At 65.2% G+C, this 54,902-nt stretch carries 58 protein-coding genes (1 of these 58 cut by a window edge); 29 read left to right on the top strand and 29 right to left on the bottom strand.

Going from position 1 to position 54,902, the window contains the following annotated elements; all coding sequences use genetic code 11:
• Positions 1-229: 229 nt before the first annotated feature.
• The 5 genes from XH87_RS29090 (at position 230) to XH87_RS29070 (ending at position 3,556) form a co-directional block, all read left to right on the top strand.
• On the top strand, positions 230-688 hold the full coding sequence (locus tag XH87_RS29090) for a tRNA (cytidine(34)-2'-O)-methyltransferase (RefSeq protein ID WP_035699882.1): 459 nt from the start codon (positions 230-232) through the stop codon (positions 686-688).
• Positions 689-734: 46 nt separating this feature from the next.
• Positions 735-1,367 carry a 7-carboxy-7-deazaguanine synthase gene (queE, locus tag XH87_RS29085; protein WP_035699884.1) on the top strand — a complete coding sequence of 211 codons (633 nt, stop codon included), beginning with the start codon at positions 735-737 and terminating at the stop codon, positions 1,365-1,367.
• 19 nt (positions 1,368-1,386) lie between these two features.
• On the top strand, positions 1,387-2,274 hold the full coding sequence (gene hemF, locus XH87_RS29080; RefSeq protein ID WP_271589881.1) for an oxygen-dependent coproporphyrinogen oxidase: 888 nt from the start codon (positions 1,387-1,389) through the stop codon (positions 2,272-2,274).
• Positions 2,275-2,276: 2 nt separating this feature from the next.
• A complete protein-coding gene (locus tag XH87_RS29075; RefSeq protein ID WP_442868336.1) occupies positions 2,277-3,020 on the top strand; it encodes an HAD family hydrolase in 744 nt (247 codons plus the stop codon).
• Between the two features lie 329 nt (positions 3,021-3,349).
• Positions 3,350-3,556, top strand: a complete 207-nt coding sequence (locus XH87_RS29070; protein WP_271589879.1) for a DUF2158 domain-containing protein — start codon at positions 3,350-3,352, stop codon at positions 3,554-3,556.
• Positions 3,557-3,693: 137 nt separating this feature from the next.
• Here the strand turns inward: XH87_RS29070 and XH87_RS29065 are convergent, their stop codons facing one another.
• Positions 3,694-3,948, bottom strand: coding sequence for a hypothetical protein (locus XH87_RS29065; RefSeq protein WP_271589878.1), 255 nt, complete (start codon positions 3,946-3,948; stop codon positions 3,694-3,696).
• Positions 3,949-4,044: 96 nt separating this feature from the next.
• Here XH87_RS29065 and XH87_RS29060 point away from each other — a divergent pair, with 96 nt between their 5' ends.
• The 5 genes from XH87_RS29060 (at position 4,045) to XH87_RS29040 (ending at position 6,383) form a co-directional block, all read left to right on the top strand.
• On the top strand, positions 4,045-4,479 hold the full coding sequence (locus XH87_RS29060) for a dodecin family protein (protein WP_271589877.1): 435 nt from the start codon (positions 4,045-4,047) through the stop codon (positions 4,477-4,479).
• Between the two features lie 153 nt (positions 4,480-4,632).
• Entirely contained in the window at positions 4,633-4,944 is a 312-nt protein-coding gene (locus XH87_RS29055) for a hypothetical protein (RefSeq protein ID WP_271589876.1), read from the top strand.
• A gap of 140 nt (positions 4,945-5,084) precedes the next feature.
• On the top strand, positions 5,085-5,261 hold the full coding sequence (locus XH87_RS29050) for a hypothetical protein (protein WP_199763264.1): 177 nt from the start codon (positions 5,085-5,087) through the stop codon (positions 5,259-5,261).
• Between the two features lie 38 nt (positions 5,262-5,299).
• Complete coding sequence (locus tag XH87_RS29045) at positions 5,300-5,629, top strand: GcrA family cell cycle regulator (RefSeq protein ID WP_035699897.1); 330 nt, start codon at positions 5,300-5,302, stop codon at positions 5,627-5,629.
• 190 nt (positions 5,630-5,819) lie between these two features.
• Positions 5,820-6,383 (top strand): hemerythrin domain-containing protein, encoded by a 564-nt coding sequence (locus XH87_RS29040; protein ID WP_271589875.1) that lies wholly within the window; start codon positions 5,820-5,822, stop codon positions 6,381-6,383.
• An 84-nt stretch (positions 6,384-6,467) separates the two neighbouring features.
• Here the strand turns inward: XH87_RS29040 and XH87_RS29035 are convergent, their stop codons facing one another.
• From XH87_RS29035 to XH87_RS29025, 3 genes are read right to left on the bottom strand one after another with little or no spacing between them, the layout of a single operon-like run.
• Positions 6,468-7,235 carry a sulfite exporter TauE/SafE family protein gene (locus tag XH87_RS29035; RefSeq protein WP_271589874.1) on the bottom strand — a complete coding sequence of 256 codons (768 nt, stop codon included), beginning with the start codon at positions 7,233-7,235 and terminating at the stop codon, positions 6,468-6,470.
• Positions 7,232-7,372, bottom strand: a complete 141-nt coding sequence (locus XH87_RS29030) for a hypothetical protein (protein WP_271589873.1) — start codon at positions 7,370-7,372, stop codon at positions 7,232-7,234. Before XH87_RS29030 ends, XH87_RS29035 begins: the two co-directional genes overlap by 4 nt.
• 47 nt (positions 7,373-7,419) lie before the next feature.
• The gene (locus XH87_RS29025; RefSeq protein WP_271589872.1) at positions 7,420-8,298 is read right to left on the bottom strand and encodes an outer membrane protein; all 879 of its coding nucleotides are present in this window, start codon (positions 8,296-8,298) and stop codon (positions 7,420-7,422) included.
• 384 nt (positions 8,299-8,682) lie between these two features.
• Between XH87_RS29025 and XH87_RS29020 the strand changes: the two genes are divergently transcribed.
• The gene (locus tag XH87_RS29020; RefSeq protein ID WP_333909206.1) at positions 8,683-9,582 is read left to right on the top strand and encodes an AraC family transcriptional regulator; all 900 of its coding nucleotides are present in this window, start codon (positions 8,683-8,685) and stop codon (positions 9,580-9,582) included.
• Positions 9,583-9,677: 95 nt separating this feature from the next.
• Here the strand turns inward: XH87_RS29020 and XH87_RS29015 are convergent, their stop codons facing one another.
• The 4 genes from XH87_RS29015 to XH87_RS29000 are packed head-to-tail and all read right to left on the bottom strand — an operon-like array spanning position 9,678 to position 12,490.
• Positions 9,678-10,934 carry a CCA tRNA nucleotidyltransferase gene (locus tag XH87_RS29015; RefSeq protein ID WP_271589870.1) on the bottom strand — a complete coding sequence of 419 codons (1,257 nt, stop codon included), beginning with the start codon at positions 10,932-10,934 and terminating at the stop codon, positions 9,678-9,680.
• A 10-nt stretch (positions 10,935-10,944) separates the two neighbouring features.
• Positions 10,945-11,208, bottom strand: coding sequence for a DUF6111 family protein (locus XH87_RS29010; protein ID WP_035699907.1), 264 nt, complete (start codon positions 11,206-11,208; stop codon positions 10,945-10,947).
• On the bottom strand, positions 11,205-11,840 hold the full coding sequence (locus XH87_RS29005; RefSeq protein WP_442868320.1) for a CoA pyrophosphatase: 636 nt from the start codon (positions 11,838-11,840) through the stop codon (positions 11,205-11,207). Before XH87_RS29005 ends, XH87_RS29010 begins: the two co-directional genes overlap by 4 nt.
• Positions 11,841-11,878: 38 nt before the next feature.
• On the bottom strand, positions 11,879-12,490 hold the full coding sequence (locus tag XH87_RS29000; RefSeq protein ID WP_158671320.1) for a DUF1285 domain-containing protein: 612 nt from the start codon (positions 12,488-12,490) through the stop codon (positions 11,879-11,881).
• Between the two features lie 266 nt (positions 12,491-12,756).
• On the opposite strand from XH87_RS29000, the gene XH87_RS28995 reads away from it, so the two are divergent.
• The 6 genes from XH87_RS28995 (at position 12,757) to XH87_RS28970 (ending at position 22,770) form a co-directional block, all read left to right on the top strand.
• Positions 12,757-13,755 (top strand): AAA family ATPase, encoded by a 999-nt coding sequence (locus tag XH87_RS28995; RefSeq protein ID WP_035699913.1) that lies wholly within the window; start codon positions 12,757-12,759, stop codon positions 13,753-13,755.
• A complete protein-coding gene (locus XH87_RS28990) occupies positions 13,755-14,699 on the top strand; it encodes a DUF58 domain-containing protein (protein ID WP_271589868.1) in 945 nt (314 codons plus the stop codon). Before XH87_RS28995 ends, XH87_RS28990 begins: the two co-directional genes overlap by 1 nt.
• Positions 14,696-17,506: a DUF4159 domain-containing protein gene (locus XH87_RS28985; RefSeq protein ID WP_271589867.1), complete on the top strand. Its 2,811-nt coding sequence runs from the start codon at positions 14,696-14,698 to the stop codon at positions 17,504-17,506. Before XH87_RS28990 ends, XH87_RS28985 begins: the two co-directional genes overlap by 4 nt.
• A 7-nt stretch (positions 17,507-17,513) precedes the next feature.
• On the top strand, positions 17,514-19,577 hold the full coding sequence (locus XH87_RS28980; RefSeq protein ID WP_271589866.1) for a hypothetical protein: 2,064 nt from the start codon (positions 17,514-17,516) through the stop codon (positions 19,575-19,577).
• Between the two features lie 257 nt (positions 19,578-19,834).
• Positions 19,835-20,251 carry a DUF2946 family protein gene (locus XH87_RS28975; RefSeq protein ID WP_271589865.1) on the top strand — a complete coding sequence of 139 codons (417 nt, stop codon included), beginning with the start codon at positions 19,835-19,837 and terminating at the stop codon, positions 20,249-20,251.
• Between the two features lie 149 nt (positions 20,252-20,400).
• Positions 20,401-22,770, top strand: a complete 2,370-nt coding sequence (locus tag XH87_RS28970; protein WP_271589864.1) for a TonB-dependent receptor — start codon at positions 20,401-20,403, stop codon at positions 22,768-22,770.
• 202 nt (positions 22,771-22,972) lie between these two features.
• Here XH87_RS28970 and XH87_RS28965 read toward each other — a convergent pair whose 3' ends face one another.
• Together XH87_RS28965 and XH87_RS28960 are read right to left on the bottom strand one after the other, a co-directional pair.
• Positions 22,973-23,491 carry a GNAT family N-acetyltransferase gene (locus XH87_RS28965; RefSeq protein WP_271589863.1) on the bottom strand — a complete coding sequence of 173 codons (519 nt, stop codon included), beginning with the start codon at positions 23,489-23,491 and terminating at the stop codon, positions 22,973-22,975.
• Between the two features lie 239 nt (positions 23,492-23,730).
• Complete coding sequence (locus XH87_RS28960) at positions 23,731-24,222, bottom strand: NUDIX domain-containing protein (protein ID WP_035699928.1); 492 nt, start codon at positions 24,220-24,222, stop codon at positions 23,731-23,733.
• Positions 24,223-24,314: 92 nt separating this feature from the next.
• On the opposite strand from XH87_RS28960, the gene XH87_RS28955 reads away from it, so the two are divergent.
• Entirely contained in the window at positions 24,315-25,196 is an 882-nt protein-coding gene (locus XH87_RS28955; protein ID WP_271589862.1) for a metallophosphoesterase family protein, read from the top strand.
• Positions 25,197-25,315: 119 nt separating this feature from the next.
• On the opposite strand, the gene XH87_RS28950 is transcribed toward XH87_RS28955, so the two are convergent.
• The 3 genes from XH87_RS28950 to XH87_RS28940 all read right to left on the bottom strand — a co-directional run bounded on the left by XH87_RS28950 (position 25,316) and on the right by XH87_RS28940 (position 27,947).
• Positions 25,316-25,870, bottom strand: coding sequence for a hypothetical protein (locus XH87_RS28950; RefSeq protein ID WP_271589861.1), 555 nt, complete (start codon positions 25,868-25,870; stop codon positions 25,316-25,318).
• A 197-nt stretch (positions 25,871-26,067) separates the two neighbouring features.
• Positions 26,068-26,280 carry a DUF4170 domain-containing protein gene (locus tag XH87_RS28945; protein ID WP_027575539.1) on the bottom strand — a complete coding sequence of 71 codons (213 nt, stop codon included), beginning with the start codon at positions 26,278-26,280 and terminating at the stop codon, positions 26,068-26,070.
• Between the two features lie 32 nt (positions 26,281-26,312).
• Entirely contained in the window at positions 26,313-27,947 is a 1,635-nt protein-coding gene (locus XH87_RS28940) for an isocitrate lyase (RefSeq protein ID WP_271589860.1), read from the bottom strand.
• Positions 27,948-28,178: 231 nt separating this feature from the next.
• On the opposite strand from XH87_RS28940, the gene XH87_RS28935 reads away from it, so the two are divergent.
• Positions 28,179-29,624 (top strand): helix-turn-helix domain-containing protein, encoded by a 1,446-nt coding sequence (locus tag XH87_RS28935; RefSeq protein WP_035699936.1) that lies wholly within the window; start codon positions 28,179-28,181, stop codon positions 29,622-29,624.
• A gap of 159 nt (positions 29,625-29,783) precedes the next feature.
• Here XH87_RS28935 and XH87_RS28930 read toward each other — a convergent pair whose 3' ends face one another.
• A complete protein-coding gene (locus tag XH87_RS28930) occupies positions 29,784-30,077 on the bottom strand; it encodes an antibiotic biosynthesis monooxygenase (protein WP_035699938.1) in 294 nt (97 codons plus the stop codon).
• 229 nt (positions 30,078-30,306) lie between these two features.
• Here XH87_RS28930 and XH87_RS28925 point away from each other — a divergent pair, with 229 nt between their 5' ends.
• Complete coding sequence (locus tag XH87_RS28925) at positions 30,307-31,107, top strand: hypothetical protein (RefSeq protein WP_035699941.1); 801 nt, start codon at positions 30,307-30,309, stop codon at positions 31,105-31,107.
• A gap of 174 nt (positions 31,108-31,281) precedes the next feature.
• Complete coding sequence (locus tag XH87_RS28920; RefSeq protein WP_271589859.1) at positions 31,282-31,626, top strand: hypothetical protein; 345 nt, start codon at positions 31,282-31,284, stop codon at positions 31,624-31,626.
• Between the two features lie 5 nt (positions 31,627-31,631).
• On the opposite strand, the gene XH87_RS28915 is transcribed toward XH87_RS28920, so the two are convergent.
• Together XH87_RS28915 and htpX are read right to left on the bottom strand one after the other, a co-directional pair.
• Positions 31,632-32,273, bottom strand: a complete 642-nt coding sequence (locus XH87_RS28915) for a tetratricopeptide repeat protein (protein ID WP_271589858.1) — start codon at positions 32,271-32,273, stop codon at positions 31,632-31,634.
• Positions 32,274-32,408: 135 nt separating this feature from the next.
• Positions 32,409-33,368 (bottom strand): zinc metalloprotease HtpX, encoded by a 960-nt coding sequence (gene htpX / locus XH87_RS28910; protein ID WP_035699943.1) that lies wholly within the window; start codon positions 33,366-33,368, stop codon positions 32,409-32,411.
• A gap of 279 nt (positions 33,369-33,647) precedes the next feature.
• Between htpX and XH87_RS28905 the strand changes: the two genes are divergently transcribed.
• The 5 genes from XH87_RS28905 (at position 33,648) to XH87_RS28885 (ending at position 40,246) form a co-directional block, all read left to right on the top strand.
• The gene (locus XH87_RS28905) at positions 33,648-34,994 is read left to right on the top strand and encodes an HlyD family secretion protein (RefSeq protein ID WP_271589857.1); all 1,347 of its coding nucleotides are present in this window, start codon (positions 33,648-33,650) and stop codon (positions 34,992-34,994) included.
• Positions 34,991-36,931, top strand: coding sequence for a glycosyltransferase (locus tag XH87_RS28900; RefSeq protein ID WP_271589856.1), 1,941 nt, complete (start codon positions 34,991-34,993; stop codon positions 36,929-36,931). Before XH87_RS28905 ends, XH87_RS28900 begins: the two co-directional genes overlap by 4 nt.
• 123 nt (positions 36,932-37,054) lie before the next feature.
• Positions 37,055-38,353, top strand: a complete 1,299-nt coding sequence (locus tag XH87_RS28895) for a lytic murein transglycosylase (protein ID WP_271589855.1) — start codon at positions 37,055-37,057, stop codon at positions 38,351-38,353.
• Positions 38,354-38,462: 109 nt separating this feature from the next.
• Positions 38,463-38,966 carry a DUF1993 domain-containing protein gene (locus XH87_RS28890; protein ID WP_271589854.1) on the top strand — a complete coding sequence of 168 codons (504 nt, stop codon included), beginning with the start codon at positions 38,463-38,465 and terminating at the stop codon, positions 38,964-38,966.
• Between the two features lie 179 nt (positions 38,967-39,145).
• Complete coding sequence (locus XH87_RS28885) at positions 39,146-40,246, top strand: alkene reductase (RefSeq protein ID WP_271589853.1); 1,101 nt, start codon at positions 39,146-39,148, stop codon at positions 40,244-40,246.
• Positions 40,247-40,338: 92 nt separating this feature from the next.
• Here XH87_RS28885 and XH87_RS28880 read toward each other — a convergent pair whose 3' ends face one another.
• From XH87_RS28880 to glpD, 7 genes are all read right to left on the bottom strand, one after another.
• Positions 40,339-42,081: an ABC transporter substrate-binding protein gene (locus tag XH87_RS28880; protein WP_271590908.1), complete on the bottom strand. Its 1,743-nt coding sequence runs from the start codon at positions 42,079-42,081 to the stop codon at positions 40,339-40,341.
• Positions 42,082-42,211: 130 nt separating this feature from the next.
• Positions 42,212-42,541, bottom strand: coding sequence for a DUF2160 domain-containing protein (locus XH87_RS28875; RefSeq protein WP_035699953.1), 330 nt, complete (start codon positions 42,539-42,541; stop codon positions 42,212-42,214).
• Between the two features lie 10 nt (positions 42,542-42,551).
• Complete coding sequence (locus XH87_RS28870; protein ID WP_027575556.1) at positions 42,552-43,358, bottom strand: carbohydrate ABC transporter permease; 807 nt, start codon at positions 43,356-43,358, stop codon at positions 42,552-42,554.
• The gene (locus XH87_RS28865; protein ID WP_271589852.1) at positions 43,358-44,332 is read right to left on the bottom strand and encodes a carbohydrate ABC transporter permease; all 975 of its coding nucleotides are present in this window, start codon (positions 44,330-44,332) and stop codon (positions 43,358-43,360) included. The genes XH87_RS28870 and XH87_RS28865 overlap by 1 nt, the downstream gene beginning before the upstream one ends.
• On the bottom strand, positions 44,332-45,417 hold the full coding sequence (locus XH87_RS28860) for an ABC transporter ATP-binding protein (RefSeq protein WP_271589851.1): 1,086 nt from the start codon (positions 45,415-45,417) through the stop codon (positions 44,332-44,334). Before XH87_RS28860 ends, XH87_RS28865 begins: the two co-directional genes overlap by 1 nt.
• 12 nt (positions 45,418-45,429) lie before the next feature.
• Complete coding sequence (locus tag XH87_RS28855; RefSeq protein WP_271589850.1) at positions 45,430-46,509, bottom strand: ABC transporter ATP-binding protein; 1,080 nt, start codon at positions 46,507-46,509, stop codon at positions 45,430-45,432.
• On the bottom strand, positions 46,506-48,056 hold the full coding sequence (gene glpD / locus XH87_RS28850) for a glycerol-3-phosphate dehydrogenase (RefSeq protein WP_271589849.1): 1,551 nt from the start codon (positions 48,054-48,056) through the stop codon (positions 46,506-46,508). The genes XH87_RS28855 and glpD overlap by 4 nt, the downstream gene beginning before the upstream one ends.
• A gap of 229 nt (positions 48,057-48,285) precedes the next feature.
• Here glpD and XH87_RS28845 point away from each other — a divergent pair, with 229 nt between their 5' ends.
• Together XH87_RS28845 and XH87_RS28840 are read left to right on the top strand one after the other, a co-directional pair.
• On the top strand, positions 48,286-48,570 hold the full coding sequence (locus XH87_RS28845) for a type II toxin-antitoxin system Phd/YefM family antitoxin (RefSeq protein WP_271589848.1): 285 nt from the start codon (positions 48,286-48,288) through the stop codon (positions 48,568-48,570).
• Positions 48,567-48,992 carry a type II toxin-antitoxin system VapC family toxin gene (locus tag XH87_RS28840; RefSeq protein ID WP_271589847.1) on the top strand — a complete coding sequence of 142 codons (426 nt, stop codon included), beginning with the start codon at positions 48,567-48,569 and terminating at the stop codon, positions 48,990-48,992. Before XH87_RS28845 ends, XH87_RS28840 begins: the two co-directional genes overlap by 4 nt.
• 3 nt (positions 48,993-48,995) lie before the next feature.
• Here XH87_RS28840 and XH87_RS28835 read toward each other — a convergent pair whose 3' ends face one another.
• Together XH87_RS28835 and XH87_RS28830 are read right to left on the bottom strand one after the other, a co-directional pair.
• A complete protein-coding gene (locus tag XH87_RS28835) occupies positions 48,996-49,841 on the bottom strand; it encodes a DeoR/GlpR family DNA-binding transcription regulator (RefSeq protein WP_035699976.1) in 846 nt (281 codons plus the stop codon).
• Positions 49,842-49,950: 109 nt separating this feature from the next.
• Positions 49,951-50,637 (bottom strand): HAD family hydrolase, encoded by a 687-nt coding sequence (locus tag XH87_RS28830; RefSeq protein WP_158668609.1) that lies wholly within the window; start codon positions 50,635-50,637, stop codon positions 49,951-49,953.
• A gap of 154 nt (positions 50,638-50,791) precedes the next feature.
• Between XH87_RS28830 and XH87_RS28825 the strand changes: the two genes are divergently transcribed.
• Positions 50,792-51,244: a nuclear transport factor 2 family protein gene (locus XH87_RS28825; protein ID WP_333909216.1), complete on the top strand. Its 453-nt coding sequence runs from the start codon at positions 50,792-50,794 to the stop codon at positions 51,242-51,244.
• Positions 51,245-51,298: 54 nt separating this feature from the next.
• Here XH87_RS28825 and XH87_RS28820 read toward each other — a convergent pair whose 3' ends face one another.
• The 4 genes from XH87_RS28820 to XH87_RS28805 form a co-directional block, all read right to left on the bottom strand.
• Positions 51,299-51,490 (bottom strand): hypothetical protein, encoded by a 192-nt coding sequence (locus tag XH87_RS28820; RefSeq protein WP_247440723.1) that lies wholly within the window; start codon positions 51,488-51,490, stop codon positions 51,299-51,301.
• A gap of 218 nt (positions 51,491-51,708) precedes the next feature.
• On the bottom strand, positions 51,709-52,119 hold the full coding sequence (locus XH87_RS28815) for an acyl-CoA thioesterase (RefSeq protein ID WP_035699980.1): 411 nt from the start codon (positions 52,117-52,119) through the stop codon (positions 51,709-51,711).
• 7 nt (positions 52,120-52,126) lie between these two features.
• Positions 52,127-54,223, bottom strand: a complete 2,097-nt coding sequence (locus XH87_RS28810; protein ID WP_271589845.1) for a 3-hydroxyacyl-CoA dehydrogenase NAD-binding domain-containing protein — start codon at positions 54,221-54,223, stop codon at positions 52,127-52,129.
• A gap of 2 nt (positions 54,224-54,225) precedes the next feature.
• A protein-coding gene (locus XH87_RS28805) for an acetyl-CoA C-acetyltransferase (protein WP_271589844.1) crosses the window boundary here: on the bottom strand, positions 54,226-54,902 show its 3' portion. Its footprint extends 607 nt past the window's final position; only the last 677 of its 1,284 coding nucleotides appear in the window; its start codon lies beyond the right edge, outside the window — the gene reads right to left on this strand; its stop codon occupies positions 54,226-54,228.

The raw sequence follows: 54,902 nt of genomic DNA, 5'->3' as shown, positions 1-54,902 counted from the left end.
CCCGGAAAGGCTGCCGGCGCCCGCGGCCCCCCGCGGCGGCAGAACTTGGCTTGTTCACCTCTAAACGGGTGAAACAGCAGTCCAGAATCGTTCTATTGGCACCCTTGCCGGGCGAGCGCAAGCCCGCTAACGGCGTGGGAGCGTGCCATGCACGAATTCCCGGGCGGGCGATGTTTTATTGAGACATTTCCGGCCCGCCCTGCCCCCCGATACAGCCCTTGCACCGCCCATGCAGATAGCGCTTTTCCAGCCTGACATCGCTCAGAACACTGGCACGATTCTCAGGCTTTGCGCTTGTCTGGACATGGCCGCCCATATCATCGAACCTGCGGGCTTCCCCGTCTCCGACCGCTTGTTCCGCCGGGCGGGAATGGATTACCTCGACCATGTCAGGCTCACCCGCCATGACTCCTGGGCGAGATTCGAGGACTGGCGCGCGGCACAGGGCTGCCGGCTGTTGCTGTTCACCACCAAGGCTGCGACCGACTACCGCGATTTTCGTTACCAGAGGTCGGACATCCTGCTATTCGGGCGCGAGAGCGCCGGCGTCACCGACGCGGTGGTCCAGGCCGCAGATGCGCATCTGGTGATCCCGATCAAGACGGGGCTGCGGTCACTCAACGTGGCGATGAGCGCGGCCATGGCCGCAGGCGAGGCGCTGCGGCAGATCCGGAACCCGCAGGCCTGACAGGTGAAGCCTGACGGGTGAAGTCTGACAGGTTGAGGAGAGACGATTGAGTTACGCGGTCAAGGAAATCTTCCTGACCCTGCAAGGCGAAGGCGCACATGCCGGGCGCGCGTCCGTGTTCTGCCGTTTTGCCGGCTGCAACCTCTGGAGCGGGCGCGAGGCCGACCGTCAGCACGCGACCTGCAGGTTCTGCGATACGGATTTCGTCGGCACCGACGGCACGCTCGGCGGCCGCTACGCCTCGGCCGCGGAACTCGCGGACACCATTGCCGCGCAATGGACCGCCTCAACCGGCAACCGCTACGTGGTGCTGACCGGCGGCGAGCCGCTGCTCCAGGTCGACGCCGAACTGATCGAAGCGCTGCACGCCCGCGGCTTCGAGATCGGCGTCGAGACCAACGGCACGATCGCCGCGCCGGAGGGTCTCGACTGGATCTGCGTCAGCCCCAAGGGCGGCAGCGAACTGGTCCTCCGCCAGGGCCACGAGCTGAAGCTGGTCTATCCCCAGGCGCTGGCCGAGCCCGAAGCCTTCGAAGGCCTCGCCTTCGAGCGCTTCTCGCTGCAGCCGATGGACGGGCCGGAGGTCGCCCAGAACACTGCACGGGCGATCGACTACTGCCTGCGCCATCCGCAATGGCGGCTCAGCGTGCAGACGCACAAATCGCTCGGCATCAGATAGGACGCGACCGGGAATGCAGATGGACGTTACGAAAATCGAAGACCGCAAGACCCGCGCCCGCGCCTGGTTCGAAACCTTGCGCGACGACATCTGCGCAAGCTTCGAGCGGCTCGAGGATGAGGCGCCGCAAGCGCTCCATCCCGGCGAGGCCGGTCGCTTCAAGCGTACGCCCTGGCAGCGCACCGATCATACCGGCGCGGCCGGCGGTGGCGGGATGATGTCGATGATGCATGGCCGTCTGTTCGAGAAGGTCGGCGTGCACTGCTCGACCGTTCACGGCGAGTTCGCGCCCGAGTTTCGCGCACAGATCCCGGGCGCCGCGGAAGACCCGAATTTCTGGGCCTCCGGCATCTCGCTGATCGCGCATATGCGCAATCCGAACGTGCCCGCCGTGCACATGAACACCCGCTTCGTCGTCACCACCAAGGCCTGGTTCGGCGGCGGCGCCGACCTCACGCCGGTGCTCGACCACAGGCGGACGCAGGAGGACCCCGACACGATCGCCTTCCACGCGGCGATGAAACAGGCCTGCGCGCAGCCGAGCGGCGTTGCCGATTACGACAAGTACAAGAAATGGTGCGACGAGTATTTCTACCTGCCGCACCGGAGAGAGGCGCGCGGCATCGGCGGCATCTTCTACGACTGGCACGACAGCGGCGACTGGGACGCCGACCTCGCCTTCACCCAGGACGTCGGCCGCGCTTTCCTGAGGATCTATCCCGAGATCGTGCGGCGCAATTTCGCGAGCGCCTGGACCGCTGCGGATCGCGAGGAGCAATTGATCCGGCGCGGCCGCTACGTCGAATTCAACCTGCTCTACGACCGTGGCACCATCTTCGGCCTCAAGACCGGCGGCAATGTGGACTCGATCCTGTCGTCGCTGCCGCCGGAGGTGAAGTGGCCATGACAATGAAGCCCGCTGTGAGGCCGCTGCCGCGCGCCATGCTGATCGACATGGACGACACCATCCTGTCGGCCTATGGCCGGCCCGAGATCGCCTGGAACACCATCGCGAACGAGTTTGCCGAGGAGCTGGCGCCGCTGCCGCCGCCGCAGGTCGCCGCCGCGGTGCTGGCTTTCGCGCGAAACTTCTGGGCGAACGCGGAAGCCGCATGGCGAATGAAGCTCGCCGAGGCGCGGCACCTCACGGTCAAGGGCGGCTTTGCGGCGCTCGCGGCGGCCGGCCATCGTGCCCTGCCCGACGACCTCGCCATTCGCCTCGCCGACCGCTTCACCGCCTATCGCGAGGAGGAGATGTTCGTGTTTCCCGGCGCGCATGAGGCGATCGACCGGTTCAAGGCGCTCGGCATCAAGCTCGCGCTGGTCACCAACGGCGCAGCGGACATGCAGCGCGCCAAGGTCGAGCGCTTCGAGCTGGCGCACCGCTTCCACCACATCCAGATCGAGGGCGAGCACGGCTTCGGCAAGCCCGAGGAGCGTGCCTATCTGCATGCGATGGAGGCGCTCGGCGTCACCGCCGAGGACACCTGGATGATCGGCGACAACCTCGAATGGGAAGTCGTGACGCCCCAGCGTCTCGGCATCTACTCGATCTGGATGGACGTGCATGGCGACGGCCTGCCCGAAGGCTCGACGATCAGGCCCGACCGCATCATCCGCTCGCTCGGCGAGCTGCTGCCGGACCAGGCGTAACCAGGCACAAAGCAAAAACTGCGAAAACAACCCCATGCACAGTAGGGCGCAGCTGCAAAATCAAGGGCTTACGGATTATACGAAACGGCTTTGACTCGTCGGGCAAAACAGGGGCATGATGTCATCGTCGCGGGGCTTGCGAGGGACATGCTTCTGCGTGAGCCGCATGCGCAACCAGTGCGGCCGAACCAGCCGATCGCGAGCGAGCGCAGCCAAGACCGTATCGCAACGTGCCGGCGGAATCTCCCGGCACGGCAGCGGGCGTGATCGGCATGTCATGACGGCCTGTTAGCTTCACGGCCGAGTCGATCAACCCGAAAGGACAATCCATGGATCTGAAAGCCGGCGATGTCGTGATGCTGAAATCCGGCGGCCAGCCGCTGACCGTCGCGGAGGTGAAGGAGAACGAGGTGCTCTGCCTGTGGATGGGCATGGAAGGCGACCTATTCCGCGAGACGCTGCCGCTCGCCGTGCTCGTGCAGGTGGAAGAAGATGAGGAAGAGGACGATGAAGACGAGGATGAGGACGAGGAGTAGGCACGCCTAAGGCCGAATCCTGGTCAGGTCGGAGCGTTCCGCTCCGGCCCGACCGATGTCCGCTTCTCTGCCGATAACGGCGCAATGGCGGACATCGATCCTACTCGATCATGTCGTCGCTGGAGTTCACAGCGGGATCAAGATTTGGCGGGTCTTCGGACCTCGACCTTCTCGCCGACTTCGATGACCATCAGATCTTCACCGAGCTCCACCGGACCGGCGTAAGTCTTCCGTGTTGGCGGAATCAGATCCTGCTCTGTCGCATTCGGCAACACGATGTGCGAATACACCGCCAGCCTGGGCTTCGTTCGAGCAAATGCGTCGCCCGCTTGCTCTGGCGTGGTGTGATGGGGGGTTGGCTTCGGGCCCGGAGGGCAAAAACGTTGCTGCATCTCTGATCGACGCAGCAATCGGGGTCGTGCAGCGCTCAAGACAGTCCGTGCCCTGACCATCACCGACAGGCCCAACCAGCCTCGCCGGAGAACCGCATGAAGTCGGTGAGGGTCAAACGGGAAAGTGACAGCCGCACAGACCCTTTTCCGTCTACCCGCCATGACGGGCATGAAGGCGCTGGCCCGGTTCGGAGCCAGGAGCCACGCTCCGGCAAGTGCAGTTTGCCCTTCCCGGCTCCGAGGCGTCCCCGAAACGGTATCGGCGTCGAGATCCTGATGCTAGATTTCCCGGATCACGCCGGACAGGAGGACGACATGCCTGATAGCGTCTACAAGGTCATAGAACTGGTCGGTACCAGCAGCGACTCATGGGAAAAGGCGGCCGCCAACGCAGTCGAGCAAGCTGCAAAATCTCTCCGGGATCTTCGCATTGCAGAGGTCGTCAAGCTCGATATGCAACTGGATGACAAGGGAAAAGTCGAGGCCTACCGCGCCAAACTCAATGTATCCTTCAAGTTCGAGGGCTCCTGAGTCTCCCCTTGCGGGGCGAGGATGGTCCATTGGAGAATGACGCGTTGCGCGGTCCTCGCAGCCGGGCGGCGTGATCCAGCTCGGAAGCAGGCCCCGACTTCGACTGGGACCGAATATCCTGATCCGTGAGGGGGCGTGGCGTGTGGTGGCCTCATGTACATGGTCATTCGCAAATACATCAAGCTTCGTTCGGTAGCGGACGCCGCACGCCGCGCCAAGAGCGGCGTCGGTGAGATCCTAAGGCAGTCGCCGGGATTCAGATCTTACTATGTGCTGGATGCGGGCGATGGCGTTGGTATCGCCGTGATGATATTCAACGACCGCGAAAGCGCCAATGCAGCCAACGCCAAGATACTGGCGTTCGTTCAGGCGAGTCTGCATGACCTCGATCTTGGAGTTCCCGAAATCACCACCGGCGAGGTTTTGGTCAACATAGAGCCCGATGGGTCCTCGGGCACAAGGTAGCCGCAAACTCAGCAGCTGCCGCCCGCTGCCATGCAGTCAACCTATCCCGGTCGCGTTTGCGGCAATGGCGCGCCCTGGGCATCAGATGTCGTAAGCAAGGAATACGTGACTGCGCATTCTTGTCGAGGAGTGGCAACAACATGAAGCAACACACATCCGAAACATTTTTCATCACAGCGATCGGCTGGACGCCGCTCGTGCTCGTGGGCACCGCGATGCCGCCAAGAGATCCCGATGAAGACGACGAGGACGAAGACGACGAAGAGGAAGAGGACGCTGACGAACCGCCGGTCGTGCGCGAGCCGGACGAAGACTAGACTGGTGCGAGTTGGCAGTCGGCGCTATAATATTTCTCATGGGCTGGGATGCGAAGGACATAGCGCTCCTCAATCGGCTCTGGGCCGCGGGACAGAGCGCAGCGCAGATCGCGCGCCGTCTCGGGTGCAGTCGTAACGCGGTCTGCGGCATGCTGACCCGTCTGGGCCTGAAGCGCGGCCGCAAGCCGCCCACAGCAAGGCCCAAGATAAGACCGCCCCCAAAGCCGAGGCCGACGTCGTCGGCAGCCTGTGCCCGTCCAGTCGCACGGAAAGTGTCGCGGAACACTGCGGAGAGGCAGCAGCCCAAGGAATTCAGCAAGCAGCAGCTCTATGCCATTCTGGCTGAGGCGGTCAGAAACACCGGCTGAGAGTTCGCCACGAATGTCGCTGCGCTCCCGTCCTTGCCCGGCCCGGTTCGACGGGGTCCGCCGTCGTGCAACCTCCCGAGGCTTCGTCTGCTCAGCCCGGCCGACCCGATCCCAGAGTTTGATCCAGCGCAAGATTCCAATTCGCCTTCAGGATATTTTTCGATCATTCAATGGTTCATTGGAGGTTACAATGATCATTGAGCGTCTATCCCGGGAACACCGCAATATCGAGACGCTGCTTGCCGTGCTCGAGCACGAGCTCGATATTTTCGATCGCGGGGACCACCCCGACTATGAAGTCATTCGCGCAATCATCAGCTATTTCGAACTCTATCCCGAGATCTACCATCATCCCCTGGAGGAGTTGGTCTTTGCCAAACTGGAGCTTCGCGATCCGGATGCGGCGGCAAGCGTCGGCGACCTGAGACTTGAGCACAAAAAGGGAGCCGAGCGTTTGCACCGCGTTGCGCAGGCGATCGAGAGTGTTCTTTCGGATCGGGAACTCCTTCGGCAAGACGTGGACGATATCATTCGCGACTTCATAGAGAGCGAGCGGCGTCACATCGTGATTGAAGACCGCGATTTCTTTCCTGCCGCTCTCAAGGCTCTAGAGCCTGCAGATTGGAGCGAGATCGCTTCGACCTCGACCAATCATGAGGATCCGCTGTTCAGCGAGGCTGCGGAAGAGACCTTCGGCGCGCTACGAGAGCGCATCCTGCAGATGGAGCACGAATCTGAAGTCGGACGACGCTAGAAGCGCTCCATTGGTGCACGATAGAAGATGGAGACCGCGGCGCCGTCGGCTGGAGATCCGCGCCGTCAATGCCTCGACCGTGTATCAGATCAGCTGCCTCGCCGCCGCCGAGATCATCACCAGCCCGCCAGTGATCACCGCGACGTCCAGGATCGCCGCATGGATGTGCATCGGCATCCGCTCGACGAACGCTTTTGCGAGGAACGCGCCGGGCACCGCCATGCCGCCGATCAGCAGCGCGAAGGCAAGCACCTGCGCGGTGACGGCGCCGGCCAGCCCAAACACCGAGATCTTGATGAGGCCGGTGCCGAGCGAGATCATCGCATCGGTCGCGATCACGGCGGCGCCTTCGAGCCCTGCGGCCATCAAGAGCGAGAGCAGGATCACGCCGGACCCCGACGTGCCGCCGACCAGCACGCCGTAACCCACCGAGCCGGCGGCAAGGCCGGTCTCGCCGATCCGCACCTTGCGGCGGCGGAGCACGCGGCGGAGCGGCACGCTCAGGATCAGCATGGCGCCGATCACGAGTGCGGCGCCGGCATTGGTGAGGCGCGTGTAGCCATAGGCTCCGAGCGCGGTGGTCAAGCCTGCGCAGGCGAGCACGATCAGCGCGCGGCGGCGGTCGGCATGGCGGACATAGGCGAGAGCGCGGCTCGCATTGGTCAGCATCGCGGAGATCGCGATGATCGGCACCACGGGCTCGGCGCCGACCAGCGGCACCAGCACCAGCGGCATCAGGGCGCCGGTGCCGTAGCCGGCGAGGCCACCGATGATCGAAGCAAACAACGCCATCGTTGCTACCAGCAACAGCTGCAGAAGCGAGATGTCGGCGAAGCCTGAAACGATGGTCAATTTTTCTGATCGCGGCTGATGCGCGCCGCAGCTTGATCGGCGATGGCAGCGAGCGTGGCTTCCTCTAGTGGAAAATCCGCCGCGAGCCAAGCGTCCTCGGCGAGCGTCAACGTATGTCCGGCTTCAATTTCTTTCAAGCAGGCGGCCGCCGGACGGAGCACAGCTATCGGTCGCTCCGAGCGGATCAAAACCGGAAGTTCATCCCCATGCGAACGATGTCGTAAGCGTTGCTGAACTTGACGTTGACGAAGCCATTGCCGGTCGCCGGACTCTGCACCGTCAGCTTCACGTTCTGGTCGCCGAGGTCGATGTGCAGGTATTCGGACCTGATAGTGACGTTCGGCAGCACTGCATATTCAAGACCGCCACCGGCTGTCCAGCCGACTGAGACCTGTGACGAGGAGCCCGCGAGGCAGGTCGTGAAGCCAGGACAGATAATCCTTGTGACGAATCCGCCGTCGACGCTCCAGCCCAGCGGACCAATGATCGAGATGGCAGCCTGTGACTTCGTTCCACCATAGGCGAGGCCGCCTGTGCCGAAAGCGAGGAGGCGATCGCTCAACAAGTAGCCGATCCGGCCTCGCAGGGTGCCGTACCAGTCGAGTTGATGGGAAGAGGCGGCCGAGAGGGTGACGCCGCCCTCATCGGGCGCCTTAAACAACGTATCGTCCTTGATGTTGGCGTATTGCAGGTCGGCTTCGAAACCCGCGATCCATTTGCGCTCGATCTGCCAATTGTAGCCAATCTGTCCGCCACCGGTGAAGCCGGATGCGCGAGGAGATTGCCGGTAGGTCGGATTGGTCGCGTCTGGGTCCGCTTGCAGCGAACCTATCGCCAGATTATCGGTGAACACAGTGCCCGCACCACGGCCGACACCCGTCACCGGATCGGCAAGGTGATCGCCGGTGAAAGCGGCGCTCTCGTCCTGCCAACCGTAGCCGGCATTCACGCCACCGTACCATCCGGTCCAGCCATAGACGGCGGTCACCCTCCCCGGCAGGTCGTCAGCCAATGCTGGCGGCGACAGCATCATGCTTGAAACGACAACGCCGGCAGCGATCAATCTTCTCATGTTCAATACACCCAATAAGTCCGTCGTTCGGAATGACTACCGAGTCGCGCTCAGGTCGTCTTGTCCGCGAAGGTGCTGGGGTTGATCGAAACGGTGCGGCAACGGGATCGCCGGCGAATGTGGTTTGGGCGCAACGGTCGGCAGCCGCAGACTTGACCTGTCCGGCGCTGAACTTGACCTGAGATGCACGGCTGTCCGCTCTTGCATCACTTCGGTGGAAAGGTGGGTGGATGCATTTCGCGCGGCGACCATGTTACGAATAGAACCGGCGCGCGAGGATATTGGACGGATATGCCGAAGATTGAGTTTTCATCGGACCAGCTTCCTTCCCACCTGAATGACAGGGCCCGATTCCGCCTGTGGCACGACATTTGGATGGATCAGCTCGGCAACGCGGACATGAAGCACGCCGAGGATAAGCCATTCTACACTGCGTCGAAGAATGTTCTGCTCGGCGAGCTGAGCGTCAGCCGGTTTGCCACGACGACGGGGCACTACGTGCGCACGCGCAAGCACGTGACCAATGATCGCGACGATATTCTTGTCGGCTTTTATCGCAGCCCTCAGCCGCAATTATGGACGGTGGGAAACCAGGGGGTTGAGCTGAAACAGGGAAGTGTGGTCGCCTTCAACATCGCCCAACCGGTCTCGAGCTTTACGCACGGCCTCACGGCCTGGAATCTGGCGTCCCTACCTCGAGCGCAAATTCTGAAGCTCGTTCCGCATGCCGACAACCGCTCGGCAATGCTGCTCGACCCGGCCAACCCCGCGGTACGACATCTCGATCGCACCATCGATTTTCTCCTTGATGCCGACGAGGTCTGCGAAGACCAGGAGTTGACACGTCACGCGCAGGCCATGCTCGGGGATTTGATCGTGCTGGCGCTCGGCGCGCGCGGTGAGGTCGCGGAGGTTGCGGCGAAACGCGGCTTGCGCGCCGCGCGGCAGCGCGAGCTGATCGCGATCATCGAAAAGCGCTTCGCCGAGCCGTCTCTGTCGGTCACGACCATCGCGGATGCTCTTGATCTGTCGCGTCGCTATGTCAGCGATTTGCTGCTCGAAAGCGGCGCGACATTCTCGGAGCGCGTACTTGAACTGCGCCTGCAGAAGGCACGGGCGATGCTGTCGGACGTTCGCTACGACGACACGAAGGTGAGTGACATCGCCTTCGCCTGCGGTTTCAATGAAGTGACTTACTTCAATCGCCGCTTCCGCGCTCACTTCGGCTGCTCACCGACGCAATACCGCATGGGAACGAACCACAGCGATACATGACCACCGCGCCGGTTTCGCCAAGTTGGTAAGCAACGCCATCGTTGCGACCAGCAGCAGCTGCAGAAGCGAGATGTCGGCGAAGCCCGAAACGACGGTCAATTTTTCTGATCGCGACTGACGCGTGCCGCAGCTTGATCGGCGATGGCAGCGAGCGCGGCTTCCTCTAGGGGAAAATCCGCCGCAAGCCAAGCGTCCTCGGCGAGCGCCAGCACATGTCCGAGCGCGGGTCCTTCGGCGAGACCGCGTGCAATGAAGTCGGCGGCCTTCAGCGGAAATTTCGGCGCGGTCCAGCGCTGCGGCAGCTCGGCGAGCGCACGCCAGCGCATTGAGGTGACATCGCCGCCGTTTCTCGCCCAGCCCAGCAACACGCGATCGTGATAGCGCTCGGCACCGAGCCGGTAGAGCAGCCGCCGCGCATTGGCTTCGTCCTTGGTGGCGAAGCGCCACCAGCGATGCCCCATCGAATCCAGCGCCTTGGCCTCGGCATTGGAAAGCCGCAAGCGCGCGGCGACGCGCTTGGCGTCTTCGGTGACGGCGACCGACAGTGCCGCCAGGCGTCGCGTGCTGCTCGCGGGCAGACCGAGCTCGCGCTCGATCGCGATCATCGCCGCCAAGGGGCCCGCATAGACCACGCCGCCGATCAGGGCTTGAAGCAATCCACCCTCGGCCATGGCCAGCACGGCCGCGGCTGTACCGCGGGCCACCAGCAGCTTCAGCATCTCCATGCGCACCCGCTCGGCCGAGAGGCCAGCCAGGCCCGCACGTCCCCGGATGCAGGCGAGATAGCCGTCGCGGTCGGGCTCGCCGGCACCGAAGGCGGCGTGGATGCGGAAGAAGCGCAGGATGCGCAAATAATCCTCGGCGATGCGCTGGTCGGGATCGCCGATGAAGCGCACGCGGCCGGCTCTCGCATCCGCGATGCCGCCGACATAGTCGTGGACGACACCGCTCGCATCGACCGACAAGCCGTTCATGGTGAAGTCGCGCCGCTCGGCATCCTTCACCCAGTCGCGGCCGAATGCGACCCTGGCCTTGCGGCCGAAGGTCTCGGTGTCCTCGCGCAGCGTCGTGACTTCGTAGGGGTGCCCGTCGATGACCAGCGTGACGGTGCCGTGGTCGATGCCGGTTGGTACGCCCTTGATGCCGGCGGCCTTGGCGCGCCGCATCACCTCCTCCGGCAGCGCCGTGGTCGCGATGTCGATGTCGCCGGGCTTGAGACCGAGCAGCGCATTGCGGACGGCGCCGCCGACCACCCGCGCCTCCTCGCCATCAGTGCTGAGCAGTTCCAGGACACGCGCGGTCCCACCTGCGGTCAGCCAGGGCGCATGGGCAAGCAACGGCTCCGCACTCATCGATCAGCCCCTATTTTTCCACGCCCGGCACCAGCTTGCCGTTCTCGACATGGGCGGGAACGTAGGTCGAATCCGGCGGCGCGCCGGAGAAATGCGCGAGGCCGATCAGGCCCGCGATGACCAGCACGATCGCCGCCAGCGCAAGGCGCGCGACGACCGCCACCGGCCAGGAGGATCGCGCGAACAGTCCGGACCGCGTGGCGGCCAGGAACAGCGCATAAACGGCAAAGGGGATGAGGAAGATTCCGATCTCGGTCAGAACCGTCCGGATCATGATGAATAGATCCGCTCATACAGCACACGCAGCATCCCGGCCGTCGCACCCCAGATGTAGCGTTCCGCGAACGGCATCGCGTAGTAGGACCGCGCCAGCCCACGGAATTCCTTGCTGTGCACCTGGTGGTTCACCGGGTTCATCAGGAAGGATAGCGGCACCTCGAACGCGTCATCAACCTCGGAATGGTTGATGGTGAGCGAAAAGCCCGGCCTGACCCTCGCCACCGTCGGCAGGATGCGGAAGCCGAAGCCGGTGCCGTAGAGATCGAGATAGCCGAGCGGCTCGACGAAATCTCTGGACAGCCCGACCTCCTCCTCGGCCTCGCGCAGCGCCGCATCGAGCGGCGAGGTATCAGTCGCGTCGATCTTGCCGCCGGGAAACGCGATCTGGCCGGCATGGTCGTTGAGATGCGCCGAGCGCTGCGTCAGCAGGATGGTCGGCTCGGGATGGTCGACCACCGCGATCAGGACCGCCGCGGGGCGCACCGGCTGCTCGCGCGCGATGATCTCGAGCATCTTGTCGGTGCCGGGATCCCCCGAGGCCGGGATGATGTTGGGATCGTAGAGGCCGGGCGGGACGTCGAAGCCGAGCTTCGCCCTGGAGCGGGCGAAGAAATCCGCAGCTCCCATCGCGACGGGCTCGTTCGTCAGGATAGGCTTGTTCAAATTCAAAGCGCGGCCCTCACCTGCTCCGCATCGGCCATGGCGAAGAATTGGCCGGCCGACTCGACACCGAACATCGGCTGACCATCGACCATCCGCTCCTCACCCATGTCAACCAGATCGTAATAGAGCGCCCTCGTGACCTTGGCCCAGAGATCGGCGCGGACGTGCAAGTAAGGCGTCAGCCCGCCATCCTGCGCCTGCTCGAAACGCAGCCGGTGCGCGGCATCGCAGGTGATCCAATCGTCGACATTGGTGCGGAAGCGCAGCACGCGATGATTGCACTCACCGTCCTTCTGCATCTCGACCGCCATGAACGGCGCATCATCGACGCGGATGCCGACCTTCTCCACCGGCGTGACCAGGAAGTGCTTGTCGCCCTCGCGCTTGAGGATGGTCGAAAACAGGCGGACCAGGGCAGGACGCCCGATTGGCGTCCCCAGATAGAACCAAGTACCATCGGACGCGATTCGGATGTCGAGATCGCCGCAAAACGGTGGATTCCACAGATGCACCGGAGGCAGGCCCTTTTTGGCGCCTTCGGCATTGGCAGCGCTTTTGGCGGCGGCAGTCAGTCCCTCAAGACCGCGATCCGCACTCTGCCCTTGGTTCGCCATGGTTTGCCCTGACTCTGTGATTGGCACGATTGGTGCAGGTCTACGTTGTACTCGGGTGCGTGGTTCCATCCGGAATAGTCCGGTGTGGAGGTCGCCACTTCGTGATGCCGTACATAACCCGAAGCCGATAAGGTGGGGATAGGTTAATTCAACGAATACATGGCCTTCCTGCAAGTCTAGCATAGGGCCCATGACTCGACGTGATGACGTGACGTGCTGACGTGACGATGCAAGCAAGCCGCGTGGCAGGCTGAAGGAGCGAGCGAATGGCGGAGAGTGTCGAGAAACTCGAGGACGGGATCGTCCGTTCGGCCGAGCAGGTGTCGAGCCAGATTCGCGCCGCCAAGGATGCGATCGCGTCGGTCATCTTCGGCCAGGATCGCGTGATCGAGAACACGCTGGTCACCATCCTCTCCGGCGGCCATGCGCTCCTGATCGGCGTGCCGGGCCTCGCCAAGACCAAGCTGGTCGAAACGCTCGGCGTCACGCTCGGTCTCGATGCCAAGCGCATCCAGTTCACGCCCGATTTGATGCCCTCGGACATCCTCGGCGCCGAGGTGCTGGATGAGAGCACCGCGGGCAGGCGCGCCTTCCGCTTTATCGCGGGTCCGGTGTTCGCGCAGCTCCTGATGGCGGACGAGATCAACCGCGCCAGCCCGCGCACGCAGTCGGCGCTGCTGCAGGCGATGCAGGAGCAGCACATCACGGTTGCCGGCGCGCGCCACGATCTGCCGAAGCCATTCCACGTGCTCGCGACGCAGAACCCGCTGGAGCAGGAAGGCACCTATCCGCTGCCCGAAGCCCAGCTCGACCGCTTCCTGATGGAGATCGACGTCGACTATCCCGACCGCGACGCCGAGCGCCGCATCCTGTTCGAGACCACCGGCGCCGAGGAGACGCTGGCCAGGGGCTCGATGACCGCGGATGCGCTGATCACCGCGCAGCGGCTGATCCGGCGCCTGCCGGTTGGCGATTCCGTCGTGGAGGCGATCCTGTCGCTGGTGCGCTCGGCCCGCCCGGGTCCGGACGCCGGCGAAGCCGGCAAGTTCATTGCCTGGGGTCCTGGCCCGCGCGCGAGCCAATCGCTGATGCTGGCGGTGCGCGCGCGTGCGCTGATCGACGGGCGCCTGGCACCCTCGATCGACGACGTGCTCGACCTCGCCGAGCCGGTGCTGAAGCACCGCATGGCGCTGACGTTCCAGGCGCGCGCCGAAGGCCGCACGATTCCGGACGTGATCCGGCAGTTGAAGACACGGATCGGTTGATGGCAGCAGAGAACGGGCACGCAGCGAAGGAGACACTGGCGATCCGACGTGCCGATGGCGAAAGCCGCACGCTCGCCGCTTCGCTGCCGCGCCTGGTGCTCGAGGCCCGCCGCATTGCCGCCAACGTCATCCACGGCCTGCATGGAAGGCGCCGCGCCGGCTCCGGCGAAAATTTCTGGCAATACCGCCGCTTCGTCTCGGGCGAACCGTCGCAGAATGTCGACTGGCGCCGCTCGGCGCGTGACGACCATCTCTATGTCCGCGAGCTCGAATGGGAAGCCGCGCACACGGTCTGGATCTGGCCGGACCGCTCGCCCTCGATGGCGTTCGCCTCGAAGACCGCGCGCGAGTCCAAGCTCGAGCGGACGCTGATCGTCGCCTTCGCGCTCGCCGAGCTGCTCGTCTCCGGCGGCGAGCGCGTCGGCATTCCCGGGCTGATGGCGCCGACCGCAAGCCGCAGCGTGATCGACAAGATGGCGCAGGCGATGCTGCATGACGATGCCGACCGGCCGAGCCTGCCGCCATCCTTCGTGCCCGCGGCACTGGCCGAGATCATCGTGCTGTCGGATTTCTGGTCGCCGATCTCCGAGATCAGGACGACGCTCGCGGGGCTCTCCGGCTCCGGCGCGCACGGCACGATGGTGCAGGTCGTCGATCCCGCCGAGGAGTCGTTTCCCTATTCCGGCCGCGTCGAATTCGTCGAGCCGGAAGGCTTTGGCGTGATCACCGCCGGCCGCGCCGAGAGCTGGGCGCACGACTATACCGCGCGGCTCGCGCTGCATCGCGACCAGATCCGCGCCGAGACCAACAAGCTGGACTGGCTCTTCACGACGCACGCGACCGACCGCTCCGCCGCGGAACTGCTGCTGTTCCTGCATGCCGGCATGCAGGTGAGCAAGTCGGGCGCCCGCACCACGACGATCAAGGCGGGGCCGGCCGCATGATGGGATTGCCTCTCGCCTTCACGCAACCGCTGCTCCTGATCGGCCTCGTCAGCCTGCCGGTGCTGTGGTGGCTGCTCCGCGTGATGCCGCCGCGGCCGCGCCGCATCGAGTTTCCGCCGACCCGCCTGCTGTTCGACATCGCGCCCAGGGAAGAGACGCCGTCGCGGACGCCGTGGTGGCTGACCGCGTTGCGGCTGCTGGCTGCGGCGCTCGTCATTTTCGCCGCCGCCGGCCCGATCTGGAATCCGCAAACGGGCCTCGCCGGCAGCAAGGCGCCGCTGATGATCATGTTCGACGACGGCTGGAGCGCCGCATCGCACTGGGACGTCAGGATCAGGACCGCGGACGAGCTGATCGCGAACGCCGACAATGACCGCCGTGCCATCGCGCTGGTGCCGCTGTCGGAGCCGAACCGCGACATCACCCTGATGCCGGCGGGCGCGGCGCGCGTCGCGCTGCGGCAACTCACGCCGAAGCCCTATTCGATCGATCGCGTCGAGACGCTGGCTGCGGTCGACCGTTTCCTCAAGGCCACCGGCGACTGCGAGATCGCCTGGCTCTCCGACGGCATCGATACCGGCCGCGGCGAGGACTTCGTGCAAGGCCTCGGCAAGACCATCGGCGATCGCAGCCTGACCGTGTTCGAAGGCGGCACTTCCTCGCCGCTGGCGCTGGTCGCGGCCGAGAACGCTGCGGCGAAGATGACGGTGAAGGTGCTGCGCACCGACAGCGGCATCGCGGTCGGCACCGTACGCGCGCTCGACCAGAAGGCTTCGCCGATCGGCGAGGCCCGCTATTCGTTCGGCCCGCAGGACAAGGAAACCGAAGCCGCGTTCGACCTGCCGGTCGAGCTGCGCAACGACATCACCCGGCTCGAAATATCCGGCGAGCGCTCTGCCGGCGCGGTGCAGCTGCTCGACAAGCGCTGGCGCCGCCGCGCGATCGGCATCGTCTCGGGCTCGACCAGCGAGACCGCACAGCCACTGCTGGCGCCGACCTTCTATCTCACCCGCGCACTGGCGCCGTTCGCCGACGTCCGGCTCGCCGACAAGGGCTCGCCGCAGCAGGGCATCACACAATTTCTGGACCAGAAGCTGCCGATGATCATCCTCGCCGATGTCGGCACCATCGCCCCTGAGCTCCGCGAGCGCCTCAATGCCTGGATCGACCAGGGCGGCGTGCTGGTGCGGTTCGCAGGGCCAAGGCTGGCGCAGGCCGAGGACGATCTCGTCCCGGTCAAGCTGCGCAAGGGCGGCCGCACGCTCGGCGGCAGCCTGACCTGGGAGAAGCCGCAGCATCTGGCTTCCTTCGCGGCCGACGGCCCGTTTGCGGGCGTCGCGGTGCCCAAGGACGTCACCGTGAGCCGCCAGGTGCTGGCCGAGCCCGACGCCGTGCTCGCCACCAAGAGCTGGGCCTCGCTGGAAGACGGCACGCCGCTCGTGACCGGCGAGCATCGCGGCAAGGGCCTCGTCAGCCTGTTCCACGTCAGCGCCGACATGCGCTGGTCGGACCTGCCGATGTCGGGCACCTTCGTCGAAATGCTGCGGCGGGTGGTCGACATGTCCGGCTACACGTCCAAGCCCGGTGCGGGTGTTGCCAGCGAAGCGCCTGCCGAGACGGTGGCGCCGCTGCACATCCTCGACGGCTTCGGCGCCTTCGGCCCGCCGCCTGCAACCGCAAAACCGCTGCCTGCGGATTACCGCGACCGCGCCACCCCCGATCATCCGCCCGGCTTCTATGGTCCGGCCGAAGGACCGCTCGCCGTGAACACGCTTGCTAGCGCCGACCGCATCGCTGCCCTGAACACCGCGGGCCTGCGTGCCCGGCACGCCACCTACACCAATGCCGAGCCGCGCGACCTGCGCGGCTGGCTGCTGTCCACCGCGCTTGCGCTGTTCCTGATCGACGCCATCATCGTCGCGGTGCTCGGCGGCGGCCTTGCCGCGCTGCTGCGCCGCCGCGCCGCGCCCGCAATGATCGTGCTCGCCTTGCTCGCAGGATTCGCGTCGCTCTCGCCCGCGCCGTCGCGCGCCGATAGCGCATCCGACGAGTTCGCGATGAAGGCGGTGTCGCAGACCCGGCTCGCCTATGTCGTGACCGGCAATGCCGACGTCGACTCCATCGTCAAGGCGGGGATGAACGGGCTGACGCTGTTCCTGGCCCAGCGCACTGCGCTCGAGGCCGGCGATCCCGTCGGCGTCGATCCGGCGCGCGACGAGCTCGCCTTCTTCCCGTTGATCTACTGGCCGATCGTGCCGGGCACGCCGAAGCCGCCGCAGGATGCCATCAACAAGATCGACGCCTACATGAAGCAGGGCGGCACCGTGCTGTTCGACACCCGCGACGCGATCGAGGCACCGCCCGGCGCGAACGGCGCGTCGCAGACGCCGGGCATGCAGACGTTGCGCGACATCCTGTCGTCGCTCGACGTGCCCGAACTCGAGCCGGTGCCGCGCGAGCACGTGCTGACCAAGACCTTCTATCTGCTGCGCGACTTCCCCGGCCGCTTCACCGCCGGCCAGACCTGGGTCGAGACCCTGCCGCGCGACGACGACGAGGACAGCGCGCAGCGGCCGGCACGCGGCGGCGACGGCGTCTCGCCGATCATCATCACCTCGAACGATCTTGCCGGCGCCTGGGCCGTGCGGCCCGACGGACAGGCCATGCTGCCGGTGACCGGCGGCGACCCCCGCCAGCGCGAATTCGCCTACCGCGCCGGCGCCAACATCGTGATGTACACGCTGACCGGCAACTACAAGGCCGACCAGGTGCACGCACCGGCCCTCATCGAACGGCTGGGGCAATAGGATCGTCATGAACTACGGCATCGCATTCACGCCGCTTGTCCCCGCGATCGTGCTGTGGCTCGCGCTCGCCGCGATCGTCATCGTCGCGCTCGTGCTGCTGCTTGCTCGCGCACGCGGCGCCGCGGTGCGCGTGGCCGCGCTGGCGCTGTTCCTGCTGGCGCTCGCCAATCCCTCCTTCACCCGCGAGGATCGCGATCCCCTCACCTCGGTCGCCGCAGTCGTCGTCGACAAGAGTCCGAGCCAGAATTTCGGCAACCGCAACCGTGAGGCCGCAGCTGCGCAGGAAGCGCTGGTCGACAGCCTGAAGAAGATCAAGGGACTGGAGGTCCGCGTCGTCGAGGCCGGACAGGCCGATGGCGAGACCGACGGCACCAAGCTGTTCGGCGCCCTCGCCTCGGCATTGTCGGACGTCCCGGTCGACCGCGTCGCCGGCGCGTTCCTGATCACCGACGGCCGCGTCCACGACATCCCGGCGAACGCCGCCGCGCTCGGTTTCCAGGCGCCGGTGCACGCGCTGATCACCGGGCAGAAGGACGAGCGCGACCGTCGCATCGCGGTCACGGCGGCGCCGCGCTTCGGCATCGTCGGCCAGACCCAGACCATCAGCTACCGCCTCGACGACCAGGGCGTCTCGGGTGAGCGCGCAAAGGTTACGATCCGCAGGGACGGCGAGGTCATCAACGAGCGCACGCTGGGAAGCGGCCAGAGCGCGAGCGTCGACGTCGACATCAAGCACGCCGGCCCGAACATCGTGGAGATCGAGGCCTCGCCGCTCGAACGAGAATTGACGCCGGTGAATAACCGAGCGGTCGTCGCCATCGACGGCGTGCGCGACAAGCTGCGCGTGCTCCTGGTCTCGGGCGAGCCGCATTCCGGCGAGCGCACCTGGCGCAATCTGCTCAAATCCGACGCCAGCGTCGACCTCGTGCATTTCACCATCCTGCGTCCGCCGGAAAAACAGGACGGCACGCCGATCAACGAATTGTCGCTGATCGCGTTTCCGACGCGCGAGCTGTTCCAGCAGAAGATCAACGAATTCCAGCTGATCATCTTCGACCGCTACGCCCGTCAGGGCGTGCTGCCGATCGCCTATTTCGACAACATCACGCGCTATGTCCGCTCGGGCGGCGCGGTGCTGGTCTCGGCCGGGCCCGACTACGCCTCCAACACCAGCATCTGGCGCACGCCGCTGGATTCGGTGCTGCCGGCCGAGCCGGTCGGCGTGACCGAAAAGCCGTTCTATGCGCATCTGTCGGACATCGGCAAACGCCATCCCGTCACACGCGGGCTGGAAGGCTCGGCGAGCGAGCCGCCGCACTGGAGCCGGTTCTTCCGCACCGTCGACACCCGCAATGCCGTGAACCCGCCTGTCATGACCGGCGCCGACGGCAAGCCGCTGTTGTTCCTGTCTCGCTTCGGCGAGGGCCGCGTCGCGCTGCTGCTATCCGACCACATCTGGCTGTGGGCGCGCGGCTATGAAGGCGGCGGGCCGCATCTCGACCTGCTCAGGCGGATGTCGCACTGGCTGATGAAGCAGCCGGACCTCGACGAGGAAGCGCTGCGGCTCCAGGTGCAGGGCAAGGACCTCGTCGTGGTGCGCCAGACCATGGCGGACAGCGTCCAGCCGGTGCGCGTCATCTCGCCGTCTGGCGTGTCGCACGATTTGACGCTGAGCGCCGGCGAGCCCGGCGAATGGCGCGCCAGCCTGCCGGCGAGCGAGCTCGGCCTGTGGCAGGCCACCGACGGCACGCTGAAGGCGCTGATCAATGTCGGCCCGACCAATCCGAAGGAGTTTTCGGAAGTCACCTCCATCGTCGACACCCTGAAGCCGCTGACGCAGGCGACCGGTGGCGACGCCGTGCGCGTGGCCAGTGGCAACAGCGTCGAGCTGCCGCGCATCCTGCCGGTGCGCTCCACCAGCGTCTTCCACGGCGACGGCTGGATGGGCGTGCGGATGCGCGATGCCAGCGTGGTGAAGGGCGTCGGCGTGCTGCCGATCTTCGCCGGCTTGATCGGCCTTCTGCTGCTGCTCGGCGCGTTCGCGGCGACCTGGGTCCGCGAGGGGCGGTGATCTCCCGAGGCGTGATGACGGCCCCCAGGGGCTCGTTCGAACCTCTCCCGCTTGCTTGCGGGAGAAAGAGCGCACCTGCTTCGTGCTACATCAGACCTGGTCTCATCATGCTGGAGTTGCCCGAACGACACATCGGCTGAGCGGCCTGCGCGGGCCGATCCGCCCGCCGTTGACATCAGCTGATCGATCGGGCGATGTTACACTATAACATCGCGGCGTCCAGGGATTGACGCCCCGATGTGAGGGTGGCTTTCCAGATGAAGTGGTTCCGGTCGAATATCAGGCACGGCGCCCGGCTCGCGTTGTTCGCGATGCTGGTGCAGTTCGGGCTGACGTTCGGCCATAGCCATTGGTTCGCCCAAGCCGCTCCACTTGCCCAAGCCACGCTCCAGCAGACCGATGGCGCCAAAGAGGGCGCCAAGGATCAGGCCAGGATCGACCGCGCAGCGGTTCACAAGCAATCGCCGGCGAGTCCCGACCGCGAGCATCCGGGCGAGGACAATTGCGCGATCTGCGCCGTCGTCGCGATGGCGGGCACGATCCTGTTCGCCACGCCGCCCCTGCTGCAACTGCCGCAGGCGATCGAACTGCTCTATCGCACCACCGATGCCGAATTTCTCCATCTGAAATCGGCCGGCGCGGCGTTCCAGCCGCGCGCCCCTCCCGCGTCCTGACTTCCAACGTCGCTTGATCACGCCTGGGCTCGCCGCAAATCGGCGAACGCCCCGGGAAAAGTTGAAGTCGAATTCCGTCGCGCCGCGACGGCAGGCCGCCTCCGATCAGCAGACAATCATGCGGACGGCGCCTGACTGGAATCAGGACCATGTCATTTCAATCGCGACGCGCGCAGCGTCTTGGCGGAGCCAGCCTGCTCCTGCTAGGTGCCGCCGCCACGCCCGCTTTCGCTCAAGAGCCGGCGCAAGACAAATCGTCGACCGAGATCCCCGCCGTCACCGTGACGGCGCCGAGCCCCATCGTGCGCAGAGCAGTGGTGCCGTCGCGCAACGCGGGCCGCGGCACGCGGACCGCACGGGTGCGCAGCCGCCAACAGACGGCGGAAGCGGCGCCGGCAGCCCCAGTGCCTGCCGCACCTCAGCAGGGCGTGCTGCCAATCGTGACCAACCAGTTCGCCACCGTCACCGTGGTCCCGAACGAGGAGATCCGCCGCGAGGGCGGCGGCCAGCTCGGCGACCTCCTGTTCTCCAAGCCCGGCATCACCGGGTCGAGCTTCGCGCCGGGAGCATCCAGCCGACCGATCATCAGGGGTCTCGACGTCAATCGTGTCGGCATCCTCGAGAACGGCACCAATGCCGGCGGCGCCTCCGACCTCGGCGAGGATCATTTCGTCCCGATCGATACGCTCGCGACCAACCAGGTCGAAGTGATCCGCGGACCCGCCGCGCTTCGCTACGGCTCGACCTCGATCGGCGGCGTCGTCGCCGCCACCAACAACCGGATTCCGGATGCGTTGCCTGCTTGCGCGCCGTCGTTCCAGAGCTACGGGCTGCCGACGAAGGCGCCGCTCGCGACTGCCGGCACCTCGCCTTGCGTCACCGCCGAGACGCGTACCGCGTTCGACTCGGTCAACCGCGGCGTCGAAAGCGGCGTGCTGCTCGATACCGGCGGCGGCAATTTTGCGTTCCATGCCGATGCCTATGGTCGCACCACCTCGGACTATTACATCCCGAGCTATCCCTATCTGACCGACCAGTCGCGTCCCGTGAACGGCCGCCAGCCGAACTCGGCGACGCGGTCCGACGGTGCCTCGATCGGCGGCTCCTACTTCTTCCAGGGCGGCTATATCGGCGCATCGATCACGCAGAACGATTCGCTCTACCACATCCCCGGCATCGACGGCGCCGACCACAACACGCGGATCGACGGCCACCAGACCAAGATCAACGTCAAGGGCGAGTACCACCCCGACGCGGCCGCGATCGACGCGGTCCGCTTCTGGGCCGGCGCGACCGACTACCGGCACAACGAGCTCGGCCTTGCCGATCCCGCCGACCTCAACAGCGACGGCATCCGGCAGACTTTCACCAACAAGGAGCAGGAGATCCGCACCGAGGTGCAGCTGATGCCGTTCAACGCGCGGTTCGCCGAGGTGACGACGGCGCTGGGCTTCCAGGTCGGCCATCAGGAATTGACCGCGCCGAGTCCCGACAATCCCGGCACGCTGTTCAACGGCCTGTGGGACCCGAACAACAGCACGCGCGTTGCCGGTTACGCCTTCAACGAGTTCAAGTTCACGGAGGCCACGCGAGCGCAGATCGCCGGGCGCATCGAGCATGTCGAGCTGCACGGCACGACGCCTGATTTCCCGGCGGATTACCTGCCCGACGGCACGCCGCAGGCGCCGATCGCGCGCAATCCGTCCTTCACGCCGAAGAGCGGCAGCATCGGCCTGTTGCAGGACCTGCCGGGCGGCATGGTCGGCAGCATCACCGCGCAATATGTCGAGCGCGCGCCGAAGGCGGCCGAGCTGTTTTCCCGCGGCGGTCATGACGCGACGGCGACGTTCGACATCGGCAATCCCAATCTCACCATCGAGACCGCGAAGTCGGTCGAGCTCGGGGTACGCAGGGCGACGGGACCGTTCCGCTTCGAGGCCACCGTCTACTACACGCATTTCGACAATTTCATCTATCGCCGCCTCACCGGCGTGATGTGTGATGACGATTTCGCCTCGTGCGGCACGCCGGGCGCCGAGCTGAATCAGGCGGTCTATTCGCAACGCAATGCCAATTTCCGCGGCGGCGAATTCCAGTCGCAGCTCGATATCGGCGCATTCCAGGGCGGCATCTGGGGCATCGAGAACCAGCTCGATTTCGTCCGCGCCACCTTCTCCGACGGCACCAACGTGCCGCGGATTCCGCCGGTGCGACTGGGCGGCGGCGTGTTCTGGCGTGACGACAACTGGCTGATGCGGATCAACCTGTTGCACGCCTTCGCCCAGAACAACGTGGCCGTGATCGCGGAAACGCCGACGGCGGGTTACAATCTGCTGAAGGCCGAGGTCAGCTACAAGACCAAGCTCAAGCCGAATCCGTTCGGCGCGCGCGAGATGCTGGTCGGCCTCCTCGGCAACAACCTGCTCAACGAGAACATCCGCAACTCGGTGTCCTACACAAAGGACGAGGTCTTGATGCCCGGCATCGGCGTCCGGGCGTTCGCGAACTTCAAGTTCTAGTTTCGAGTTCTTGTTTCGAACCGGTCGGGGCCTGCGCGCCCCGACACGCACGGCCTCCACATCGTCATTGCGCGCGCAGCGAAGCAACCCACGCTGCCCCTGCGGAAAGATTCTGGATTGCTTCGCTGCGCTCGCAATGACGGAGTATGAGGTACAGCCACCGCTCTGCCAATTCAGGACGGGTAGCCCAGATAGAGGCGTCCTACCCTGCCCGCGCCTTGCTCCAGTCGGGACCGACGGCCCCCGACACGCCCTCGAAGGCGCCGTCGACGAGTTCGAACACCAGGATGCGGGCGGCATCGACAGGGCCCGGCATAGTGATGCGGCCCTTGGGGACCGGCTTGAAGCCGACGCGGCTGTAATATGGTTCGTCGCCGACCAGCAGCACGAGGCGGTGACCTTTCGCCTTCGCGTCCTTCAGCGCGCGCTCCATCAACAGACGGCCGACGCCGCGACCGCGGAACGGCGGCTCGACGGTGAGCGGCCCGAGCAGCAGCGCGGGCGTCTCACCGATCAGGATCGGCAACTGCCTGACCGAGCCGACCAGCAGCGTGCCGATGCGGGCGGTGAAGGACAGTTCGAGCACATGGTCGACGTGCTCGCGAATCCGGTAGGCACTCAGCACGAAGCGGCCGGGACCAAAGGTACGTTCGTGCAGCCGCTCGATCGCCTGAGCGTCGCCGGCGGCCTCGGGAAGGATGGTCAGTGAGAGGTCGGTCATGTCAATTCGCGGAGTAGCACTTGCGCATGCGAAGGTCCATGGGCGGTGGCCGTGGGCGGGCTTCGTCTCTCCCCAGCGGGAAGGGTGAACTGCATTGCCTCCGTGATCGAGATATTCCCTGCGTCGAGAAAGCCTCCACACCCGGCGCTTCGCGCCGACCTCGCAAGCGGGAGAGGTCGAGCGAGCCCGCGGCCCGATCGATTCAACCAAGATCCATCTCGCTTCAGCACAGGCCGCCCTCAGCGCCACGTCGCAATCAAGGGCCGGTCATCGAGCACCTCCGCGATCCGCAGCCGCGTGCCGGGCGTGGTGCCCTCCGGCAGCGCGGTGGCGTCGAAGAACCCGCATTCGACTATCTCGTGATTGGGCGCGGGCAGGCGGACCTGGCTGAACTGCCTGACCACATAGACCGCGACATGGTCGCGGCGGGAGACGTGGCTGTTGAGAAAGATGCCGTGCAGGACCGCCTCGCCGGTAAGATCGATATCGCCCTCCTCCTTGAGCTCACGCCGCAGCGCCTCTTCCATGGTCTCGCCGAAATCGACGCCGCCGCCCGGCAAGTACCAGCCGCTGACGTAGCTGTGCTTGACCAGGAACACCCTCCCGTCCGTATCCAGCACCACGGCGCGGACGCCGAGCGTCATGCCGCGGACAACGAGGAAATAGGCGTGCAAGAATCGCCGCAGCAGCGGCTCCGCTTTCCGTCGGACACGATTCAGTCGTTCTCCCATCAGGCTTCCTCGATGCCCCGTTTCACGCCCTGCTTGCGCGCTGTCTGCGACCTTGCCATTACAGGGGAGCAATAGCGAGGCAATCGCGCGCCATGGTCCCCTTCAAGCTCGCCCATCTGTCCGATCCGCATCTGCCGCCTCTGCCGAAGCCGCGGCTGATCGAGCTCGCGGGCAAGCGAGCGCTAGGCTACGTCAACTGGACGCGCAACCGCCACAAGTACCAGCGCCGCGAGATTCTCGACGCACTCGTCGCCGATATGAGGGCGCAGGCGCCCGACCACATCGCTGTGACGGGCGATCTCGTCAACCTGGCTCTGGAGGCGGAATTCGCGCCGGCCCTGCACTGGCTCGAGAGCGTCGGCCCGCCCGAACGCGTGACCGCGATTCCCGGCAACCACGACGCCTATGTCCGTGCCACCTCTCATCGTTTCGGCGAGACGTTTGCGCCCTATCTCGCCGGCGACGACGGCCGCATCGGCTTTCCGTCGGTGCGCCGGCGCGGGCCGCTCGCGCTGATCAGCCTGTCCACGGCGGTACCGACCCTGCCGCTGATGGCGACGGGCACGCTCGGACCCGATCAGCTCGCGTCGCTCGAAGGGGTCCTCGAACGGCTCGCGGCCGAGGACGTCTTCCGCGTGCTGCTGGTGCATCATCCGCTGAAATCCGACGCCCGCCACAAGCGGATGACCGATGCGCCCGCTCTGCTGGCCGTGCTCAAGCGCCACGGCGTCGAGCTGATCCTGCACGGACACGACCATATTCATTCGACGGTGTGGTTCGAGGGCCCCAACGGCAACATTCCCGCGCTCGGCGTGCCCTCGGCCTCAGCGCTCGCGCACGGACGCTACCCGGCGGCGGCGTATAATCTGTTCACCATCGAGAAGGACAATTCCGGCTGGCGCTGCGAGCAGACGGTGCGGAGCCTGGGAGCTGGATTTCAAATCGGGCAGATCAAGCATGCGAGGCTGATTTGAGAGCGGCGTCATTCCGGAGCGCGCGAAGCGCGAGCCCGGAATCCATCGGTCGGCAATGTGCGGCGATGAAGGGATTCCGGGTTCATGCTTCGCATGGCCCGGAACGACGAAGCAACTGATCACCAGCTCCGCAAGGCCGCCAGCACGGCGACGCCGAACAAGGCGGCCGCACCGAGGATGAAGCCGAACACGAACGGCCAGACGCGCGAGCGGCGCGGCGGCTCGGTTGTGGCTGGCTGCGGCACGGGCGGGACCACCATCGCGCGCTCGCGCTCGATCATGCGGCGCGCGACATAGTCGGTGACGGCCTCGACGATCACGGCGGTGTCGTGCGATTCGGCGAGCACGATGCGGCCGAAGCGGGTGTCCTGGACGAAGCGGTACATCCGCTTGTCGCGCCCCATCACGATGTGAGCGACGACGTCGATCCAGAGTCTCGGCGTATCGCCCTGGCTGATGCCGCGGTCGAACAGGTCGATCTGATCAGGCACCTGCGCGAACAGCGGATCGAGCGCGTCGTTGAGGATCTCGAGCCGCGCGACCTCGGCGTCCCTGAGATCGACGACGACGCCGGTCCGGTCGGCGGCCTCGATCCGCGCGCGCAGCAGTGCATCGCGCAGCCGCACCGGGCGCGGCTGGCCGGGATGGGTCCCGCTGGTCTCGGGCTCTGACATTGTCGGCCTCGTCCTCGACTTTCCGTCATTAACCTATCAGCAACCACATCCTCCGCAAAGCCCCACAATTCCAGATACTTACAGCGCCCCACAGCCTTTCCACCTGTGCCAAAAACAGACGATCCCACCCAGGCTAGGGCCTGGATGGGACCATCCGTCCTTGGACGTCTTCTTAGGTGAGCTCGGCTGCCGCCCGATCAGGCTGCCGGGGCGCGCTGCGGCTCTTCCACGATCGAGAAGCGGACGCCGGCCTTGTGGCGGCTCTCTTCCGACACCTCGCGCCAGCAGTCCTCGGCTTCCTTGCGGGACTTGAACGGACCTTTGACCTGGGCCGAGCCTTCCACGAGCTTGTGGAAGTTCATCGAACCGAACTCGCCGCCGATCACCCAGAAATTGCTGCCTTTGGTCATTGTCAGTCTCCTTTCGAGAGTAGCGTGGTTCGTTAGCCGAACTGGTTCATCGTGTTGTGGGCGCCGCCAGCCTTCAGGGCCGCCTCGCCGGCGAAGTACTCCTTGTGGTCGTCACCGATGTCGGAGCCGGCCATGTTCTGGTGCTTCACGCAGGCGATGCCCTGACGAATCTCGGCGCGCTGGACATTCTTCACGTAGCCGAGCATGCCCTGCTCGCCGAAATACTCCCGCGCCAGATTGTCGGTCGAGAGCGCCGCCGTGTGGTAGGTCGGCAACGTGATCAGGTGGTGGAAGATGCCGGCGCGCTTGGCCGAATCCGCCTGGAAAGTGCGGATGCGTTCGTCGGCCTCCTTCGCCAGCGGCGTGTCGTCGTATTCCGCCTTCATCAGCTCGGCACGGTTGTACTTGCTGACGTCCTGGCCGGCCTCCTTCATCGCGTCGTAGACCTGCCAACGGAAGTTGAGGGTCCAGTTGAACGACGGCGAGTTGTTGTAGGCGAGCTTGGCGTTCGGCACCACCTTGCGGATGCGGTCGACCATCTTCGCGATCTGCTCGATATGCGGCTTCTCGGTCTCGATCCAGAGCAGGTCGGCGCCGTTCTGCAGCGAGGTGATGCAGTCCAGCACGCAGCGGTCTTCGCCGGTGCCCGGGCGGAACTGGTAGAGGTTCGAGGGCAGCCGCTTCGGGCGCATCATCTTGCCGTTGCGGTTGATGATGACGTCGCCGTTCCTGGCGTTCTCCGGCGTCACCTCCTCGCAATCGAGGAAGCTGTTGTACTGGTCGCCGATGTCGCCGGGCTTGTGGCTGACGGCGATCTGCTGCGTCAAGCCGGCGCCGAGCGAGTCGGTGCGGGTCACGACGATGCCGTCTTCGACGCCGAGCTCGAGGAAGGCGTGGCGGCAGGCGCGGATCTTGGCGAGGAAGACGTCGTGCGGCACGGTGACCTTGCCGTCCTGGTGACCGCACTGCTTCTCGTCCGAGACCTGGTTCTCGATCTGCAGCGCGCAGGCGCCCGCCTCGATCATCTTCTTGGCGAGCAGATAGGTCGCCTCCGCGTTGCCGAAACCGGCGTCGATGTCGGCGATGACGGGCACGACATGGGTCTGGAAGTTGTCGATCTTCTCGATCAGCTCCTTCTCGCGGGTCTTATCGCCTTCCTTGCGGGCCTTGTCGAGCAGGCGGAAGATGTCGTTGAGCTCACGGGAGTCCGCCTGACGCAGGAAGGTGTAGAGCTCCTCGATCAGCGCCGGCACCGAGGTCTTCTCGTGCATCGACTGGTCGGGCAGCGGACCGAACTCGGAGCGCAGCGCCGCGATCATCCAGCCCGAGAGGTACAGATAGGTGCGATCGGTCTTGCCGCCGAAGTGCTTCTTGACCGAGATCAGCTTCTGCTGGGCGATGAAGCCGTGCCAGCAGCCGAGCGACTGGGTGTACTTGGTCGGGTCCTTGTCATAGGCCGCCATGTCGGCCCGCATCAGGGCCGCCGTGTAACGGGCAACGTCGAGGCCGGTCTTGAAGCGGTTCTGCAGGCGCATGCGGGCGACGGCCTCGGCCGACACGCCGTTCCAGGTCGGCTGAGTCTCGAGGAGCGCCTGGGCCGCCTTGACCTCGTCCTGATACGAGGACGGGCCCTGGAGGGTGCTGATGCCGCGGGGCTGGTAATTCATGTGCCTGATCCTTTCGCTGACGATGGCGATGGCTAGCCATCGACATTCTTGACACTGCATTGCGAGATGCGTGTCAGGAGCTAAACGCCAAAACAGAAACTTCGTATAGGTGGCTTGTATTTTATTGGTGATGTCATGTAACATCAGAACATGTATTAGATGTTATTTTGTAAAGTTTGTAAAAATATAGGTCAGCAAGACTGTCCTTGATGCAGGTGGAGATCTCAAGCCATGGCCGCCGAGTCCGGCAAGAAACTGTTCGTCGGCCCGCGCTTCCGCCGGATCCGGCAGCAATTGGGGCTGTCTCAGACCCAGATCGCCGAGGGGCTCGGTATCTCGCCGAGCTATGTCAACCTGATCGAGCGCAACCAGCGCCCGGTGACGGCGCAGATCCTGCTGCGCCTGGCCGAGACCTATGACCTCGATCTGCGCGACCTCGCCACCGCCGACGAGGACCGCTTCTTCGCCGAGCTCAACGAGATCTTCTCCGATCCCCTGTTCCGTCAGATAGACGTTCCCAAGCAGGAGCTGCGCGACCTCGCCGAGCTCTGCCCCGGCGTCACCCACGCGCTGCAGCGGCTCTACGCCGCCTATACCGAGGCGCGCCAAGGCGAGACGCTGGCCGCCGCACAAATGGCCGACCGCGACGTCGGCACGCGTTATGAGGCCAATCCGGTCGAGCGCGTGCGAGAGCTGATCGAGGCTAATCGCAACTATTTCCCGGAGCTTGAGCAGGCTGCGGAAAATCTGCGCGACGAACTGAACGTGCCGGCCGAGGGGCTTTACGCGGCGCTCGCGGCGCGCTTGCGCGAAAAGCATTCGATCCAGACCCGCATCATGCCTGTCGATGTGATGCGCGAGACGCTGCGGCGCTTCGACCGCCATCGCCGCCAGCTCTTGATCTCCGAGCTGGTCGACCCGCCCGGCCGCGCCTTCCAGCTTGCCTTCCAGCTCGGCCTCGGCGAATGCGCGCAAGCCCTGGAGACCATCATCGGCCGCGCCGGCCCGCTCGACGACGCGCCGCGCCGGCTGTTCCGCATCACGCTCGGCAATTACTTCGCAGCCGCTGTCATGATGCCCTATCCTGCGTTCCTGGCGGCAGCGGAAGCGCTCAATTACGACATCCACGTGCTGGCGCAGCGCTTCAATTCCGGCTTCGAGCAGGTTTGCCACCGCCTCACCACTCTGCAGCGGCCGAACGCGCGCGGCATCCCGTTCTTCCTCCTGCGTGTCGACAACGCCGGCAACGTCTCCAAGCGCTTCTCCTCCGGCACCTTCCCGTTCTCGAAATTCGGCGGCACGTGCCCGTTGTGGAACGTGCACTCGACCTTCGACACGCCGGATCGTCTGTTGAAGCAGGTGATCGAGCTGCCTGACGGCACGCGCTACTTCTCGATCGCGCAGATGGTGCGCCGCCCGGTCGCGCCGCACCCGCTGCCGCAGCCGCGCTTCGCCATCGGCCTCGGCTGCGAGATCCGTCACGCCGCGCGCCTGACTTATGCCGCCGGCATGGACCTGGAGAAGACCGAGGGCACGCCGATCGGCGTCAACTGCCGCCTCTGCGAGCGCGAAAACTGCGCCCAGCGCGCCGAGCCCCCGATCACGCGCACGCTGATCCTGGATGAGACGACGAGAAGGGTGAGTTCGTTCGCGTTCTCGAATGCACGGGAGTTGTGAGGGTATTCAGCTCTCGTGTCCCGGACGCGCTGCGGCGCTCTTGCGCTGCTGCGCAGAGCCGGGACCCAGCGAGCCACGCACGCCGCACCATGGGCCCCGGCTCTGCAGCGCACCGCCGAAGAGGCGCTGCGCTGCGTCCGGGGCACGAGATCGCCGCACCTACGCCAGCGTATGCACGATCACCGGCCCCGCGGCGGCACTCGCATGCCCTGCCAGCAGCGGGCCCAAATCCTTCTCGATCCAGGCGATGGCGCGCTTGTTCGCCTCCTCGGCCTGCTCGAACTTGTCGAAGATCGAGATCGCCGTGACCGTGTCGTCGCCGGCATAGACGACGTAGTAGGCGCGAAAACCGTCGACGTTGCTGATGATCGGAACGGCGCCGTCCTTGATACGGCGCGCCAGCTCCTCCGCGCTCCCGCTTTTCGCCTTGGCCTGACGGATGGCGGCATACATGGCATCCTCCCTTCCGGCTGTCTGGACTTTGGGCCTGTTACCCGGAGCGAATGATACGCCGAAGCGCACCGCCAATCCACGCTTGGTTAACCCGATCCTAATCCGCCTCCGCGATCTGCAACCAGGGATTAAGCACGCCTCAACATCGCTGCCCTAGTCTTGCCCCACTCACTTTTCGCAAACAACGGCGGCCTATTCTGCCGGGCGAAGTGACATCAGGGGGTTTATCATGCGCATTGCGTTGCTGCTGACCGCAACCATCGTCGGCGCGCTCTTCGCCAATCCATCTCATGCCGGGTCGCTCGACGCCGAGGCAGCGCAGTCGCTGCCGCCGGGCTTCCAGAGCTACCGCGGCTACATGTTCGACCTGTCGGAGAACTCCGACCGCAAGGACGTCGACAAGCTCACCGACAACGTAAAGCAGCAGATCGACGCCGTCGAAGCGGCCGGCCTGTCGCCGCGTGTGCTGCGCTTCTTCCGCACCGTGCCGATCATCGCGAGCGAGCTCGCCTGCCTCGACGAAGGCGCCGCAACCGCCTGCTACGGCCGCGTCGCTCCCAACGTCGAGCGCCGCGTGCCGCGGACGCTGACGGTGTGGGACCACGACAAGCAGCGCTGGACCAATCCGAACGCCGTCGACCTCGCGGTCGATTCGGGGCTCGGCGTGATCATGCTGCGGCCGGACATGATGCGCTACGAAAAGGAGGCGGTGCTGCTGCACGAGCTGCTCCACGCCTATCACGCGCGGCTGCTGCCGGACGGCTACGCCAACAAGGGCGTGATCGCCTACTACGCCCTGGCCAAGTCCAAGGACATGCTGCCCAAGGAATCCTACGCGATGAAGAATCCCATGGAATTCTTTGCCGTGACCGCGAGCATCTTCCTGGCCGGAAAAAGCGAATTCCACGATCCGAAGTCGCGCGAGGCGCTCAAGGAGAAGATGCCGGACTATTACAAATACCTGGTCGGCGTGTTCGGCTTCGATCCCGAGCCGACGGCCTCGAACGGCCCGGTGGCCTCGCTGAAGTGAGGCAGACATAGCATCTTCTCAATCCAGCCAGCCGGAGAGCCGCGCAAATTGCGCGGCTTTTTTGTATCGCGAGCCGGAAGCTGCGGATGACGCGCCGGCGGGAATTGCCAAGGCGGGGCCCGATCTGCATAGTCCCGCCGCATCGACACCGTTTTTCGAAGAGGATGAGAGAACATGGCGGACGCCGACCTGGATGTCGTGATCCGGCAACTGGCCAGACAGCTGCATACGGGCCTGATGACCCGCGCCAAGGAGCGGCGGGATCGCTTCAACGGCCTTGCGACCAAGGCCAAGGGCAGGGAGACCGGCGAACGCTTCAAGATGATGGCCAAGGCCACCATGGAGCAGGCCACCGCCGCCGCCAAGCGTCTCCAGATGTCGGCCGACAACGTCGCCGACAGCTACGCGCGATCGATGCGTCTGGCCGCCAGCACGCCGGTAGCCGTGGAAAAGAAGGCCAAGGAAAAGCCGGAGAAGAAGGCCAAGGCGAAGAAGGCGAAGGCCAAGAAGGCAAAATAACCCACTTACCGCCGCGGCGCGGCGACCCGGGTCAGCTCGGCGCCGGCGAGCTCGTCGAGCCTGGCGCGCGCTGCCTCTCGCGCGGCGCCGTTCTTGCCGGCGGGCAGCGCCAGCGCCGCCTCGAAATCGGCGCGGGCATCGTCGGCCTGGCCGTGGGCGAGGAATGCGAGGCCACGATCGAGGCGGGCCTGCGCATCGGAGGGTTCGAGGCGGACCGCCGTATTGTAGCTCAGGATGGCGCGATCGAGATCGCCCATGGCGGCGAGCGCAAGGCCGCGCTGGTGATAGGGTGCGGCAAGCTTGGGATCATGCGCGATCGCCTCGTCATAGTCCGCAATGGCACGCTCCAGATCGCCGTTCTTTCGGTGCGCCAGCGCCCGGTCGCGATAGAACGAGGCGCGGTTGGGATTGAGATGGATGGCCTCGTCGAAATCGGCGATCGCCCGTCTGAAGTCGCCGTGACGCAGCGCGATCCGTCCGCGCCCCTCATAGGCGAAGGCGATCAGCGAGCCGCGGAGCGGCGAGAAGCCGATCACGGCCGAGCAGATGTCGGGATCGTCCCCGTCGCCGCAATAGACGACCATGTGCGTGGACAGGCCGAAGAGCACGCAAAGAACGATCAGCAAGGGTACGGCAGCTCTGGTCATCTTCGACGGTGACCGGCAGCGGGCCGGCCACGCATCCCCTTTCGAAGGATTGCTCACGTCGAGGTGTTACCACCGGTCGGGACGACCCTGTGTGCGCCAGGTCACAAGGACGGACGCAAATCCTCACCGGTTCCTCTAGCCCCAAGGACCACGCGAAGGACCACGCGAAGGACCACGTGACGAGGAGCGGCCCCAAGGGCCGCGCGGCGGGTAGTTCTCGTTGGCGCCAACCGAGGGCGCCGCCTGCCTGCCGAACTCGGAGGCGAGCTGCTGAAGGGCGGCGACGCGGTTCTGCGTCGAGGGATGGGTGGCGAACAGATTGTCCACGCCATGGCCCGAGAGCGGATTGATGATGAACATGTGCGCGGTCGCGGGGTTTCGCTCGGCCTCGTAGTTCGGCACCTGGTGCGCGGCACCCTCGATCTTCACCAGCGCGGAGGCCAGCCACATCGGCTGTCCCGCAATGCGCGCACCGAGATTGTCCGCAGCATATTCACGGGTGCGGCTGATCGCCATCTGCACCAGCATGGCGCCGAGCGGGGCGAGGATCATCATCAGGATCGAGCCGACGATGCCGAGACCATTGTTGTTGTCGCGATTGCCGCCGAAGAACATGCCGAACTGAGCCAGCATCGAGATCGCGCCGGCGATGGTCGCGGTGATCGTCATCAGAAGCGTGTCGTGATTCTTGATATGGGCGAGCTCATGCGCGATCACGCCGGCGAGCTCCTCGCGGCTGAGCTGGCGCATCAGGCCGGTGGTGACGGCGACTGCGGCATTCTCCGGGTTTCGTCCGGTCGCGAACGCGTTGGGCTGCGGCTCATCCATCAGGAACACCCGCGGCATCGGCAGGCCCGCACGGCCCGCGAGTTCGGCGACGAGCCCGACCAGTTCCGGCGCGCTGGCGCGGTCGACCTCATGGGCGCCGTACATCGAGAGCACCATGCGGTCGGAGTTCCAGTAGGTAAAAAGATTCGTCGCGGCGGCAATGACGAGCGCGATCATGGCGCCGGAAGCACCACCGATCAGATAGCCCACGCCCATGAACAGGGCGGTGAGGCCTGCGAGCAGAATTGCGGTACGAAGATAGTTCATGGCCGTCTCCTGAGGCGGCCGCGGGCAAACCTCCGGCCGCCGTTCCCGAAGTATGAATGCTGTTGGATCCCGCAAGGTTCATGCGGCGCCCGGCCGCAGATCGATGGCGCGCCAGCCTTGCTCGCGCCGCTAAATCTTGACCGGGATTTGCTCAAAAACACGCGCCGATGCTTAGCAATCTGGAAAGCGCAATCTCCCTTAAGTCGTGGTAACCCGGCACACCCGGGGGTTGTTGCGCATTGACCAGTTCCGTCGACACCCGTCAGCAAGGTGACCGTCATGATGGACCGCTCGCACGCCGCTTCCGTCGATCCCGCATCCGCTCCCTCCCCTCAGGATACCAGGGCTGACGCGAAGGGATTGCAGGAGGCGCTGTACGAGCAGATGTTCGCCAATGACGAGCCTGGCCACGCCGTCGATGCGCAGACCGCGCCGGACACGCAGCGGCGCTGGCCACGGCTGCGGCGCGGCGCGAAGATCGCGATCGGGCTTGCCATCATCGCGATTTTCGGCTGGCTGCCTCTGCGCGCGATGTGGGAGAATTCGAGTGTCGAGGCGGTGCTCAATTCGCGGCTCGTCACCTTACGAAGCCCGATTGGCGGCCGTGTGGCAGCCGCGCAGCGGCTGACCGATCAGGCGAGGTTGGACGCAGGCACCGTGGTCTTGCGCGTGGTCAATTCGCGCAGCGATCGCACCCGGCTCGACGATCTCCGCCGGCAGAAATCGCGCCTGGAGAACGAGCGGCCGAGCTTGGCGACGAAGCTCGCCGCGGCCCAGGCGGCGCAGAAGGACCTGGCGCGGCAGGCCGCGCAATTCCGTGACGGGCGCGTGCTCCAGCTGGAGGCCCGTATTGCGGAAATCCAAACCTCGATCGAAGCGGCGGTGGCGCGACGGGAGGAGGCCGGCGCCGCCGTCGAGCGCGCTTCCTCGCTGGCAAAATCCGGCAACGTCTCGAGCGTCGAACTCACGCGGCTCACACGCGAGCTCTCGGTGTCGCAGCAAACCGAACTCGGCGCGCGCAAGCGGCTGGACGCGGCGAAGGTCGAGCTCGCCGCGGCACGGAACGGCTCGTTCCTCGGCGACAGCTACAACGATCGGCCCAGCTCGGTGCAGCGCGAGGAGGAGATGCGCCAGCGCGCCGGCGACCTCGAGGCCGACCTCGCACGCACCGATACCGAGATCGCCTGGCTCGCCAACGAGATCAAAGTCGAAGAGATCCGATTTGCGGATCTGTCGGAAGCCAACATCACGACACCCGTTGCAGGGCGGGTCTGGGAGATGATGACGTCGCCCGGCGAGGACGTGCAGGCCGGCCAGCCTCTGCTCAAGGTGCTCGATTGCAGCGGCGCCGTCATCACGGCCAACGTCACCGAGAGCGTCTACAACCGCCTGCAACTCGGCGATCTCGCGACGTTCGAGCCGAACGACGGCGGCGAGCTGATCTCCGGCACTGTGGTCAATCTGACCGGCGCCGCCGGCGCGCCCGCCAATCTCGCCATCAATCCGGATGCGCTGAGCAAGGAGCCTTACCGCGTGACCGTGGCATTGCGCGATGCCGCGGCCCGCGCCTGCACGGTAGGGCGCACCGGTCGCGTCGTGTTTGCACGGCACGAGACCGCACCGTGACGACGGCGCTGACGCCCGGCCTGATTGCGCTCGGCGCCTTCATGGCGATCGTGCCGCTGCTCCGGCGCGACAGCACGATGGCGCGCTCGTTCCTGGCCATCGTGTCGGTGGCCTTGCTGCTACGCTATCTGCATTGGCGCGTTACCTCGACGCTCCCCCCGCCGCATCTGACCGCCGATGCCGCAATCGGCTATCCCTTCATGCTGCTGGAAGCAGCCTCGCTCGTCGCGATCGCGTTGTCGCTGCTGTTCCTGAGCCGGACGCGCGACCGGACCAAGGCAGCGAGGCTCGACGGCCGCGCCACCGACCCGCGCGCGCCGCTGATCGACGTCTTCATCTGCACCTACAACGAGGAGCGATCGATCCTCGAGCGCACGATCATCGGCGCTACCGGCTTGGACTACGGCAACTATCGCGTCTGGGTGCTCGACGACGGAAGGCGGCCCTGGCTGCGGCGACTCGCCGGCGAGCTCGGTTGCCATTATCTGATGCGGCCCGACAACCGGCACGCCAAGGCCGGCAACATCAATCACGCACTCCGCCATGTCGGCGCGTCGACCGAGCGGCCGGACTTCGTCGCCATCCTCGATGCGGACTTCGTGCCCCGGCCCGACTTCCTTGCGCGAACAGTCTCGCTAATGGACGACGCCTCGGTCGGCGTGGTGCAGACGCCGCAGCACTTCATCAATCCCGAGCCGATCCAGACGAACCTTGCAGCAACGGACGTCTGGCCGGACGAGCAGCGCTTCTTCTTCGACATCCTGCTGCCGGCCAAGGACGCCTGGGGCGTCGCGTTCTGCTGCGGCACCTCATCCCTCATTCGCTATTCCGGGCTGATGCAGATCGACGGGTTTCCGACCGATTCGGTCACGGAAGACTATCTCCTTACGCTGCGCCTGAAGGAACACGGCCTCACCACCATCTATCTCAACGAGCGGTTGACGATCGGGCTCGCCCCGGAGGGGCTGAAGGAATACATCACCCAGCGGGCCCGCTGGTGCCTCGGCTTCATGCAGATCATCCGCGGCCGCAGCGGACCCCTCTCGCGAGAGTCGAAGCTTTCCTTCATTGACCGGCTCTCGCTGGTCGATGCCTTCATGAGCTGGTCCGCGGTCTACGCGTCGAAGACGGCGGGCCTGATAGTGCCGTGGCTGTTCCTGCTGTTCGGCATCAAGGCAGTGCAGGCGGACCTGACCGAGCTGTTGCGGTTCTTCCTGCCGTTCTACGTCTGGCATGGTCTCATCATGGCCTGGCTATCCCACGGCCGCTCGCTCGCGATGATGACGGACGTCTCGCAGCTCATCGCCGCGCCCGCGGTGCTGAAGGCGGCGGCTGCCGGCCTGCTGAAGCCGAAAGGACACAAATTCAAGGTCACCGCGAAAGGCGGCGACCGCGACAACAGGTTCGTCGAATGGCCGCTGCTGCGGATCTACGGAAGCGCGCTCCTCATCACGCTCGTTTCCATCGCCTATGCCTTCATCCTGCATTTGCGCGGCGAGAACATCGCCTATGGCGGGCTGGCGCTGGCCTGGAGCCTGTACAACGCGTTCATCCTCACCGTGGTCTGCTTCGTCTGCATCGAGCAGCCGCGTCGGCGCAAGGCGGAGCGCTTCGAGCGCAACGTGCCCGTGCTGCTGTGCCAGGACGGTAAGTCGCATCTGGCGCGGCTCGCCGACATCTCGATCACCGGTGCGCGCCTGATCGATCCCGATCCCCCGCTCCCCGGAAGCACCATCGAGTGCCGGATCTATGGCCGCGCGATCGCGGCCATCGTGGTGCGGCGAACCGCGGATGGATTTGCGGTGCGATTCGCGGAAGGCATGGACACGCGCGTGCATGCGATCAGGGCGTTCTATGCCGGCGAATATGTCCGTGCCTACCGCGGCGTCAGGGCGCTGCCGGTTGGGAAAGCCCTGCTGATGCGGCTGTTCGGCTAACCTGGGGCCACGCCCAGCGACTCGCATTCCGTGAACCGCCATGGCATGGAAAGGATGGCCTGAGACCGTCACTTCACTTAAGATTTGGGCGAATCCACGCCTGCCCTGCCCGCCGGAACCCCTATGCTCCAGATCCGATTTGCGATCGCGGCCGCCGCGCTCCTCGCATGCTCCAGCGCCTCCGCCCAGCTTCAGCCGCCGCCTGCCAAGCCCGCGGCCCCCAAGGCGACGGCGCCCTCGCCGCGCGCCGCGTCGTGCCACAACGGCGCGAGCTTCGATCGCTTCCTGGCCGGCGTGAAGAGCCAAGCGGTCGCGGCCGGCGTATCGCAGCGGACGATCGCGGAGGCGTCGCCGTATCTCGTCTACGACCAGGGCATCGTCAACCGCGACCGCGGCCAGCGCGTGTTCGGCCAGCTCTTCACCGAATTCGCCGGCCGCATGGCCGCGCCCTATCGCATGCAGAACGGCCAGCAGCACATCAAGCGATACGCCGCCGCATTCGCGCGCGCGGAGAAGGAATATGGCGTGCCGCCGGCGGTGATCGCCGCATTCTGGGGCCTGGAGAGCGATTTCGGCGCCAACATGGGCAATCTGCCGACACTGAAATCGCTGGTGTCGCTGGCCTATGACTGCCGCCGCTCCGAGATGTTCGTGAACGAGACCATCGCCGCGCTGAAGATCATCGACCGCGGCGATCTGCATCCCGACGAGATGATCGGCTCCTGGGCCGGCGAACTCGGGCAGACCCAGTTCCTGCCCGTGCATTACGTCAACTACGCCGTCGACTATGACGGCGACGGACGGCGCGACCTGTTGCGCTCGCCAGCCGACGTGATCGGCTCGACCGCGAACTACATCGCCAACGGATTGAAGTGGCGGCGCGGCGAGCCGTGGCTGGAGGAGATCAAGGTTCCGCCGAACCTGCCGTGGGAGAAGACCGATCTCGCCGTGCGCGAGCCGCGCTCGACATGGGCGCAGCTGGGGGTCACCTATCCCGACGGCCGTTCCCTCCCGAACGACAATCTCGCGGCGTCCGTGCTGCTGCCGATGGGACGCTTTGGTCCCGCCTTCCTGGCCTATCCGAATTTCGCCGCCTACACCGAGTGGAACAACTCGCTGATCTATTCGACCACCGCAGGCTATCTCGCCACCCGCATCGCGGGCGCGGCGCCGATGCGCAAGCCGGCTGCACCCGTCGCGCAATTGCCGTTCCACGAGCTCAAGGAATTGCAGCAGCTCCTGGTGCGTGCCGGCTTCAATGTCGGCAAGGTCGACGGTGTGCTCGGCCAGCAGAGCCGCACTGCGGTGAAGGCGATGCAGATCAAATACGGCCTGCCGGCCGATTCCTGGCCAACGCCCGAACTGCTCGCTCGCATGCGCGGCGGCACGGCGCAGGCGCAGCCGGCGGGGACGATCCAGTAGAATTTTCGCATCGCACAAGCCGCTTCCCGCGATTGTATTTTTCCATGAGGCTCCCATGTGAGTGGCTCAGGTTTTCTCCTGAAATTTTCCATTCACAAGCGAGCATCACATGTCCTTCCACGACGCCGTCGTCCCCGCCTATCTGCAAATGCTGAACAGCCTCACCGGCCTGCTCGCCAAGGCCGAGGCGCATTGCGCGGCGAAGAAGATCGATCCGAGCGTCCTGCTCGGCTCGCGCCTGTTCCCGGACATGCTGCCGCTGTCCAGGCAGATCCAGCTGGTCAGCGATTTCGCCGCCAAGGGCTGTGCCCGGCTGACCCATAGCGACGTGCCGTCGACGCCCGACACGGAGACCAGCTTCGCGGAATTGAAGCAGCGGCTGGCGAAGACGATCGACTACGTGAAGTCGTTCAAGCCCGAGCAGTTCGAAGGCGCCGATGCCAGGGACGTCACCTTCCCGGCCGGCCCCGACAAATCCATCACCATGAAGGGCCAGCAATTCCTGAGCTCGTTCTCGCTGCCGAACTTCTACTTCCACGCCGCCATCGCCCACGGCATTTTGCGTCACAACGGCGTCGAGATCGGCAAACGCGATTTCATGGGCGCAAACTGATTGCGAAATCGCACGACCGCGACGGTCGTAATCCACTGCCGCGGCTAAAATTGCGCAAGAATTATGCTACGCGGCCCTTGCCGCGTAGCTCGCCTGCACTTTCCGTATGGCTCATCCCTTGCGCCCGATGTCGCGATGCACAAGTGTTCGGGACCTCTCACCGCCTGGAAGCATTTCCCATGAGCCGTTCGACGAAATTGTTCGAGACCTACAAGCTCGGCCCCATCACGCTGGCCAACCGCCTGGTGATGGCGCCGCTGACGCGTAACCGTGCCGTGCCCGGCACTTTTGTGCCGAGCCCGCTTGCGGCCGATTATTACGGTCAGCGGGCCTCCGCAGGGCTCCTGGTCACCGAAGCGAGCCAGATCTCGCAGCAGGGTCAAGGCTATCAGGACACCCCCGGCATCTACAGCAAGGATCAGGTCGCCGGCTGGCGCAAGGTCACCGACCGCGTCCACGAGCGCGGCGGCAAGATCTTCATCCAGCTCTGGCATGTCGGCCGCATCTCGCATGTCGATCTCCAGGCAAATGGCGCGGCCCCGGTGGCGCCGAGCGCGATCCGCGCCAAGGGCAAGACTTTTGTGAATGGCACCTTCGCCGACGTGTCCGAGCCGCGCGCGCTCGAACTCTCCGAAATCCCTGGCATCATCGACGACTTCAAGCGTGCGACGAAGAACGCGCTCGAGGCCGGCTTCGACGGCGTCGAGATTCACGGCGCCAACGGCTATCTGCTCGACCAGTTCGCCAGGGACGGCGCCAACAAGCGCACCGATGCCTATGGCGGCTCCATCGAGAACCGCGCCAGGCTGATGCTGGAAGTCGCCAAGGCCGTCGCCACTGAGGCCGGCAGCGATCGCACCGGCATCCGCATTTCGCCGGTGACGCCGGCCAATGACCTCTCCGACAGCAACCCGCAACCGTTGTTCGATCACATCGTCGATGGTCTCAGTGCACTCAAGCTGGTCTATCTCCACGTCGTCGAGGGCGCTACCGGCGGCCCACGCGATATTGCGCCGTTCGACTACGCGTCCTTGCGCAAGCGTTTCGCCGGCGCCTACGTCGCCAACAACGGGTACGATTTCGATCTCGCCACCAAGGTGCTGGACGCGAACGCGGCCGACCTCATCGCCTTCGGCAAGCCGTTCATCTCAAACCCCGATCTGGTCGAACGGCTGAAGCAGGGCGCGGCGCTGAACGACTGGGACAAGAACACCTTCTACGGGGGTAGCGCGAAGGGGTATACGGATTACCCGACGCTGGCGGCCGAGCCGGCGGAGTGATGTCTTCTCCCTCTCCCCGCTTGCGGGGGAGGCGAAGAAAGAAAAAGGCCGGGATCGCTCCCGGCCTTTCGTTTTATGACGCTACGTGTCGTTCACTTCGCTTCCGCGCGCTTCGGGGGAGTCGCCGGCCACGACTTGATCAGCGTGTCATAGTCGACGGTCTCGCCCTTCGGCTTCTCGTTCGCGAGCTTGCGCTGGGGCGCGATGGTGCCGTCCTTCTCGGCCTTCGCGAACCAGTACTCCGGCTTCTCCTTCTTGTGGAGCTTTGGACCGCAGGCGCCCTGCACGCCGGACTTCTCCAGGCGCTCCATCACCGAGTCCTGGGCGGCCGCAAGGGCATCCATCGCGGCCTGCGGCGTCTTCGCACCGGACGACGCATCGCCGATGTTCTGCCACCACAGCTGCGCGAGCTTCGGATAGTCGGGCACGTTGTTGCCGGTCGGGGTCCACTGCACGCGGGCGGGCGAGCGGTAGAACTCGATCAGGCCGCCGAGCTTCGGCGCACGCTCGGTGAACGACTTGTCCCAGATGTCGGATTCACGGATGAAGGTGAGGCCGACATGGCTCTTCTTCAAGCTCACCGACTTGGAGACGATGAACTGGAGATAGAGCCAGGCTGCCTTGCGGCGATCCGGCGGCGTCGACTTCAGCAAGGTCGCTGAGCCGGCGTCCTGATAGCCGAGCTTCATGCCTTCCTTCCAGTAGGCGCCGTGCGGCGACGGAGCCATACGCCATTTCGGCGTACCGTCCGCGTTCATCACGGCGATGCCCGGCTTCACCATGTCGGCGGTGAAGGCGGTGTACCAGAAGATCTGCTGGGCGATGTTGCCCTGCGCCGGCACCGGGCCTGCTTCGGAGAAGGTCATGCCCTGCGCTTGAGGCGGCGCGTACTTCTTCAGCCAGTCGAGGTACTTGGTGATCGAGTAGACCGCGGCCGGACCGTTGGTGTCGCCGCCGCGCTCGATCGAGGAGCCGACCGGACGGCAGCCTTCCATGCGGATGCCCCATTCGTCGACCGGCAGACCGTTGGGAATACCCTTGTCACCGTTGCCGGCCATCGACAGCCAGGCGTCGGTGAAGCGCCAACCGAGCGACGGGTCCTTCTTGCCATAGTCCATATGGCCGTAGACTTTGACGCCGTTGATCTCCTTGATGTCGTTGGTGAAGAACTCGGCGATGTCCTCGTAGGCGGACCAGTTCACGGGCACGCCGAGCTCGTAGCCATACTTCGCCTTGAACTTGGCCTTGTAGTCGGGGTTGGTGAACCAGTCGTAGCGGAACCAATAGAGGTTGGCGAACTGCTGGTCAGGCAGCTGATAAAGCTTGCCGTCCGGCGCGGTCGTGAACGACTTGCCAATGAAGTCGTTGACGTCGAGCATGGGGTCGGTGACGTCCTTGCCCTCGCCGGTCATATAGTCCGAGAGAACGACGGTCTGACCGTAACGGAAGTGCGTGCCGATCAGGTCGCTATCGTTGATCCAGCCGTCATAGACGTTCTTGCCGGACTGCATCTGGGTCTGCAGCTTCTCGACGACGTCACCTTCCTGGATGAGGTCGTGCTTGAGCTTGATGCCGGTAATCTCGGAGAACGCCTTGGCCAGCGTCTGCGATTCATATTCGTGAGTGGTGATGGTTTCGGAGACGACGTTGATCTCCATACCCTTGAAGGGCTCGGCCGCCTTGGCGAACCACTCCAGCTCCTTCTTCTGATCTTCCTTCGACAGCGTCGAGGGCTGGAATTCCGCGATCCACTTCTGGATCACGGCGTCGTCGGCGGCGCGCACCGGCGCCGAGACGGCGATCGATACTGCGACGATCGCAGCGGCGCTGGACATGGTCAGAAAACTGCTCTTGGTCAATGGACCTTTCCTTCTCCTAAACTGTCGCATGTTGTTCCTCCGTTGCAGCGACAAACTTTTATACAGGCCCGGGTTGGCCCCGGATCTGGCCGTCCCTTCGCGGGCTTCAGACCGTGCGGAAAATGAGCGCGGCCGTGACCAGCGAAATTCCACTTGCGAGCCACAGGCTCGGAATCTCAAAACCCTCCTCGCCGATCGGCAGCGTGGCGATGGGGTCGGTGCCGACGAGACCGATCCACGCGAGGTGGATGACGGCGGCCGCGATCAGCGAGATGAACAGGCGATCACCGCGCGTGGTCGGGATGCGCAGCACGCCCACCCGCTCGGCTTCGGGATAGACCGCCGCGAGCCATGTCATCACCGCAAGCGTGCAGGCGAGCGCGGCGAAGAAGATCGCGGTCGGCAGCGTCCAGGCCATCCACGCGATAGATCCCATAATTGCCTCCTTACACGCGGCCGAGCGCGAAACCGCGCGCGATGTAGTTGCGGACGAACCAGATCACCAGCGCGCCCGGAATGATGGTGAGCACCCCGGCCGCCGCCAGCAGGCCCCAGTCCATGCCGGCGGCCGATACCGTGCGCGTCATGATCGCGGCGATCGGCTTGGCCGACACCGAGGTCAGCGTGCGCGCGAGCAGGAGCTCGACCCAGGAGAACATGAAGCAGAAGAAGGCGGCTACGCCTATGCCGCTCGCGATCAGCGGCACCAGGATCTTGATGAAGAAGCGCGGGAAGGAATAGCCGTCGAGGAAGGCGGTCTCGTCGATCTCGCGCGGCACGCCGGAGACGAAGCCTTCGAGGATCCAGACCGCCAGCGGCACGTTGAAGATGCAGTGCGCGAGCGCGACGGCCCATGGCGTGTCGAACAGCCCGATTGCCGAATAGAGGTTGAAGAACGGCAGAGCGTAGACCGCTGCCGGCGCCATCCGGTTCGACAAGAGCCAGAAGAACAGGTGCTTGTCGCCGAGGAAGCGGTAGCGCGAGAACGCGTAGGCCGCCGGCAGCGCCACCGAGATCGAGATGATGGTGTTGAGGACGACGTATTCCAGGGAATTGATGTAGCCGGAATACCAGCTCTCGTCGGTGAAGATGCGTTTGTAGTGCTGTAGCGTCGGGGTGTGCGGCCACAGCGTCATCGTCGAGACGATCTCGCTGTTGGTCTTGAAGCTCATGTTGACGAGCCAGTAGATCGGCAGCAGCAGGAAGACCAGGAACAGCCCCATGATGAGGCGGCGGCCGGGGATCGAATGCATCAGGCCACTCCTTCCTTCGGCTTGAGCGCGGGCACGGGCTTGAGCCCGGGCGAAGGCTTCGGCTCCACCGCCGGCCCGCTCTCCGCCTGGACTTTGCGTTCGACGCCGGCATTGGTCATGACGGTGTAGAAGACCCAGCAAACGATCAGGATGATGAGGTTGTAGACCAGCGACAGCGCGGCGGCCTTGCCGAGATCGAACTGGCCGAGCGCGATCTTGACGAGCTCGATCGACACAAAGGTCGTGGAGTTGCCGGGTCCGCCGCCGGTGACGACGAACGGCTCGGTGTAGATCATGAAACTGTCCATGAAGCGCAGCAGCACGGCGATGAGCAGCACACGGTTCATCTTCGGCAGCTGGATCGCCTTGAACACGGCCCAGCGCGAGGCGCCATCGATCTGGGCGGCCTGATAATAAGCCTCGGGAATCGACTTCAGGCCGGCGTAGCAGAGCAGTGCAACGAGGCTGGTCCAGTGCCAGACGTCCATCACGATGACCGTGACCCAGGCGTCGAAGTCATTGGAGACGTAATTGTAGTCGAAGCCCATTGCGTTGAGGACATAGCCGAGCAGGCCGATGTCCGGGCGGCCGAAGATCTGCCAGATCGTGCCGACCACGTTCCACGGAATCAGCAGCGGCAGCGCGAGAATCACGAGGCAGGCCGCGACCGTCCAGCCCTCGCGCGGCATCGACAGCGCGACGACGATGCCGAGCGGCACCTCGATGGCGAGGATCACCAGCGAGAAGAACAGATTGCGGCCGAGCGAGGCGAGGAAGCGGCCGCCGAGATCGGTCGAGGGATCGAGCAACTCCTTGAACCAGCCGACGCCGTTCCAGAAGAACTGGTTGTTGCCGAACGTGTCCTGCATCGAATAGTTCACCACCGTCATCAGCGGCAGCACCGCCGAGAAGGCGACGACCAGGAACACCGGCAGCACCAGGAACCAGGCTTTCTGGTTGACGGTCTTGTCCATCAGGCGGCTCCCTCCACCAGAAGGCTGTCAGCATAGACGTGAACGTGCGACGGATCGAATTTCAGCCCGGCGGTGCCGTCCGGACTGGTGAAGCCGCCAGGGGCGCGCGCCGCGAGCTTGGCGTCGCCGACTCGCACGCGCGCGAAGCGGATGCGGCCGAGATCGTCGATGCGTTCAATCTTCGCGGTGAGCAGGCCGGGCGCGGGTGCGACGACCTCGACGAATTCGGGACGGACGCCGATCTCGATCCTGGCGCCTGCGGGCAGACTGTCGTACGCGCGGTTGAGCGCGAAGACGTGGCCACCGACCTTGGCCTCGCGTCCCCGCACCTCCGCCGGCAGGATGTTCATGCCCGGTGAGCCGATGAAATAGCCGACGAAGGTGTGCGCCGGCTTGTCGAATAACTCGGCCGGCGTGCCGCTCTGCACGACGCGGCCGTCATGCATGACGACCACGGTATCGGCGAAAGTCAGCGCCTCGGTCTGGTCGTGCGTGACATAGATCATCGTGAGATCGAGCTCGCGATGCAGCGCCTTCAGCTTGGAGCGGAGCTGCCATTTCAGCTCGGGGTCGATGACCGTGAGCGGCTCGTCGAACAGCACGGCGGCGACGTCGGAGCGGACCAGGCCGCGGCCGAGCGAGATCTTCTGCTTGGCATCCGCCGTGAGACGGGTCGCCTTACGATTGAGATAGGGCTCGAGATCGAGCAGGCGGCCGATCTCGGCGACACGCCGGTCGATTTCGGCCTTCGGGACGCCGCGGTTCTTCAACGGAAACGCCAGGTTCTGCCCGACCGTCATCGTGTCGTAGATCACCGGAAACTGGAACACCTGGGCGATGTTGCGCTTCTGGGTTGACAGCGGTGTGATGTCCTTGCCGTCGAACAGGATCTTCCCGCGCGACGGCGTGATGATGCCGGAGATGACGTTGAGCAGCGTGGTCTTGCCGCAGCCGGACGGTCCGAGCAGCGCATAGGCGCCGCCCTGCCGCCAGGTCATGGTGACGGGCTTGAGCGCAAAGCTCTCCTGTGGCGCATCATTGCCGCCGTAGGAGTGCGCGAGATCGACGAGGTCAATGCGGGCCATGGCGCATCTCCCTCAGGATTGACCGGGAGCCGCGACCAATCGGTCGGCAGCATCGAAAACGAAGACGTCATTGGGATCGAGCACGGCATCGAGCGTTTGGCCGGGCTCGAACTCGTGCACGCCGTGCAGCACCGCCACCCAGTTCGATCCCCCGCGGGTCAAGTGCACGAAGCTCTCCGAACCGGTGATCTCGGTCACCGTAACCGTGGCGTGGAAGGCGTGGCGGTCGGCCTCGCCATTGGCAAGCGCAAGCTGGTGGGCGCGGAAGCCGACGCGATAGGCACCGTCCGCGAGCGAGGAATAAAGGCCAGCGGCCGGCGAGGCCGTGCCGCCGGCATAGGCGACCTGCCCGTTCTTCTTCTCGATGCCGACGAGGTTGAGCGGCGGATCGGAAAACACCTGCGCGACGCGCAAGGTCTGCGGCCGACGGTAGACGTTGGCGGTCTCGCCCATCTGGAGCGCCCGGCCTTCCCACATGCACACCGTGTTGCCGCCGAGCAAGAGCGCCTCGGTCGGCTCGGTGGTGGCATAGACGAAGATCGCGCCCGAGGCCTCGAAGATGCGCGGCAGCTCGGCGCGCAGCTCCTCGCGCAGCTTGTAGTCGAGATTGGCGAGCGGCTCGTCGAGCAGCACGAGATCGGCGCCCTTGACCAGCGCACGTGCGATCGCGGTGCGCTGCTGCTGGCCGCCGGAGAGCTGGAGCGGCGTTCGCTTCAGGAACGGCTCGAGCCGCAGGAGCCTTGCAGCCTCCGCCACGCGCGCCTCGATCTCATCGCGCGGCTTGCCCTGCACACGCAGGGGTGACGCGATGTTCTCATAGACCGTGAGCGAGGGGTAATTGATGAACTGCTGATAGACCATTGCGACCGAGCGCTGGCGCACGTCGGCGCCGGTGACGTCCTTGCCGTTGACCAGCACCCTGCCCGTGGTCGGCTTGTCGAGACCGGCGAGCAATCGCATGATCGAGGTCTTGCCCGACAGCGTCGGCCCGAGCAGGACGTTGAGCGTGCCGCTCTCGAAAGTCAGGGAGACATCGCGGATGTGCGCGACGCCGTCGACGGTCCGGGTCACGTGATCGAGTGTCACGGTCATGAGCGTCCTCCCGCTTCCAGCAGGGGACTTTGCGGCACGGCATGGGTCCTGATCCAGTCGTCGAGCGCCGCAATCTCGTCGGCAGATAGTCGCAGGCCGAGCTTGGAACGGCGCCAGACCACGTCCTCCGCGGTGAAGGCCCACTCATTGGCCATGAGATAGCGGACCTCGCGTTCGGTCAGGGTCGCGCCGAAGGCCTGGCCGAGATCGGCCAATGATTGCGCCTCGCCGAGCAGCTTGATCGCCCTTGTGCCATAGGCGCGCGCAAGCCGCCGCGCATGCTCATGGCCGAGGAAGGGATAGCCGCGCTGGAGCTCGGCGATCAGGCCGTCGATGTCGGACACATTCATGTCGCCGCCCGGCAGCGGCCATTTTCCGGTCCAGCCCTCGCGCGCCTTCGCGCTGCGCAGATAGGGCGCAAGGCGTTCCAGGGCCTCTTCGGCGAGCCTCCGATAGGTCGTGATCTTGCCGCCATAGATCGACAGCAGCGGCAGGCCACCGGGCGTGTCGAGCTCGAACACGTAGTCGCGCGTTGCGGCCTTGGCCTCGCTGGCGCCATCGTCATACAGAGGCCGCACCCCGGAATAGGTCCAGACCACGTCCTCCGGCATCACGGGCTTGGCCAGATATTCGCTCGCCGCCTTGCAGAGATATTCGATCTCCTCAGCCGTCGCCTTCACTTTGGCGGGATCGCCGTCATAGTCGCGGTCGGTGGTGCCGATCAGCGTGAAATCGTCCTGGTACGGGATGACGAAGATGATGCGGCCATCGGCATTCTGGAACATGTAGGCGCGATCGTGGTCATAGAGCTTCCTGACCACGATGTGTGAGCCCTGCACCAGGCGGACTTTTGCCTTCGCATTGACGCCGGCGCCGCGACCGAGCACGTCCTCGACCCAGGGACCGCCGGCATTGATCAGCGCGCGCGCCTGAACCTGCGAGCGCGCGCCGGTGAGCGTGTCGACCATGCCGACGGTCCAGAGGCCCTCGGACTGGCGAATCTCGGTGGCGCGGGTGCGGGTGCGGATCTCGGCGCCCTTGTCGGCGGCATCGCGCGCGTTGAGCACGACGAGACGAGCGTCGTCGACGAAGCAGTCGGAATATTCGAACGCGTGGGCATAGCGATTCGGGATCAGCGGCTTGCCAACCTCGTCGCGCCTGAGGTCAACCGAGCGGGTCGCCGGCAACAGGTGGCGGCCGCCGATGTGGTCATAGAGGAAGAGGCCCAGGCGCAGCAGCCAGGCAGGACGCAGGCCGGCATGGTGCGGCAGGACGAAACGCAGGGGACGGATGATGTGGGGCGCGATGCCCCAGAGAATCTCGCGCTCGATCAGCGCCTCGCGAACCAGGCGAAACTCATAATATTCGAGATAGCGCAGGCCGCCATGCACCAGCTTGGTCGACCAGGACGACGTCCCGCTCGCCAGATCGTTCATTTCGCACAGGAAAACCGTGTTGCCGCGGCCCACCGCGTCACGCGCGATGCCGCAGCCGTTAACACCGCCTCCGATGATGGCGAGGTCGAAAATACGCTCCAACAGACGCATCCCCCGACGGCCGCCCGTTCGTCGAGCGGCTACTTTCGTTTTTGATTAGATCACACCGGAAAGCGAAAGCAAGATGAAAGAGAGGCCAAAGGAAATGAAAGAGGAACTTTTTCGTGGGCAAAATAGCCGCGGAAATGGGCAGCTTGGACAGCAATTCGAGAAGCAGCCACGCCCTTGAACAGTCAACTAGGCAGAATTATAGTTATAATGGTCATATTGGTTATACTTCATGGTCAATCGCAGCACTGCACCCGACTCGCTTCCGACTGATGACACCTGGACGCTCGCCAACGCCAAGGCACGGCTGTCCGAGGTGATCGACCGCGCCCAAATCGGCCCGCAGGTCATTACCCGCCACGGCAAGCCCAATGCGGTGGTCGTTTCCGCCGAGGAATGGGCGCGCAAGGTCGCACGCATAGGCACGCTCGCCGAATTCCTGCTGGCCTCGCCGCTGCGCGGCGCCGACCTCGAGCTTGAACGCGTACACGACGCGCCGCGCGACGAAATGCCGTGAACCTGCTGCTCGATACCAATGTGCTGTCGGAGGTTCAGCGGCCGGCGCCTTCGCCGAAAGTTCTGGCTTGGCTTGATACGATCGACGAGGACCGCGCGTTCATCAGTGTTGCCTCGATCGCCGAGCTTCGCCGCGGCATCGCATTGCTGGAGGACGGCCGCCGGCGCACGGCGCTGGCAGCTTGGCTTGCCCACGATCTGCCGGCGCGGTTTGCTGAACGCGTCCTGCCGATCGACCAGCCGGTGGCCGAGCGCTGGGGCGATCTGATCGCTCAGAGCCGCAGGAGCGGCGCTGCGTTGTCCGTGATGGACGGCTTCTTTGCAGCAACCGCACTCGCGCACGGCCTCACGCTCGTCACGCGGAACGTGAAGGACTTTGCTGCATTTGGCGTCCCGCTGCTCAATCCGTGGGACGACGCATAAGCCCTATCGCAACCGCACCACCGGCGCGGCCTCCGGTGCCGCATCCTGGGCATCGGCCGGCGCATCGTCGATGTCCGCGCCCTTGGGAAGCGCCTCCACCACCTCGATGCCCTTGCTGTGGCAGATGGTGGCGAGGCGCTCGGGCAGTTCCTGGTCGGTGACGAAGGTCTGGATCTGGGTGATGTGGGCAATGCGGACCGGCGCGCTACGCCGGAGCTTGGTGGAGTCCGCAACCAGCATGACGCTGCGGGCATTGGCGATGATGGCCTGCGCTACCTGCACCTCGCGATAGTCGAAGTCGAGCAGCGCGCCTTCCTCATCGATCGCGGACGCACCTATGATGGCATAGTCGACCTTGAACTGGCCGATCAGCTGCGTCGCGGTCGAGCCGACCACCGCGCCATCGGCGCGCCGCACCGTGCCGCCGGCGACCACCACCTCGATACGGGGATGGCGGTAGAGCAGCATGGCGACGTTGAGATTGTTGGTGATGACGAGGAGGTCCTCGTGCGAGGTCAGCGCGCTCGCGACCTCCTCCGTCGTGGTGCCGATGTTGATGAAGAGCGAGCAGCCGTTCGGGATCAGCGAGGCGGCGGCCGCACCAATGGCCTTTTTCTCGTCGGCGGCGACGAAGCGGCGCGCCTCATAGGCGAGGTTTTCGACACCGGAAGCGATGATGGCGCCGCCATGGATGCGGGTCAGCGATCTCCGCTCGCAGAGATCGTTGAGGTCCTTGCGGATGGTCTGCGCCGAGACCTCGAACCGGCGCGCGAGCTCCTCGACCATGACGCGGCCGGAGGCACGCGCGATGTTGAGGATTTCGGCCTGGCGATGAGTCAATCCGGTCACGGCAACGGCCTCAAATCAGGATGATGATGCATGGTGCGGCGGTTCGCGCCTTCGGTCAATGCGCGCGCCGATCACGGTTAACGGATGAAGGCCCCCACCACGCCGTTTCTTACCAAGCCATGGCGCTCGCGAGATGCCTGAGCAGCGCCGGATCGTCGAAGGCGCTGGCGGAGGCGATTGCGCCGGCTGCAACCAGGTCGTCATGGCTGAGGCTGGTTCGGACACCGATGGTCGAAATACCGGCCGCTGTGGCCGATTGCACGCCGGTGCGGGAATCCTCGAATGCGATCGAGGCCCGTGCGCTGGCGCCGACGAAACGCAGCCCCTCCTGATAGGGCAGCGGATGCGGCTTGCCGTGCGGCAGCTCGGCTCCGATCACGAGCGCCTTGAAGCGATGCGTGATGCCGAGACCGGACAGCAGCAGCTCGGCGTTAAGACGCGGAGCATTGGTCACCGCGACCATGGGAATGCCGGCGCTATCGGCCCGGTCGAGCAGCGCCATCAGCCCCGGAAGCGGCCGGATCTGCCCGGCCACCAACGTGCGGAAGACCTCCTCCTTCTCGTCGAGGATCAGGGCGCGTCGCTCCGGCGCCTCGTTCGGCAGAAAGCGCTCACCGATAGCCACATTGGCGAAACCTTGCAGTTCCCTGGAGAAGCGCGCGTGATCGAAGACATGGCCGTGCGGACCCAGCACCTGGTTGAACGCCTTCAAGTGCAACGGATCGGTGTCGGCGAGCGTGCCGTCGATGTCGAACAACAACGCCCTGCCCATCGCATCGTAGCTGGCCTCGATCATTTCCGTACTTTCCCAAATGCGCGACCCATCGATGCGGGAGACGTATCAATACGGCCTCGATCGCGCAATGACGCATCCACATGTCGACAATGCGACACTCGACAACGTCGCGCGCGGCTGCAACACTCGCCGCAAGATCAAAAAGGAGGAAACGATGACGATCAACCGACGCGATCTGGCTCTCTCGACGCTGGCCGTCTCTGCGCTCGCATTCACGACACCCGCGCTGGCGGCCTCAGCAGACGAGGAAGCCGTGGCGAAGAAGGTCGAGGCCTTCCGCCAAGCCCAGATCGCGGCCGATCCGAAAGCGCTCGGCGCGCTATGCTGGGACGATCTCAGCTACAGCCATTCCAGCGGCAAGGTCGAGGACAAGGCGACGTTCATCGCCAACGCCACCAACGGCAAATCGAAATTCCTGTCGATCGAATACAAGGACCCCACCATCAAGGTCGTCGGCCCCGCAGCGATCGTGCGTTTCCACTGGGTCGCGGAACAGGAGATGGCGGCTGATGGGAAAAAAGTGCCGACCAACCTTCACATCCTGATGAACTGGCAGAAGCAGGGCGACGAGTGGAAGTTGCTGTCGCGGGCCGCGACGAAGCTGTGATCAACAGTGTCATTCCGGGACGCGCCGAAAGGCGCGGCCCCGGAATGACAAGGCTCACGCCGCCTCCTTCACATCGCCGTTAACCAGCTTGCGCGCGGCGCGCTCGGCTTCGCGGGCGTTGCGGAAGAGCTGGCCTTCGAGACGGTTGAACCGGTCAGACGAGGCGAAGAAGCAGTAGCCCCCTTGAGAGCGAACGACGATACCTGCGGTCTGCGAATTGACTTCGATGATGTAGCTGTCCGGCATGGTCCGTGGATTCCTCAGTGCGGGCAAATAACGGTGCTCCTGCCCAAAGGTTCCCCAGGCATTTGAGGCCGTTTCCACCCCGAATCGACACGCAATTGAGTACGCCGGGACCTCATCCGTTTTATGACTGGTTCTTGGCGATGCCGCGACGACGATGACTCACTCGCGCCGCGTTTTGCTGCGCTGCAAGTCTTCGTGAGGCAGAGCGTCGCGCGCGATTACGTCGCGATCGGCGGATCGTTTCGCTGGATCGCCTGCGGACGGCCGTGGTCGTCGATCGAGACGTAGGTGAAATTGCCGTCGGTGACGAGGAACGGATGAAGCTCCTTGCGCCGCAATGCCCAGGCCTCGAGATGCACGGTCAGCGAAGTGCGCCCCACGCGCACGAGATTGGCGTAGACCGAGACGAGATCGCCGACATAGACTGCCTTGCGAAAATTCATCGCCTCGATCGCGACTGTCACGGTGCGCGACCTCGCGGCCTTCGAGGCGAACACACCGCCGCCGACGTCCATCTGGCTCAGCAGCCAGCCCCCGAAAATGTCGCCGTTGGCGTTTGTGTCGGCCGGCATCGCCAGCGTGCGGATGCAGAGATCCCCGCTCGGTCCGGTGTTGGCTTGCTCGTTCATGCCTGTCTCACTTGAAATTGTCCCAGCCCGGATCTGGCGCGAAGCGCGCGCCGAATCGTTCCGCCAGCCCATGCAGGGTGGATACAATGTTCTCCGCGCCGCGCGTGCGCGCATAGTTCAGCGGACCACCGCGGAACGGTGCATAACCGGTGCCGAAGATCATGGCGCCGTCGACCGCATCGCCATCGTCGACGATGCCTTCGCGAAGCGCCGCGACGCAGACGTTGGACATCGGCAGCACCAGGCGGTCGATCATCTGGTCGGTGACGCGCGGGCCGGTCTCGGGAAGTGGCGCCTTCTCCGCCTTGCCGTCCTTCCAGGTGTAGAAGCCCTTCCCGGTCTTGCGGCCGAGCTCGCCCTTGGCGACCTTGTCGCGCAACCAGGCCGGCGTCGGCGGCAGGAGGTCGCCGAACCTGGTGCGCAGCATGTCGCCGACGTCGATGCAGATGTCGAGCCCGACCTGATCGGCGAGTTCGATCGGCCCCATCGGCATGCCGAACTGCTCGGCTGCGGCGTCGATCAGGCGCTGGTCGATCTTCTCGTCCAGCATCACCATCGCTTCCAGCATGTACGGCGTCAGCGCGCGGTTGACGAGGAAGCCCGGCGAGCTCTTCACGGCGAGCGGCAGGCGATCGATCGCGCCGACGAAGGCGAGCGCGTCTTTCAGTACCTGCTGATCGTTGCCGTCATGGCTGACGACTTCGACAAGCTGCAGCCGCGACACTGGGTTGAAGAAATGCAGGCCGACCAGCCGCTCCGGGCGCGCCAGCACGGTGCGCAGATCCTGAAGCGGAATGCTCGAGGTATTGGTGGCGAGGATCGCACCGGGCTTCATCCGTGGCTCGAGCCCGGCATAGACCTTCTGCTTCAGCTCCGGCTTCTCCGGCACCGCCTCGATGATGAGATCGGCATTGCGGACGCCCTCCCCGTCCATGTCGGGGATGAGGCGATCGAGCGCATCACGCACCTCCGTGGGCTTGCGGATGATCTTGCCGTAGAGGTCGGCGGCGCGCTTCACTGCGCCTGCGATCGGCTCGGCCTTCATATCGGCGAGCGAGACGCGCAGTCCCTGCCCCGCACACCAGGCGGCGATGTCGCCGCCCATGGCGCCGGCACCGATAACATGGACGTGCTTGATCCCATTGCCGCCGCCTGCGGCCTTCTTCATTTGCTCGCGCAGGAAGAAGACGCGGATCAAATTCTGCGCGGTCGGCGTCACCATCAGCCTGGCGAAGGAAGCCTGCTCCGCCTTCAGCATCGCGGCCTTGCTGCCGCCATGGGTCTCCCAGAGATCGATCAGTGCGTAAGGCGCGGGATAGTGCTCGCGGGATGCTGCCTTCGCGGCCTCCGCGCGCATGCGCCTGGCGAGCAGGCCACGCACCGGCCCGAGATTGGCGGCGCGCGTGAGCAGACCGGGCTTGGCCCGCTTCAGGCGGCCGAACAGCGCGTCCTTTATTGCGCCCTGGACGTGGCGCTCCTGCGTCACGACATCGACGAGGCCGAGCGCCCTGGCACGGCGCGCATCGATGGTGCGGCCGGTCAGCATCAGCGCCATCGACCGGGTCGGATTGACCAGCGCGGTGAAACGCGCGGTGCCGCCGAGACCGGGATGCAGGCCCAGCATCACCTCCGGGAAGCCGAAGCGCGCACCGTCGATGGCGATGCGCGACTGGCAGGCCAGCGCCACCTCGAGCCCGCCGCCGAGGCAGAAGCCGTGGATGACCGCAACCGTCGGCAGTTTTAGCGCTTCCAGATGATCGACCACCGCATGCGCGGCGCGGATGCGCGCCTCCACCATGTCGGGATCAGACGCGCCGCGGAATTCGTTGACGTCGGCGCCGGCAATGAAGCCGGATGGTTTGGCTGAGCGGATCACGAGGCCGGCCGGACGCTCGGTCTCGATCGCCGCGAGCACGGCGTCGAACTCCTCCATCACATCGGAGGACAACGTGTTGGCGCTTGCGTCAGTGCGGTCGAACAGCAGCCAGGCGACGCCATCGGCATCGCGCGTCAACTTGAAGTGCCTGTAGGGACCGTCTGTCGCAGGCTTGGGCCCCAGCTCCAGCACGCGGTCGCCCAGCGCCGTCATGATCTTGGAATCCATGGTCACACCGCCTCGATCAGCATTGCGCCGCCAAGCCCGCCGCCGATGCATTCGGTGGCAATGCCACGCCGCGTGCCAAGCCGCCTCATGGCGTTGACGAGATGCAGCACGATGCGATTGCCGGAGGTGCCGACCGGATGGCCGAGAGAGATGGCGCCGCCGTCGACATTGAGCCTATCGCGATCGATCTCGCCGGCGGCGCCGTCGAGCCCGAGAATCTCGCGGCAGAACTTGTCGTCGTTCCAGGCGGCGAGGCAGCCGAGCACCTGCGTCGCGAAGGCCTCGTTCAGCTCCCAGGTCTCGACGTCCTTGATGGTGAGACTGTTGCGCGTGAGCAGCGGCGTCGCCGATATCACCGGACCGAGCCCCATGATGCTGGGATCGAGCGCCGCCCAATGGCTGTCGACGATAGCCGCTTTCGGCGTCAGTCCGTGCTTTGCGACGGCCGCATCGGAGGCAAGGATCACCCAGGAGGCGCCGTCGGTGATCTGCGAGGAATTGCCGGCCGTGACCTGGCCCCAGGGACGCTCGAACACCGGCCGAAGCCTTGCCAGCGTCTCGGCCGTCGAGTCCGGCCGCACGCCGTCGTCATGGTCGAAGAATTTTCCGTCACGCGAGAACGCCGTCTCAACCTCACCCTTCAGATAGCCTTCGGCTTGTGCATGCGCGAGCCGGCGAT

Source organism: Bradyrhizobium sp. CCBAU 53415, assembly GCF_028128735.1.
Classification (GTDB): Bacteria; Pseudomonadota; Alphaproteobacteria; order Rhizobiales; family Xanthobacteraceae; genus Bradyrhizobium.
Note: the sequence above shows the minus strand (reverse complement) of the source record. Positions and strands in the feature narration are given on the sequence as shown.

What these genes read in the sequence shown, in the direction of transcription:
- XH87_RS28875 (WP_035699953.1), bottom strand. Translation starts at nt 42,541, where the DNA reads ATGGGATCTATCGCGTGGATGGCCTGGACGCTGCCGACCGCGATCTTC.
- XH87_RS29050 (WP_199763264.1), top strand. Translation starts at nt 5,085, where the DNA reads ATGAAGCAACACACATCCGAAACATTTTTCATCACAGCGATCGGCTGG.
- XH87_RS28885 (WP_271589853.1), top strand. Translation starts at nt 39,146, where the DNA reads ATGAGCCGTTCGACGAAATTGTTCGAGACCTACAAGCTCGGCCCCATC.
- XH87_RS29045 (WP_035699897.1), top strand. Translation starts at nt 5,300, where the DNA reads ATGGGCTGGGATGCGAAGGACATAGCGCTCCTCAATCGGCTCTGGGCC.
- XH87_RS28810 (WP_271589845.1), bottom strand. Translation starts at nt 54,223, where the DNA reads ATGGATTCCAAGATCATGACGGCGCTGGGCGACCGCGTGCTGGAGCTG.
- XH87_RS28975 (WP_271589865.1), top strand. Translation starts at nt 19,835, where the DNA reads ATGAAGTGGTTCCGGTCGAATATCAGGCACGGCGCCCGGCTCGCGTTG.
- XH87_RS29070 (WP_271589879.1), top strand. Translation starts at nt 3,350, where the DNA reads ATGGATCTGAAAGCCGGCGATGTCGTGATGCTGAAATCCGGCGGCCAG.
- XH87_RS28990 (WP_271589868.1), top strand. Translation starts at nt 13,755, where the DNA reads ATGGCAGCAGAGAACGGGCACGCAGCGAAGGAGACACTGGCGATCCGA.
- XH87_RS28985 (WP_271589867.1), top strand. Translation starts at nt 14,696, where the DNA reads ATGATGGGATTGCCTCTCGCCTTCACGCAACCGCTGCTCCTGATCGGC.
- XH87_RS29065 (WP_271589878.1), bottom strand. Translation starts at nt 3,948, where the DNA reads ATGCAGCAACGTTTTTGCCCTCCGGGCCCGAAGCCAACCCCCCATCAC.
- XH87_RS28965 (WP_271589863.1), bottom strand. Translation starts at nt 23,491, where the DNA reads ATGACCGACCTCTCACTGACCATCCTTCCCGAGGCCGCCGGCGACGCT.
- XH87_RS28860 (WP_271589851.1), bottom strand. Translation starts at nt 45,417, where the DNA reads ATGGCCCGCATTGACCTCGTCGATCTCGCGCACTCCTACGGCGGCAAT.
- htpX (WP_035699943.1), bottom strand. Translation starts at nt 33,368, where the DNA reads ATGAACTATCTTCGTACCGCAATTCTGCTCGCAGGCCTCACCGCCCTG.
- XH87_RS28980 (WP_271589866.1), top strand. Translation starts at nt 17,514, where the DNA reads ATGAACTACGGCATCGCATTCACGCCGCTTGTCCCCGCGATCGTGCTG.
- XH87_RS28845 (WP_271589848.1), top strand. Translation starts at nt 48,286, where the DNA reads ATGGTCAATCGCAGCACTGCACCCGACTCGCTTCCGACTGATGACACC.
- XH87_RS28870 (WP_027575556.1), bottom strand. Translation starts at nt 43,358, where the DNA reads ATGCATTCGATCCCCGGCCGCCGCCTCATCATGGGGCTGTTCCTGGTC.
- XH87_RS28815 (WP_035699980.1), bottom strand. Translation starts at nt 52,119, where the DNA reads ATGAACGAGCAAGCCAACACCGGACCGAGCGGGGATCTCTGCATCCGC.
- hemF (WP_271589881.1), top strand. Translation starts at nt 1,387, where the DNA reads ATGGACGTTACGAAAATCGAAGACCGCAAGACCCGCGCCCGCGCCTGG.
- XH87_RS28935 (WP_035699936.1), top strand. Translation starts at nt 28,179, where the DNA reads ATGGCCGCCGAGTCCGGCAAGAAACTGTTCGTCGGCCCGCGCTTCCGC.
- XH87_RS28930 (WP_035699938.1), bottom strand. Translation starts at nt 30,077, where the DNA reads ATGTATGCCGCCATCCGTCAGGCCAAGGCGAAAAGCGGGAGCGCGGAG.
- XH87_RS29090 (WP_035699882.1), top strand. Translation starts at nt 230, where the DNA reads ATGCAGATAGCGCTTTTCCAGCCTGACATCGCTCAGAACACTGGCACG.
- XH87_RS29015 (WP_271589870.1), bottom strand. Translation starts at nt 10,934, where the DNA reads ATGAGTGCGGAGCCGTTGCTTGCCCATGCGCCCTGGCTGACCGCAGGT.
- XH87_RS28945 (WP_027575539.1), bottom strand. Translation starts at nt 26,280, where the DNA reads ATGACCAAAGGCAGCAATTTCTGGGTGATCGGCGGCGAGTTCGGTTCG.
- XH87_RS28995 (WP_035699913.1), top strand. Translation starts at nt 12,757, where the DNA reads ATGGCGGAGAGTGTCGAGAAACTCGAGGACGGGATCGTCCGTTCGGCC.
- XH87_RS28855 (WP_271589850.1), bottom strand. Translation starts at nt 46,509, where the DNA reads ATGACCGTGACACTCGATCACGTGACCCGGACCGTCGACGGCGTCGCG.
- XH87_RS28820 (WP_247440723.1), bottom strand. Translation starts at nt 51,490, where the DNA reads ATGCCGGACAGCTACATCATCGAAGTCAATTCGCAGACCGCAGGTATC.
- XH87_RS28955 (WP_271589862.1), top strand. Translation starts at nt 24,315, where the DNA reads ATGGTCCCCTTCAAGCTCGCCCATCTGTCCGATCCGCATCTGCCGCCT.
- XH87_RS28905 (WP_271589857.1), top strand. Translation starts at nt 33,648, where the DNA reads ATGATGGACCGCTCGCACGCCGCTTCCGTCGATCCCGCATCCGCTCCC.
- XH87_RS29000 (WP_158671320.1), bottom strand. Translation starts at nt 12,490, where the DNA reads ATGGCGAACCAAGGGCAGAGTGCGGATCGCGGTCTTGAGGGACTGACT.
- XH87_RS28925 (WP_035699941.1), top strand. Translation starts at nt 30,307, where the DNA reads ATGCGCATTGCGTTGCTGCTGACCGCAACCATCGTCGGCGCGCTCTTC.
- XH87_RS28920 (WP_271589859.1), top strand. Translation starts at nt 31,282, where the DNA reads ATGGCGGACGCCGACCTGGATGTCGTGATCCGGCAACTGGCCAGACAG.
- XH87_RS29075 (WP_442868336.1), top strand. Translation starts at nt 2,277, where the DNA reads ATGAAGCCCGCTGTGAGGCCGCTGCCGCGCGCCATGCTGATCGACATG.
- XH87_RS28830 (WP_158668609.1), bottom strand. Translation starts at nt 50,637, where the DNA reads ATGATCGAGGCCAGCTACGATGCGATGGGCAGGGCGTTGTTGTTCGAC.
- XH87_RS29005 (WP_442868320.1), bottom strand. Translation starts at nt 11,840, where the DNA reads ATGGGAGCTGCGGATTTCTTCGCCCGCTCCAGGGCGAAGCTCGGCTTC.
- XH87_RS28880 (WP_271590908.1), bottom strand. Translation starts at nt 42,081, where the DNA reads ATGTCCAGCGCCGCTGCGATCGTCGCAGTATCGATCGCCGTCTCGGCG.
- XH87_RS28825 (WP_333909216.1), top strand. Translation starts at nt 50,792, where the DNA reads ATGACGATCAACCGACGCGATCTGGCTCTCTCGACGCTGGCCGTCTCT.
- XH87_RS28895 (WP_271589855.1), top strand. Translation starts at nt 37,055, where the DNA reads ATGCTCCAGATCCGATTTGCGATCGCGGCCGCCGCGCTCCTCGCATGC.
- XH87_RS29055 (WP_271589876.1), top strand. Translation starts at nt 4,633, where the DNA reads ATGTACATGGTCATTCGCAAATACATCAAGCTTCGTTCGGTAGCGGAC.
- XH87_RS28890 (WP_271589854.1), top strand. Translation starts at nt 38,463, where the DNA reads ATGTCCTTCCACGACGCCGTCGTCCCCGCCTATCTGCAAATGCTGAAC.
- XH87_RS29060 (WP_271589877.1), top strand. Translation starts at nt 4,045, where the DNA reads ATGAAGTCGGTGAGGGTCAAACGGGAAAGTGACAGCCGCACAGACCCT.
- XH87_RS29020 (WP_333909206.1), top strand. Translation starts at nt 8,683, where the DNA reads ATGGATCAGCTCGGCAACGCGGACATGAAGCACGCCGAGGATAAGCCA.
- XH87_RS28940 (WP_271589860.1), bottom strand. Translation starts at nt 27,947, where the DNA reads ATGAATTACCAGCCCCGCGGCATCAGCACCCTCCAGGGCCCGTCCTCG.
- XH87_RS29010 (WP_035699907.1), bottom strand. Translation starts at nt 11,208, where the DNA reads ATGATCCGGACGGTTCTGACCGAGATCGGAATCTTCCTCATCCCCTTT.
- XH87_RS28960 (WP_035699928.1), bottom strand. Translation starts at nt 24,222, where the DNA reads ATGGGAGAACGACTGAATCGTGTCCGACGGAAAGCGGAGCCGCTGCTG.
- XH87_RS28970 (WP_271589864.1), top strand. Translation starts at nt 20,401, where the DNA reads ATGTCATTTCAATCGCGACGCGCGCAGCGTCTTGGCGGAGCCAGCCTG.
- XH87_RS28950 (WP_271589861.1), bottom strand. Translation starts at nt 25,870, where the DNA reads ATGTCAGAGCCCGAGACCAGCGGGACCCATCCCGGCCAGCCGCGCCCG.
- XH87_RS28865 (WP_271589852.1), bottom strand. Translation starts at nt 44,332, where the DNA reads ATGGACAAGACCGTCAACCAGAAAGCCTGGTTCCTGGTGCTGCCGGTG.
- glpD (WP_271589849.1), bottom strand. Translation starts at nt 48,056, where the DNA reads ATGCGTCTGTTGGAGCGTATTTTCGACCTCGCCATCATCGGAGGCGGT.
- XH87_RS28915 (WP_271589858.1), bottom strand. Translation starts at nt 32,273, where the DNA reads ATGACCAGAGCTGCCGTACCCTTGCTGATCGTTCTTTGCGTGCTCTTC.
- XH87_RS29040 (WP_271589875.1), top strand. Translation starts at nt 5,820, where the DNA reads ATGATCATTGAGCGTCTATCCCGGGAACACCGCAATATCGAGACGCTG.